The sequence below is a fragment of the Mycobacterium senriense genome (assembly GCF_019668465.1).
Classification (GTDB): domain Bacteria; phylum Actinomycetota; class Actinomycetes; order Mycobacteriales; family Mycobacteriaceae; genus Mycobacterium; species Mycobacterium senriense.
This window is the reverse complement of record NZ_AP024828.1, coordinates 2962204-3019259: the sequence shown is the minus strand read 5'-3', so window position 1 is coordinate 3019259 and position 57056 is coordinate 2962204. Positions and strand designations below refer to the sequence as shown.

Sequence of the window (57056 nt, the reverse complement as noted above, 5' to 3'; positions counted from 1 at the left end):
GTCACCGGCGTCGGTGCCCACGTCACGAACGAACCCGGCATCGATCTTGAGCATGTCCACCGGAAGCGACTTCAGATGGGACAGCACGGCATAACCGGTGCCGAAGTCGTCGATGGCGATCTGCACGCCCACCTTCTTGAGCTCCGTCAAGGTCTTTCGCGTGGTCTCGATGTCATGCACCACCGCGCGCTCGGTGATCTCCAGGCACACCGACTCGGCATCGATGCCGAACTCGCCGATGGTGTCGGCGACACTTTCCACGAAATTGCCGCTGATCAGCTGAATGGGCGACACGTTGATGCGCAGCATGGCGCCCTGCCCGACACCGTTGGCCCGCCACCCGCTGAACTCGGCGCAGGCGCTGCGCATCACCCACCTGCCCAATTCCGCGGCCAGGTTGGTCGATTCGGCGACACCGATGAACGCGTCGGGCAACAGCAGTCCCCACACCGGATGACGCCACCGCACCAGCGCCTCGGCGCCGACGATGGCGCCGGTCCACAGATCGACCTCGGGCAGGTAGTGCAGCAGCAGGCCTTCGCTTTCGATGTCGCCCTGCAGGTGCAGCTCGATGTCGTTGCGGAAGGCCCGTTTCAGCGACATGTCGTCGGTGGACACCGCGGTCTGGTTGCCGCCGGCGCGCTTGGCCGTCAGCACCGCTTCGTCGGCTCGCCGCAACAGGTCGGCGCAGTTGTCGGTCCCGGGCGTGCCCACCGCCAGCCCGATGCTGACGGTCCGGCTGATCACGTGCCCGCCGATGGTGAGGCGGTCGCGCAGCATCGCCGACAGGCGGCCCGCGAACGCCTCGGCGTCGTCCGACGACATCGGCTGGTGCGGGATGACAACGAACTCGTCGCCGCCCAGCCGGGCGATCATGCCCTGGCTCCCCGCGCACTCCTCGAGACGTTGCGCGAACATCCTGATGAACCAGTCACCCGCGGTGTGGCCGAGGTAATCGTTGATCGGCTTGAGTCGGTCGAGGTCGAGGTAGAAGACCGCGACGGGCCCGGGGCTTCCGGCCGTGAGCCGTTCGGTCAGATACGCGACCAGCGCGCGACGGTTGTGGACGCCGGTCAGGTCGTCGTGTTCGGCGAGATAGCGGAGCCGTTCCTCGGCGGCGATGCGGGCCTGCAGCTGGGCGAACAGGGCGGCGACCGCCTCGAGGGTGTTGATCTCCTCTTGTTTCCACTTGCGGGCGCCGAACTTGACGAAGCCGAGCACACCGGTGGTGGCATCGCCGGACACCAGCGGCGCGACGGCCAGCGACGGCGACACCGGTGACCTGCCCTGGTTCAGCGAGCGGCGTATCCAGCCGTTGGGCTGATCCGGCCGGGTTACCACCGGCTTCCGGTCGCGCTCGCACTGGGCCAGCACCGACTCGGCGCCGTCCCGCTCGAGATCTACCGGATCCGAATCGGCGGCGTCGGTGCGCCGTCGCCACTCGGCCACCAGCACCGAGGCCGGGGCGTCCTGAGCGTGGTGGCGCAGGAAGCTGGCGTCCACATCGAACTGCTCGACGAGCTGCGCGAGAACCTTTTCGCTGACCTGGGTCGCGGTGGACGCTGTGGCCTCCATCAACTGGGTGGCGACGGAGGTGACCACCAGGTCCACGCTGCGTGGCACGGGTCCTCCGATACGGGCACACTCGGCGACCCTTCCGAATACCCATCGAAGGGGTCCGATAGTTCGCTCGCTTGTTTGCTGGCCGAACTTCGAACCGCGCGGCGACGCGGCCGAAATACGTCTAAAAACGGTATCACGCACCGGCCGTTCGATCGGGACTTACGACAAGGTGGCGGCCAGCGCCGCACCGCGACGGATCACTGACCGTTTGCTGAGGCCGCGTCGCTCGAAACGTCAAGTGTGGCAATCGGGTACAGCCCGGAGCCGTCGCGGCCGTCCCGCGCCAGCGCCATCGGGGCGTAGTTGACCACGTGCGAGGCGCCCGGGATGTGCTGTTGCCATTCGACCGAGGCGCGCAGTGTGTAGTGACCGGGCGCCAGGCCGGCGACGTCCACCTGCACCGACTCGCTGGCCGACTCCGCAACCGGCTCCTCACGCGACTGGCTGGATTCGTCGTGAACCAACGTCTTGAGGTTGACGGTCGCCGGCAGGCTGCGAACCACCGCACCCGAGAAATCCACCAGCTTGTAGCCGGGCACCCAGCGCTCGGTGGCCGCCGCCGAGCCGTAATTGGTCCAGTCGACCGAAATCGTGGCCACCTTGCCCTGGATCGATTGCGATCCCGGCTTCGCCTCGACCGAGTACCGGTAACCGGCAAAGGTATTGGCCTGGCTCCACAACTGGAACAGCTTGGGATCCATCGCCGAGGACGCATCGCGGTCCGGGAAATCGGCGCTCGACGTCATCGACACGTGATACCGGATGACGTCGTGCAGGCCCTTCTCGTAATACGACCGGGCATCGGCTCCGCTCGGCAAGCGGCACCACTGGCTGATCACCAGCGCGGTCATCAGCCGCTGCTTGATCGCGTTGACCACCGCGTCGTTGGACTGCACGTAGTGCGAGTCGTTGGCCTCGGCCCATTCCGGCAGGGGGGCCTGCACCCCGAGGCAGTCGGCGCGGACGCCGACCGGTGCCGCCAACTTCTTGGTGACGTCGTCGGCGAACAGCTGGCGGACGATCTCCGGGTTCTGCGGAGCCACCACCAGCTGGGTGTGCGGGAAGGCGTCCGTGTTGGCCGCGACCAGCTGCGCGATGGAGGCCTTGGTGATGCTCTGGTCACGGAACTGGCTGTAGTAGCCGAGCTTCACCGCGCTGTCGTCGGGGGCGGGGCCCGGCGCGCTCAGCGAGTCGCGCAGGTAAGCGAGCTGGTTCTGGCCGAAGTCCCCGTACCCGGAGAACTCGAACACGCTGAGCCGCTCGTCGCCGTCGTAGCGGCGGCCGAGTGCGGCCAGCAGCTGGCCGACGCCGTTGAGGTAGTCGGGGTCGTTGAAGTTCGGCACCACCTGGGTCACGCCCGGGGCGGAACCGTTCGGCGGCGCGGGATAGCTGGCGGCCGACGGGCGCAGCCAGTCCGGAATCGCGATGTTGGTGTTGTCGGCGTAGGAGTCGTTGCAGCAGGACTTGTAGACGTACACGCCCAGGGTCAGGCGCATGTTGCGGGAGCCGAGCTTGGCCAGCGCGTCGTCGATGGCGCTGAAATCGAACTTGCGGTCATCGGGTGCGTCCGGTGGCAACGTGCGCGGGTCGACGGGCTGCAACTGCCGCCACGAGACGCGCAGGCTGGCGTCGTACGACGCAGGCCAGGCGGAGTATCGCTGTTGCGCCGAATTGCCTTGCGGGAAAAGCGGATTCAGCATCTCCTCGTACTGGCCCCGCAGCGGGTTGGGAATCTCCTGCGCGGTGGGCGGGATAGCCGGGCTGACCATCGCCGACAGCGGCCCGGGGTCGCTCCTGCCGCCGCAGCCGCTGAGCCCCACCGCCGCGCACACGACAGCGGCCAGCGCGCGTTTCCTCGATGAGCACACCATGTGACGTCAGATCGCGCCCGACGACAGCGGCCCGCGCGACCGCGCCGGCGCGGCGCCCGGCCCGGTCATAGCTGTCATCGTCGTCAAGGTTGCTTCTCCCGATACACACCGATGCGCGGGTAAGTGGCCCCGCATTTTGCGCGTTCCAGTGGTGCGTGCAGGCGGCCCGGGGCAGGCCACGAATTGGCGTAGCGCAGCGTATCATGCGCCTTTCGGCATGGCTTCGTCGCAGCTCAGCGGGGGTGCACGCGGTTAATCGCCCCGCACCGACCCATACCGTGCAGTGAGACGGGTCACAATCGCGGGCGCGCCTGTCACGCTCGGCGGGGCTGCGGTGTCTCAAGGGCACAGGTCCTCACCAGAAGGAGACAGCCATGAAGGCCCCCCAAAGAACCCATGTCGTCGTTGTCGGCGCCGGATACGCCGGAACACTGGCGGCCAACCGTCTGCGCCAGCGCCCGGACATCGACATCACCGTGGTGAACCCGCGACCGGTCTTCGTCGAGCGGATCCGCTTGCACCAGTTGGTTGCCGACACCGGCACGGCGACCGCCGACTACGCGTCGTTGCTCGGCGACGGGATCCAGCTGATCGTCGACTCCGTCGATCACATCGACACCGCCGGGCGCCGGGTCGCGCTGGCCTCGGGCGCCGAGCTGATCTACGACTACCTGATCTACGCCGTCGGAAGCACCGGCGCCACCGCGTCGACGGTGCCCGGCTACGCCGAGTTCGCGCATTCGGTCGCCGATCTGGACAGCGCGCAGCGGCTGCGCTACGCGCTCACCGATCTGCCGCTGCCCGCAGCCATCACCGTGGTCGGTGGCGGGTTGACCGGCATCGAGACGGCCGCCGAGCTCGCCGAGGGCGGGCGCCCGGTGACCCTGGTGTGCGGTCCGGTGCTCGGTCCGTCGCTGAGCAAGCGGGGCCGGCGCTCGGTGGCCAAGCGGCTGCGGCGCCTGGGCGTCAACGTGCTGGAGTCCGTGGCGGTGGCCGAGGTGCGCTGGGATGAGGTGGTGCTCACCGACGGCGTGGTGCTGCCCAGCGCTCTCACCATCTGGACGGCCGGATTCGCCGTGCCGGACCTGGCCGCGCGCAGCGGGTTGCACACCGACCCGATGGGCCGGCTGCTCACCGACGAGACGCTCACCAGCATCGACGACGAGCGCGTCGTCGCCGCGGGTGACGCCGCCGCGCCGTCCGGCCGGCCGTTGCGGATGAGTTGCCAGGCCGCCGGCCCGATGGGGGCCCAGGCCGCCAACACCGTGCTCGCCCGCATCGCCGGCGACACCCCCGCGGTGCTGAGCCAGGCGTTCGTCGGGCAGTGCATCAGCCTGGGCCGCAGGCACGCGACGTTCCAGATGGCGCGCACGGACGACACCCCGGTGAACACGTTCCTCGGTGGCCGGGCGGCGGCTTCGCTCAAGGAAGCGGTCTGCAAGGGCACGGTGTGGTCGATCCGGCGGGAGGCGGCCAAGCCAGGTTCGTATCGCTGGATCAAGGGCGGCAAGCGGCCCGCGCAGTCCCCGGTCGACGAGGAGGTCGCAGCGCGATGACGCAAGCACCGGCCGGCAGCGAGCACGCCGAACGGTTCACCCTGCTGCGGCCACTGCTGTTCACCATCGCCTACGAGATGCTGGGCTCGGCGACCGAGGCCGACGACGTCTTGCAGGACAGCTATCTGCGGTGGGCGGCGGTCGACTTGGCGACGGTGCGCGACACCAAGTCGTATCTGGCCCAGCTGGTCACCCGCCAGGCGCTGAACTCGCTGCGGGCCGGTGCTCGCCGGCGCGAGGACTACGTGGGGCCGTGGCTGCCCGAGCCCCTGCTGCTCGACGAGCAGGATCCCTCGGCCGACGTCGTTCTGGCGGAGTCGATTTCGATGGCGATGCTGGTGTTGCTGGAGACGTTGAGTCCCGACGAGCGGGCGGTGTTCGTGCTGCGCGAGGTGTTCGGGTTCGACTACGGCGAGATCGCCGAGGCGGTGGGCAAGCCGGCGCCCACCGTGCGGCAGGTCGCGCACCGGGCTCGCGAACACGTGCGGGCCCGGCGCAAGCGCTTCGACTCGGTGGACCCCGAACGCAACGCCGAGATCACCGCGCAGTTTCTGGCCACCGCGGCCGGTGGCGATGTGGAAGCGCTGATGACGATGCTCGCCCCGGACGCCACCTGGACGGCCGACAGCGGCGGCGTGGTGAGCGCCGCCCGCCGGCCGGTGGTCGGCGCCGAGAAGGTGGCCCGCGCGATCGCCGGCCTGATGCGCCGGGCCGCGGCCCTCGGCACGATGCGGGTGGACATGGTGACCTGCAACAGCGCCCCGGCGGTGCTGCTCTACCTAGGCGAGCAGCTCGAGGGCGTGATCACGCTGGAGATCGCCGAGGGCAAGATCACCAATTTCTACGTGATGCGCAACCCGCAGAAGCTGGCCGCGCTGGCCACCGCGCGCGACATCAGCCGCGGCTGAGCCCGGCCGGGCACCGCCGGTGCGAAACGCCGCCGCTCTGTCAAGCTAGGGCTGTGCGAATCGACCGGCTCGGCGATCTTGGCGCCGCACCCCAGGTGCTGCGCGCCGTGGGTGACGCCACCCGCCGGCTGGGTCTGCCGCCGCCCGCCGCGCTGACCGGCGAGTGGTTCGGCGCCCTGGCGGTGATCGCGCCGAGCCTGTCGGTGCGCCCGGTGCATGCCGACGACGTGTTCGCGGTCGAGGCGTCGCAGACGCCGGAGCCGCACGCGGTGGGCGGCGGCTGGATCGGCTACCTGTCCTACCCCGACCCCGGCGCCGATGCCCAGCCCAACCGCGTTCCCGAGGCCGCCGGCGGCTGGACCGACTGCGTGCTGCGCCGTGACCGAAACGGGCACTGGTGGTACGAGAGCCTCTCCGGCGCGCCGATGCCGGGGTGGCTCGACACCGCGCTGGCCGCACCACCGGCCGCGCCGCGCGAATGCCACATCGATTGGGGCACCGCCGACCGGGCGGCGCATCGCGACGGGGTGCTGGCCTGCCTGGAGGCCATCCGCGCCGGAGAGGTCTACCAGGCCTGCGTGTGCACGCAGTTCACCGGGACGGTCACCGGCGCCCCGCTCGACTTCTTCATCGAGGGCGTCGCGCGCACCTCCCCCGCCAGGGCGGCGTACGTCGCGGGCACCTGGGGAGCGGTGGCGTCGCTGTCCCCCGAGCTCTTCCTGCAACGGCGCGGCGCCGTCGTCACCTCGAGCCCGATCAAGGGCACCTTGCCGCTGGATGCCTGGCCGGCGGCGTTGCGCGCGTCGGCCAAAGAGGTCGCCGAGAACATCATGATCGTCGACCTGGTCCGCAACGACCTCGGCCGAGTCGCGCTCACCGGCACGGTGACCGTGCCCGAGTTGCTGGTGGTGCGGCGGGCCCCCGGCGTGTGGCACCTGGTGTCGACGGTGTCCGCGCAGGTCCCCGCCGACTTGCCGACGTCGGCGCTGCTGGACGCCACCTTCCCGCCGGCCTCCGTCACCGGGACGCCCAAACACCGTGCCCGACAACTGCTCTCGCAGTGGGAGCCGAACCGCCGTGGAATATATTGCGGAACAATAGGATTGGCCTCACCGGTGGCCGGCTGCGAGCTGAACGTCGCCATCCGCACCGTCGAATTCGATGCCGCGGGCGCCGCCGTGCTCGGCGTCGGCGGCGGGATCACCGCCGACTCCGACCCGGACGCCGAGTGGGCCGAATGCCTGCACAAGGCGTCCCCGATCGTCGGGATGCCGTCCATCGCCGTCGCGAGCCCGGCCGGCTGACCGCGCGGCCTCAGTCGCGTCGGGACTGCAACACCGCGTCGTAGAGCTGGCGCGAACGCACCCCCGGATGGGCGGCGGCCACCTCCCCGCAGGCGTCCTTGATGCGGGTGCCGCCGGCGACCAGCTCCTCGACCTCGACAACCAGCGACGGCAGGTCGGCGCTCGGGGTGGCGCCGGCCAGCACCACGGTGATCTCACCGAGCACACCGTCGGCCGCCCACGCCGCCAGCTCGTCGAGCGACCCGCGCACCACCTCCTCGTGCACCTTGGTCAGCTCCCGACAGACCGCCGCCCGGCGTGCGCCGCCGAGCCGCTCGACGGCGTCCTGCAGGCAGGCGGACAACCGGCGCGGCGATTCGAAGAACACACAGGTGCGCCGCTCGTCGGCCAGTGAGTCCAGCCAGGTCCGCCGCGCCGATTTCTTGCGCGGCGCGAATCCCTCGAAGCAGAACTTCTCGGCCGGTAGGCCGGACAGGGCCAGCGCGGTCGTCACCGCCGATGGCCCCGGCAGGCATCCCACCGGCAGTCCGGCCTCCACGCAGGCCGTCACCAGCCGGTAGCCGGGGTCGCTGATCAGCGGCATCCCGGCGTCGCTGACCACCAGCACCGTCGCACCCGCGCGGATCGCCTCGATCACCGACTCCACCCGGGCGTTCTCGACCTGGTCGAACATGCTGATCACCCGACCGGTGATCCGCACCTCGAGGGCCTTGGCCAGGGTGCGCACCCGGCGGGTGTCCTCGGCGGCCACCACATCGGCTCGGGCCAGGGCGTCCAGCAGGCGGGGGGAGGCGTCCGACGGCTGGCCCAGGGGGGTCGCGCCCAGCAGCAGGCGGCCGGTGGTCATGACCGACAGCCTACGATCGACACCGATGACTGCCCTGACCCGCGAATCCCCCTTGAATCTGGAGGGTGCCGACCAGGAACGCGTGGTGCCCGTCGTCAGCCCCGGGCCGCTGGTGCCGGTGGCCGATTTCGGCCCGACCGATCAGGTCCGCGGCTGGGTGGTGACCGGGGTGATCACCCTGGTGGCGGCGGTGACCCGGTTCCTCAACCTGGGCTCACCCACCGACGGCGGCACCCCCGTCTTCGACGAGAAGCACTACGCGCCGCAGGCCTGGCAGGTGCTGCACAACCACGGTGTGGAGGACAATCCCGGGTTCGGCCTGGTCGTGCACCCACCGGTCGGCAAGCAGCTGATCGCCCTCGGCGAGGCGATCTTCGGCTACAGCGGAATCGGCTGGCGGTTCACCGGCGCGCTGCTCGGTGTGGTGATGGTGGCGCTGGTGATGCGGATCGTCCGGCGGATCAGCCGCTCGACGCTGGTCGGCGCCATCGCCGGGGTGCTGGTGATCTGCGACGGCGTCAGCTTCGTCGCCTCGCGGACGGCCCTGCTCGACGGCATCCTCACGTTCTTCGTGGTCGCGGCGTTCGGCGCGCTGATCGTCGACCGAGACCAGGTACGCCAACGAATGCACATCGCGCTGCAGGAGGGCCGCAACGCCGACACGGTGTGGGGCCCGCGGCTGGGCGTGCGGTGGTGGCGCTTCGGCGCCGGGATCCTGCTCGGATTGGCTTGCGGCACAAAGTGGTCCGGCCTGTACTTCGTGCTGTTCTTCGGGGCCATGTCACTCGCGTTCGATGTGGCCGCGCGGCGCCAGTACCAGGTCACCCGGCCCTGGCTGGGGACGCTGCGACGCGATCTCGCCCCGACCGTCTATGCGCTGGCCGTCATGCCGGTGCTGGTGTACCTGGCCAGCTACGCACCGTGGTTCGCCTCCGAGACCGCCATCGACCGGCACGAGGTGGGCCAGACGATCGGCCCGCATTCGCTGGTGCCGCTGCCCGACGCCATCCGGTCGCTGTGGCATTACACCGCCAAGGCATTCCAATTCCATGCGGGATTGACGAATTCCGCCGGCAACTACCACCCGTGGGAATCGAAGCCGTGGAGTTGGCCGATGTCGCTGCGACCGGTGCTTTATGCCATCGACGAGCAGAACGTCGCCGGGTGCGGCGCGCAATCGTGCGTCAAGGCCGAGATGCTGGTGGGCACCCCCGCGATGTGGTGGCTGGCGGTGCCGGTCCTGGTTTTCGCGTTGTGGCGCATGCTGGTCCGCCGCGACTGGCGTTACGCCGCGGTGCTGGTCGGCTACTGCGCGGGCTGGCTGCCCTGGTTCGCCGACATCGATCGGCAGATGTACTTCTTCTATGCGGCGACCATGGCGCCGTTCCTGGTGATGGCCATCGCGCTGATTTGCGGCGACATTCTCTATACCCCGGGCGCCCCACCCCGGCGGCTGCGGCTGCAGGCGAATTCGGAGCGGCGCACGCTGGGGCTGATCGCCGTGTGCTGTTACGTGGCCTTAGTCGTGACGAACTTCGCATGGCTGTTCCCGGTGCTCACCGGTCTGCCGATTTCGCAGCAGACGTGGAACATGGAGATCTGGCTGCCCAGCTGGCGCTAGCTAGCTACGCCAGCAGGTCACGGGCGACGGGGCAGGACATACACCGGGGCCCGCCGCGGCCGGTGCCCAGTTCGGATCCGGCGATGGTCAGCACCTCGATGCCGGCGTCCTGCTGGCGGATGTTGGTCTGCACGTTGCGCTCGTAGGCGACCACCACGCCGGGGGCGAGCGCCAGCGTGTTGTTGCCGTCGTCCCACTGCTCGCGCTCGGCGACGACGGGATCGAGCCCCGTGTCGATGACCCGCAGCTTGTCGATCTCCATCGCCTTGGCCGCGGCCTCCAGGAAAGGGGCCTCGTCGCTGATCGCAACCCCGTCCGGGGTGCGCGCAATGGTGAACGCCGACAACGAGTCGACGATGTTGGCGTACATCACCACCGTATCGGTGTCGACCATCGTGCACACCGTGTCCAGGTGCATCTGGGCGCGCCGCTGAGCGATCGGCACCGCGAGCACCGTGTTAGTCAGGTCATCGTCGAACAGGCTGCGGGCCAACGCTTCCGCGCCGGCCGGAGTGGTCCGCTCGCCGACCCCCACGGCGACCACGCCGGGCGCCAGCAGCAGCACGTCACCGCCCTCGACGGGGGCGGTCCGCGACTCGTAGGCACGTCGCACGCCGGTGAACCGTGGGTGGTGGGCGTAGATGAGATCGGTCAGCGACGCCTCGCGGATGCGGGCGCGCAGCGCCAGCGTCGGGATCACCACCCGCTGGCCGATCCAAATGGACGAGTCGCGGGTGAAGACCAGGTTGGGCAGCGGTTCGATGACGAAATCGCCGCCGTGGTGCATGCGCAGCACCAGCGACACGTCGGTCCGGGTGTCGGAGGGCAATTCGTTGAACGTCATGCCGGCCATCAGCACCTGGGCCAGCCGGGCCGGCTCGAGCCCCCGCAGGTAACCCGAAAGTTCTTGCGCCAACGGCACTCCGAGTCGTCGTGCGTCGACGGCGGCCGCGACGCCCTGCATCCGGGCGGCTCCGCTGTGCGTCAGAGCCTCGGTGAGCAGGTCCGACAACAGCAGCACCTCGATGCCGCGGGACCGCAGCAGCGCGGAGAACTGGTCATGCTCGTCCTGGGCCCGGGCGACCCACGGCAGGCCGTCGAACAGCAGCTGGTCGACGTTGCGCGGATTGAGGCGGAGCAGCTCGGCGCCGGGGCGGTGCAGGATGACCACGCGCAGCGCGCCGACCTCGGAATTGGTGCCCAGCTCAACAACACCCACAGCTCAACCGTAGCGGCGCCGGCCCGCGGGGTCGCGCCACACGCCCCGTCGCGCGCCGCACGCGATCGAACGGATGTGCGATAAACTCAGTTCCGTGGAGATCGCGGTCCAAGGCTCCCTGTTCCAGCACACCGAGCGCAGGCAACTCGGTGATGGCGCGTTCATCGAGATCCGTGCCGGCTGGCTCACCGACGCCGATGACCTGCTGGACGCCCTGCTGTCGACGGTGCCGTGGCGCGAGGAGCGCCGGCAGATGTACGACCGGGTCGTCGACGTGCCGCGGCTGCTGAGCTTTCACGACCTCACGGTGGGCGAGCCCCCGCATCCGGAGCTGGCCCGACTGCGTCGCCGGCTCAACGACATCTACGCCGGCGAGCTCGGTGAGCCGTTCACCACGGTCGGGTTGTGTTGCTATCGCGACGGCTCGGACAGCGTGGCCTGGCACGGCGACACCATCGGCCGCAGCAGTTCGGAGGACACCATGGTGGCGATCGTCAGCCTGGGCGCCACCCGCTCGTTCGCGATGCGACGCCGCGGCGGCGGCCCGTCGCTGCGACTGCCGCAGGCGCACGGCGACCTGCTGGTGATGGGTGGGTCGTGCCAACGCACCTGGGAACACGCGGTGCCCAAGACGACGGCGTCCGTCGGCCCCCGGGTGAGCATCCAGTTCCGGCCGCGCGGCGTGCGCTGAACGCCGGCTGCGCACGAGCGTCAGGTGCGCACCGCGGACACCGCTTTGACGAGCAGGTCACGCGCCCGCTGGGTGTCAACCGGGGCGACGGGTTGATTGGGAAGTACCAGCGGGTTGGCGATGACGATCACCTGGTAATCGCCGAATGCGGCCGAATAGTCGTACAGCTCACCGGTGCGCGGACCGCCGGGTGTCAGCGCCTGCATGACGCGATGCACGCCCAGCGTGCGGGTGCTCTCGATCTGTGGCACCTCGACCACCTGAACACCGCCCCGCATCTGCGGTCCGGTGAAGGTCACCTTGTTGCAATCCTTCCCGGGATCGTTGAACGGCAACGCTTTTGACGTCTCCAGCGCGATCACCACGAACCGGTTGCCGCGGCCCTCGGCGGTGACCGCGGACATGTTGCCCTGCAGGTCCGCCGGCATGTCCGGCCCGGCCGCCACTTTCGCACAGTTCGCCGGGTCGAACGTCAACCCGTCGGGCAGTTTGCGGCCCGCCAGCAGCTTGGGATCGATTCCCCGTTTGCTGATGTCGCTGACCTTGAAGTCGGGTCCGAAGCTGGACTTCACGTCGATGACCTTGCTGATGTCGACCTTTGCCGAGTGAGTGGTCGAAGAGCAGCCGGCCAGGACGCAGACAGCCGCGACCGCGAGCAACACCTTGGACATCGTGGCCAATCTACCCAAGCGGGTAACTCAGCTGCGCAACGTGGACACCGTTTTGGCGAGCAGATCCGCGGCGAATTGCGGCGGCAGCACCGGAAGCGCCGAACCCGGATCTGTGGTCAGCGTGGTGAAAGCGTAGTAGTTGCCCAGGTACGCGGTGAATGTGTAGGTGCGCGAATCTATTTCGGTGCCCGATTCCACGGAGGACTTCACGTCTGCCACCATGCCTACGGTGTCGACACCATCGATGTGCGGCGCGTCGGTGAGGTGGACGTGCACCACGGTGCGCCCGGCGGACTCCGACCACTGCGGACACGAGGCGAGCAGGTCGTCCGGGAAATCCACCGGCTCCGGCAAAGCCACCACCACCGCGTCGACGATGCCGCCGCTCCCCGATCCCGATACGCCCTGCGCCGACTGATCGCGCCCGTTCCCGGGATCGGCCAGCGTCCCGCATTTGGCCGGCTTGGCCTGCAGGTCGTCCCCCAGGCTCCAGATCACCCTCGGTGAGGCCGCGCTGGGGATCCCGGTGGTCACCTCGTAACCGGGCGGCAGGTCCCGAACGACTCGTTTGATGTTGGCGGGGTTGACGGTAACGGTATTCGGGGGCGGCGATTTTGCCGGAACGGCCGGCGGTTTGGGCGCGGGTGAATGAGCGCAGCCGACGACCGCCAACGTGAGCGCGGTAGCCATCGCCGGGCCAATCCAGAACGGCCGCATGAGCAGTTGATAGCACAGGACACAACCGCACCCGGTCGTCCCACGCGCGCGCCGCCTCAGCCGACCGCCGCGATCACCTGCCGGGCCACGCGCTTGATCTGCTCGGCCTCCGCACGCCGCAGGTGGCGCGGGTGGGGCACGTCGATCACGGTGGTGATGACGCCGATGTCTTCGCGCTGCCAGACGGCGCCGTAGCGGTCCATGATCGCGCGCATCGGTCCGTTGTCGGAAAGCATTCGGGCGGAGAACCTTTCGACGCCGTCGACCTCAGCCGCGATGGACAGTGCGCTGATCAGGAAGGTGCCGATCCCACGGCCCTGATAGGCGTCGGCGACCGTGAAGGCAATCTCGGCGACCGTCGGGTCGTTCGCATCACGCACGAAGCGCGCGTCGGCCACCGGGTCGCTGCCGTCGGTGACCACCCACACGAAGTGATCGACGTAGTCGACCTCCGACAGGTAGTGCATCAGCGCCGGGGTGGGAAGCCGCGGGGTCATGAAGCGCCGATACAAGGTGTCGCTGGAGAAGTAGACGTGTCCGTGCACGGTGCGCTCACTATCGCCGGGCAGCACCGGACGCAGCAACAGCAGGGTGCCGTCACGCACGCGGATCGGGATCGGCGTGATGAACGCGGCGAGACGCTGGCGCACGGTGCGCAGCAGCCGCGGCATGATGCCGGGGATGTGCACCAAGCTGGTGAACGCCTCGGTGTCACCGATCCAACCGGTCAGCGGTTCCGCGGTGGTCACCGTCGCGGTCCGGGGAATGTCACGCAGCAGGGCGATCTCGCCGACGATCATGCCCGGGGACGCGTGCTCGACGATCACCACGCCGTCGTCACCGACGTGGGTGATCTCGGCGGTACCCGACGAGATCAGCAGAAACGAGACGGCCTGCTCCCCCTGCCGCATCAGCACCTGACCGGCCGCGGCGCGCAATGGCTGCAGGCGCGCCGCCAGCGGGGCGAGGTCTTCGGCGGGATGGCCCTTGAAGATGTCCATCGTCGCCAGCTCGTCCACCCGGGCGCCGGTCAGTCCCGCCACCGCTATAGACCGCCGCCCGCAGCATCGCGACACCGCTCTGCGCGTCGCGGTGATGCCATGACCTGCCCGCCTGCTTGCCGTCGTCTGCCGCTCCGGGCCGAACACCCCGGACGCGGTCGGTTGTTGCCAGGTTATGAGCAGGGTCGCGGCCCGGCAAGGATGCGGGGCAAGTCACCGCATTGCGCGCCACCTGTCGAGGTCCGCTGAGCAGCGACAGTTAGGCGGCTCGGGCGCTCAATATCAGTTCGACGGCCGCGGCAAGATCGTCGACCACGAAGTCAGCGTCGTCGGCGGCCCCGCCACCCGGACGGAGCAGGATGGTCGCCGTCCCGGCCGCCCGCCCGGCCAGCATGTCGATGTCGCTGTCGCCGATCATGACCGAGTCGGCCAGGTCGAAATCGTGCTCTCTGGCCGCACGTACCAACATGCCGGCCAGCGGCTTGCGACAGTCGCAGCTGTTCGCCGCGTGCGGACAGTGATAGGCGGCATCGAGTCGCGCGCCGTCGCGCGCCAGCATTTCGTCCAGGCGCCCCTGGGTGGCGGCGAAATCTGCTAAGTTGGCGGTCTTTTCCGATAGCCAGCGCTGGTTGGTCACCAGCACGGTCCGCAGGCCAGCGGCGTTCAGCGCGGCCAGCGCCTCGGCGGCGCCGGGCAACAGCACCAGCTCGGCGGGTGATCGGATGTATTCGCAATCGGCGGCCTTGACGTTGATCGTGCCGTCCCGGTCCAAGAACACGGTGCGCACGGTGCGCAGGTCGGGTGCGGCCATCGTCGACGTCAGGAAGGCCTGGCAAACAGTGCCGCTTCGACCATTTCGCAGATGGAGTGGCCCAGGTGCAGGGATGCTTCCTGGATCCGCCCGGTGTCGTGGCTGGGCACCCGGATGCAGATTTCGGCGACGTCGGCCACCTTGCCGCCGCGTGCGCCGGTGAGCGTCACGGTCGTCATCCCTGCCTGGCCGGCCGCCTCGAGCGCGCGAACGACGTTGGGAGAGTTCCCCGATGTGGTCAGCCCGACCACCACGTCCCCCGGGCGCCCCGCGGCGAGGACCTGACGGGCGAACACCTCGTCGTAGGAATAGTCGTTGCCGATCGCGGTAATCGCCGCGGTGGCGTCGGGGAGGCTGATCGCCGCCAGCCCGGGGCGGTCAAAAGCGAAGCGGCCCATCAGTTCGGCGGCCAGGTGCCCGGCGTCTTGCGCGGATCCCCCGTTGCCGAAAAAGATCACCTTGCCGCCGGCGCGCAACGCTCCGATGATCACGCGGGCCACTTCGACGGTCCGCGCGGCGAAATCGCCCTGCTGCATTTGTTGCTTGACCGCGATGGTCTCGGCAAGCCGCTGCCGCACCAGGTCCACGCTCGGCGGGACGACATCCGACTCGGTCAGGCCTGCCATGTTGTCAATCCCTTGCTCTCGAACGCGAATTCGGTGATCGTGGCGCCGGCGCCCTCGAGGGCTTCGATGAGTCGGTGCTTTTTGGCAAAGTCACAGAACAGCAGGATGTATCCCCCACCACCCGCGCCGGTGAGCTTGCCGCCCAGCGCACCGTTTTTCCGGGCGAGGTCGTAGAGGTCGTCGATGCGCTCGTTGGTGATGTAGGGCGACATGCGTTTCTTTTGACTCCACGCCTCGCCGAGCAGCGCGCCGAAGTCGTTCAGCTTGCCGGTCAGCAGCGCCGCCTTCATCGCGACCGCCAGATCCTTCTGGGCCCGCAGCCCCGCCAGGGTGTCGTCGGAACCCGCTGTGGCGCGCCGGGTTTGGTCCTCGATCACGCGCGCGGAGTCGCGGGTGATGCCGGTGTAGCACAGCAGCAGGCTGAGCTCGAGCTCGAAGGCCGTCTCATCGCGGATCCGCAAAGGATTGACTATCACCCGGTCGGTGAACTCGATGAAGTTGAAGCCGCCGAACGTCGCGGCGTACATGTCCTGAAGGCCGCCCGCGATGCCCAGGTCGTCGCGTTCGATGGCGCACGCAAGCTGGGCGGTCTCGTACTCGCCCATCGGCACCCGGTAGTGCTCGGCGAGCAGGCCGGTGAGGGCGACCATCATCGTCGACGACGAGCCCAGTCCCGAGCCGGGCGGAGCGCTGGAACGCAGCACCAGGTCGTAGCCGTCCGTGCCGTCGCGGCCGAACCTGCGCACCGCGGCCTTGATCAGGTCGAGGCTGCCGTCGCAGAGGATCTCGCTGTCCAGCGTCATCTCATGCGTGGTCTTGAAGTCCACCGACTCGATGCTGACCCGGCGATCGGTACGCGGCGCGAGCGATCCCTGCGCGTAGCGATCGATGGTGGCCGACAGGACGCAGCCGCCTTCGGTCGTCGGGAACGGCGGGACGTCGGTGCCGCCTCCGGCGAACGAGATCCGCAGCGGCGCTCGTGCGCGAATTCGTGGGCGCGTCATGGGGATTCGCGTTGTTGCGGCAGCGTTTTGTCAGAGACCACACCCGCCACGTGCTAATCCCATCGTTTGGCGTCCTGAAGCGCCGCCAGCCTAACAGGGTGATCAGCGCGGTCGCCGGGTTTTCAGACGATCTTTGGACTCGGCTCCACGACGAAATCGACGACGATCGCGGCCATGTCGTCGAGCGCGCGGCGAGCGATGACCTCATAGCCATGGGTGCTCAGCGTGGGCAGGCACAGCAGGCCGGCGCGCGCGGTCAGTCCGTTGGCCTTGGAGTGTGACGCGTCGGATTCAAAGGCGCCGAGCGCGGCCGCCTGTGGCGACAGCTCGCGGTCGGTGGCGATTTTCAGCAACCGGTCGGCGACCTCTTTGTCGTAAACACATAGGGCGTCGCTGTAACCGATGATCGGGCCGCCGGTAACGCTGGTGTTGTATTCGCGTTCGGTGGGGCCGACCTCCAGGGCCAGGGTGAGGTCGCCGGGCAGGGTGGCGCTGGCGTAGGTGCCTCCGACCCCGCCGATCTCTTCGTTGGTGGTGAATACCAGGTAGACGTCGTCGGCGGGCCGTTGTTGGCGCTCGCGCAGCAGGCGTGCGGCGTTCAGCAGGGCGGTCACCGCGGCGCGGTCGTCGAGGAAGTAGGCGCCGACGTAGTCGCCGATCTCGACCATCGATCTCTTGCTGCCGTCGACACACACCCGGGTTCCGGCGTGCACTCCCGCGGCGGTCAGCTCGTCGACGCTGCGCCCGGTGAAAACATAGACGTGATCCCAGTCCAACGCGCGGTCGCCCTGGTCGGGTTTGGTCTCCCAGATTCGCGAGCTCTCCTGGGTGGTGTGCTCGGAGCCGAGAGTCAGTACAGCGGTGAGGGTTTCGTTGTCGCCCAGCACCGCGACCGGACCCAGTCCGAAGTTTCCCGGGTACATGGTGCCAAGCTGCGTCAGATGCAGTGTGCCATCGGGTTCTACGCGCTTGACGATCATGGACAGTTCGTCCATGTGCGCCATCACCCGTGTCGCGGTACCGGGGATGAACTCGGTCCGGTGGCGGTGGTTGGGCGCCCCGGCATCACCGGCCGAGGGGTCGGCCGCGACATAGCCGATCAGGTTGCCGGCGTCATCGGTCCACATGTCGTCGACAAGGGGTTGCAATTCGCGGGCAATGACCGCGCGTACCGCGCCCTCCTGCCCGCACGGCCCGAAGGCCAACAGAAGTTCTTGCAGCAGCTCGTCGGTGGAGTCGCGGTCGCGGTGCGCCATCGGATCCTCTCCGTCTTGGGTTCAGAGGATCAGTACCCGCGCTGGCTTGCGGCTACCCAACCCGGGGCAACAACGCTGTTCAGCCCAGTGCGACGCCCAGTTCCTCGGCGAACACCTTGATCATGTGCTGGACGGCGATTTCGTTGCGCCCGATGATCATGTGGTCGTGCTGGCCGTGCCGGACGCCCTCGCCGCACTGGGGCAGCATGGCGAAGTCTTCGTCGCGCACGGCCGCATGCACCCCTTCGAAGACCGTGTCGTAGGCCGCTCTCATCTCGTCGTCGGCGGCCGGGATGCGGCCCATCCAGCTGTGCCGGACCGTGCAGCGGGTCGGTTCACCCGCGGGCAGCATGTCGATGATCTCCACGCCCACCGGGCTGTTGGCCAGGATCAGGTTGGGATACACCCAATAGATCACGCCCATGTTCGTCGAGGGGTCCAGCGACGCTGTGGGGTCGGTGTCCGCGTTGGTGATCCAGGTGAACGGAAATCCGATGCGGTGATGCTTGCCGAATTCGTCGTACACCATCGTGTTGGCCAGGGTGTTCTGCCCGATGAGGCTCTGGCCGTGCACGTACGGGAAGTGGTAGCCCTCGGCGAACGCTTCCAGGGCGCCCTTCCAGGACACCTCGGACGTGAATTCGCGCTGCGTGTGATAGCCGTACGACTGGTAGTTCCACAGCGCCAGTTCGTTCCCGAAGTCTCCCAGGTGCGAGTCCAGGTCGATGGTGGCGCCGGCGGTCAGCACCGCCCAGATGAACCCGTGCCGCTCCTCGGAGGGCAACTCGACCAGGCCATAGTCCTTGGTGTCCATCGAATCAAAGCCGGCCTTGCCCGGGACGGTGAACAGTTCGCCGGTGTTGCGGTAGGTCCAGGCGTGATACGGGCAGACGAACCGCGAGGCGTTGCCCGAGCCGCAGGCAGGCATCGCGCCGCGGTGCCGGCAGTAGTTGAGCAAGACGTGGCTGGCGCCGCTGCGGTCGCGGGTGACCAGCAGCGAGTCACCCAGCACCGAGCGCACCACGTAGTCGTTCTTGTTCGGCACCTGCGCCGACGGGACGACGGCCAACGGCACCCGGCGCAGGATCTGCGATTCCTCGATCTCGGTGATCTTGGGATCGCGATAGTAGTGCAGCGGCACCCGCAGCTCACGTTCGGCCAGATCGGTCGTCTTGTCCCGGGCGTGACGCAGGCCCCGCCGGGTCAGCGTCTCATCGGTGCCACTCACCGGCTTGTCGATCGTCGTCACCCTGCTCTCCTTCGGCCCCGTCTTCCCGGACCATACAATCATTATCGTTTGTATTGTCAAGATCGGCGGCCGGGGTGTGCGACGATCACGCCATGCGCCGACACGGCTGGTCGGGTGACATCCCGGCCGACGACGATGAGGCGGTCGCACGCATCCTGGGCGCGACCCGCAGCGCCATCGACGCGCGCGGAACGGTAAGCGTCTCCGAGGTCGCGTCGACGCTCGGAGTGACGCGGCAGACGATTTACCGGTACTTCCCCACCCACGAGGCACTGCTGGGCGCGACGGCGCTGTCCGCCGTCGACAGGTTCCTGGACCGCCTTGCGGCGCATCTGGGTTCGATCACCGACCCCACCGAGGCGGTGGTCGAGGGCATCGCCTACACCTTCGAGCAACTCGCGCACGACAAGTACCTGAGCCTTGTGTTCCAGCCCGGCAAGGCCAGCGCCTTCACCACAGGAGTCACCTCCGACATGGCCATTTCGTTCGGCCGGTCGATCCTGCGGCGATTCGACGTCGATTGGGCCGCAGCGGGATTCGCCGAACGTCGGCTCGACGAACTGGTCGAGATCATGCTGCGCACCCTGCAGTCACTGATTGTCGACCCGGGCCGTCCACCACGCACCGGACGCGAGCTGCGACAGTTCCTCGAAGACTGGATCGCGCCGTCGGTGCGCGCCCACGCCGCCGTCGAGCGGTGAGCCGCCCCAGGGCTACCTTCCCGTGAAACGCGGTTCACGTTTGGCGGCGAAGGCGGCAAGCCCTTCCTTGGCGTCCTCGGAGCGGACCACCTCGACGACGAACCGCTGCTCGATGCGTCGCGCGTCTTCCTCGTCGATCCAGCCGCTGTTGATCACCGACGCCTTCGCGTTGCGAACGGCCAAGGGGCCATTGGCCACAACGCGAGCCGCGATCTCGCGGGCCTTGATCAACGCCTGGCCCGTCGGCACCACATGACCCACCAGGCCGAAGTGGTAGGCCTCGGCGGCCGTCAGCGGGTCGCCCGTCAGGATCATCTCCATGGCCTTGGTGTAGGGGATCTGACGCTTGAGCCGGACGGTCGAGCCGGCACCGGCGATCAGCCCCCATTTGGCTTCCGGCAGGCCGAACACCGCCTGTTCCTCGGCGATCCGAATGTCGGTCTGCTGCAACATTTCACAGCCACCGCCAAGACACGGCCCGTTGACCGCGGCGATCAACGGCTTGGTCAAGGAGCGGCTCAACAACAGGCCTTCGGTGATCACGCTGCCACGCGACTTGCCCTGGGCCGCTGTGTTATCCGCCTTCGGTCCGCGAGTCATCCACCCATCGGCGAGGTCGCCGCCCACGCAGTAGGACGATCCCGCGCCGGTGAGAATGGCAGCACGGATGCCGTCGTCGGCGTCGATCTCGTCCCACGCCTCGGCCAGCAATGTGATCATCGCCGGCGTCAGCGCGTTGCGCCGCCGTGGATTGTTCATGGTCAGCACGACGACGCTGCCGTCGCGCTCCATCTTCAACTGCGGTTCTTCGCCCTGCGATTCGTCGGCCACATCAGCTCCTGTCTATGCAACGCAGGCTATCCATGTTCGCCCGGTTTTCGACAGTGTTGACGAGGACCGCGTCCGATGCCGCGGCCAGCGTTAGGCGCTCGATCCCGCATACCACCGGGTGAGACAACGTTGTTTCTGAGGCGTTTTGGCGCCGGTTCGACTGCACGACAAGGTGTTTGCGGTGCGTTTGAGGCGAAAGCGAGTACAGTAACTCCGATGGCTGTCGTCTCGTCGAATGAGCGGATGGTTGCCGGCGTCGCCGCCGCGGTCGTCTCGCTCGGCGTGGCCCAGCTGGTGGGTGTCCCGTTCGGAGCGCGTGCCGATGCGCGTGCTGCGATCGGCTCAGTGGTCGTCGACCTGACGCCGGGACCCATCAAGGAATGGGCGATTCAGGCCCTGGGCTCCCTGGACAAGCCCTTCCTAGCCGTCGTCGTGATCGTCGTGATCGCTACCATCGCGGCAATCGCCGGGAGCCTAGAGACTCAGCGCCGCCCATTCGGCAGCGTCGTGATCGCCACAGCGGGCGTCCTCGGATGCATCGCGGTGCTATCGCGACAGGGCGCGACGGTACTCGACACGATCCCCACCGTCGCGGGGGCCATCTGCGGCGTAGTGGTCCTTCGCTCGCTCACGCGTCGGTTTTGGCCCGGCCCGCGAGAGCCGGAAACCACACTTGACCACGACGACCCGGATGCCGGCAGGCGCAGATTGGTCGTGCTCGGGCTACTCGGACTCGGGATAGCCAGTGGTGTGGTCGGTGCGGTCATCACACGGTTTGTCCATTCGGTGGCCGCCGACCGCAACACCTTCACACTTCCCCGACCTCGATCACCGGCGCCACCGATACCTGCTGACGTGCAACCGAACGGCGTTGCGCTACCGAGATTTATCACCCCCAGCGCCGACTTTTACCGGGTGGACACCGCACTCAGTCTTCCCCAACTCAGCCACGGCGACTGGCGGCTGCGCATCCACGGCATGGTGGACCACGAAGCCACCTACAGCTTCGACGAGCTCCTCGGCTTTGACGCCGTCGAAATGGTGACGACGTTGACCTGCGTGTCGAATCCCGTTGGGGGAAACCTGATTTCGACGGGCGTCTGGACAGGCTATCGGGTGGCTGATCTGCTGGCGCCCACCCGTGTACACGCGGACGCCGATATGGTGCTGTCGACATCGATCGACGGGTTCACTGCGGGCACACCAGTGGAGGCGCTCACCGATGGCAGCGACGCGCTCCTCGCGGTCGGCCTCAACGGCCAGCCGCTACCGATCGAGCATGGCTATCCCGCCCGGCTGGTAGTGCCGGGGCTCTACGGGTACGTGTCGGCCACCAAATGGGTCGTCGAGCTCGAGCTGACCCGTTTCGACAGAGCCAAGGCGTACTGGACGCGTCAGGGCTGGGCACCGCGCGCGCCCATCAAGACCGAGTCGCGCATCGACGTGCCGAAAGCTGGTCAGATAACGCCGATGGGACCGGTGGTCTTTGGCGGGGTCGCGTGGGCCCAGAATCGTGGGGTGCGGGGCGTGGAGGTCCGCATCGGCGACGGCTCGTGGCAGCCCGCCGAATTGGGCGCGAGTTATTCCAATCAGACGTGGCGATTGTGGAGCTTCCCCTGGCAAGCGAAAACACGAGGGAGACATAGTATTACGGTGCGCGCTACGGACAACACCGGAGCTACCCAGACCGCAGATCGGGTTGGTACCGTGCCCGACGGAGCCACCGGCTGGCACACGGTGGACTTCACCGTGGCGGAGACGTGAAGCCTATTTCGAGGTAAGTTTCCGCCAACTGAACACCGCAATCACGATGCCGATGACCACGGTGACCGGACCAATGATGGACCAGGTTGTGGTGTTGCTCATCGGACTGCCGCCAAGCACTCCGAATCCCTGCAGCGCCCAGATCAGACCGAATGCCGCGACAAGCAACCCGACGGCGAATGCGACGACGAAAGTCTTGCTCATATAGGAATGCTAGGTGCCCGGGGCGGGGAGGTCGCGCCCGACCCGGCAGACCTCGCGCGGGCGTGCCGGGCGGAACGCCCGCTGAGATCCCGTACGGCCTGAACTGATCCGTCAGACTGCCTCGTCCTCGACGTCTGCCACTGAATGGGTAATGCGCGGATGCAGATGTCGCAGTAGCTCCTCACCGGAGAACGGCAGGCGATCGGCCTCCCCCAGGGAATCAGGCTGCGCGGCCGAGGATTCGTAGACCAATCGTGTGTTTCTCGGTGCCCTCGGCTCCCGCACCGCCTTACGCTTCTTCAGACGCATCAGTTCGGGATGCATCTTCTTCCGCTGTGAGGGAGGAACCAGCGCACCACGGTTGAGGGCCCTCATTCCGAGCTTGTCCGCGACCTCCCGGACCTGCCAAGTCTTTAACCGGTAGCGCCAAGCGATTTGCGAAATCGTGTACCACCCCCGTGGCATCCGCCAGACCCAGGCCGCGACTGTAATCACCGTCAAGACAATCGCCAGGGTCGCTTCAGGGCGGAACAGCTTTCCGGAGAAGTTGACTGCCGCGATCCCGACTACCAGCATGACGACGAGGGCTGACACGAAGAAAATCTGAGTCGGGCTCACGCCGCCTCCTTGCGTTCCATCGCGAGTATGTCCAACGGTCTCAGAACCGACCTGCGGTGAAACCGCGACACGCCGTAGCGTCACCTGCTCGAGACCGCCTCTGGCTCGTCCGGGAGGTCAACGGTCGACACTTATGCTGAGGCTGGAGAACTTCAGTGGTAGGAGCCAAGGTGTCGGCTGGCCGTGTGTACGGCGGAGCAACGGGTGAACAGCGGATCGCCGAGCGGCGGCGGAAGTTGATCGAGGCCGGCATGAACCTATTCGGTTCTGCGGGTTCCGGATCGGTTCGGGTCAAAGATGTGGTCGTTGAAGCCGGGCTGACCGAGCGGTATTTCTACGAGAGCTTCAGCGATCTGGACGCGTTGTTCGACGCGGTACTCGAGCTCGCCGACGACACGGTTGAGAGTGCCGTGAACGCCGCAGTCGTCGAGGCGCCTGATGACGACATTTCGCGGATGACGACCGTACTGCGAACAACCGCCGACACACTGGCCGGCGACCCCCGCATGATCCGAATCATCTTCGTCGAGGCACTCGGTAAAGGAGGACGGGCCGGGGCTCGCCGAAATGAGATCCCATTACGCGCCGCCCAGAACTTCTACCGGTGGTCAGGAACCCACGCGGGCGATTTCGAGAGCAGCTCCCTAGAGACCCGGACGAAGACTTTCGCCTTCACCGGGGCCGCCTCGGAACTCTTGATCTCATGGGCCGAAGGGCTTCTGGACATGACCGCGGGTCAGCTCGCGGACTTCCTGGTCGGGCTGTACTGGCGAATCAATCTGCCCTGATGATCGCGGCGAAAGACGGGTCTCGGCGGTCCCGTCAGTGACGCCGACCGCGCCGCGTGGGGCCTGCGAATGACGATGCGAACGAGTCGCGCTACCCCCTCTACCGTTCGATGCGGACGGGGGCGTGCCTGTGCAGGAAGGCGAGCTGGTCGGCAACGACGGTCGAGAATAGTGGTTCCACGTAGGGGTCGAAGTGGCCGCAGTCGTAAGTGTGCACGGTCGGCTCTGCCATCTTGTGCGCAGCTTTCAGGGCGACGTGTGTGGGGTCACCGCGTCGTGCTCGGCTATTTGGACGAGTGCAGGGCAGGCGATGCCGCCGGCATGCCGCCCTGGTGAGTATGTGCCGACACGCAGCACGATGCGAGCGGCCACCGTGGTCGGGTAGGCGTCGGGGGCGAGTCCCGAGTCGGCGATCAGCCGCTCCATGCCGGCCAAGGCGTCCGGTGAGGTCATGACGGCGGTTTCCCCTGTTGCGCCGGCGGAGTTGACGTAAACCGGCGTTCGGTGCGACCACGCTCGGAGTTGGTCTCTCAGGCCGTGTGGGGCGAGTCGCAGGCTTGCCCGGACGCCGGTGGCGCGGACGGCGGCGGGGCCGCTGATGTGTGGCACCTGGGCGATGATCGCCGCTAACGGCTCGCCGGTGCCGGCAAGTGTGATGACGTGACCACCGGCGAAGGAAGTTCCCCAGGCGATCACGCGGTCCGGATCGGTTCCTGGCAGTTCGCGTGCGAATTTCAAGGCCGCTCGCCAGTCGGCATGCTGTGCCTTGATGTCCAGAAGTTGACGGGGCTGGCCCTCACTGTCACCGAAGCCGCGATAGTCAAAGGCGACGACGACATAACCGGCAGCGGCGAATCGTTCGGCGTAGGCGTAAAGCCGCAAGGCGCGGACGGCCCCGAATCCGTGCGCCATCACGATCACCGGTCGCGGCGTCGCATCTGAGCCGGTAGGGCGGTATACGCGTGCGGCGCACCGGACCCCGCCGGAAGTGAAGGACTCCTCGGTGGTGGCGAAGGATTGATTGGGCGTCACGGTCACAACAACTCCATCGGTGCTATTCGTCGGCGGGCTGGCGGTCGGCGGGTGCGTCGGCCTCATACCTCGAGCTACCGCTGTTCTTGTATGTCGTACAAGAAACCTAACAAGCTTCTTGTATGCCAGTCAAGATAAGCTGACGCGGTGCCCCGAAATCGGCGACCGCAGGATCCGCAGGAGAAGCGGGCCGAGATCCTCGCGGTCGCTGAGCGGTTGTTCACCGATGCCGGGTACGACCACGCCTCGATGGGACAACTGGCGTCGGCCGCCGGGGTAACACCGACCACGATCTACTGGTATTTCGAGGACAAAGATGCCCTTCTGGTCGGGGTGCTTGAACAAATCGTGGCCAACGCGGTCACGGAATTCGCCACACTGGCCGAGACGGCACTCACCGAGCGCGTGCTGTGGGTCGTCCAACGCTTGGAGCGCTACCACAAATTGGTGACGGTCGTGCACTCGCGAACCGCCGTATCCCCCCGAATCGACGCATGGCACAACGGGTTCCATCTTCTCGTCGAAGGAATGCTGGCTCATGGCCTGCGCGAAGCCGGCTTCGCGGAGGCAGGAATTGCCGCCAGGACCACGCTCGGGGTGTTCGCTGTGGAGGGACTGCTGACGCATCAGCTCGACGAAGCGGATAAACGTGCTCTCATCGAGCTCGTGACGGACAACCAGCCGAAACCGAGCCTGAACTCGTGACTGCGGGCCGGCTCCGTTCGGCCCGAGGACCGATCCAGACCCACGCGTTGACCAGCGCTAAACGTTGTGGAGCTAAGGGGAATCGAACCCCTGACCTACTCGATGCGAAACCATTGGGAACCAGATCGGCCAAGACCGGCGTCTGAACAGTTGATCGACTCGTCGAGCCTGGACTTGTGACGTATCCCACGTTTACGCCCGAGCGAGAATCCAGTTATTTGCTGGTGAGAATCGAGTTCTTCATCTACGGTGGCGGGCGTGCCTCAAGAAGAGCGGGCACAGATCGACGCGGTCGAACGTCGTCTTGTCCAGAAGTACGCGGAACTTCCGCACGATCACGTGGCGGCGGTAGTCCAGCATGTGTATGCGGGGTTCAACAAAAGCAAACTGCGCGACTACGTTCCATTGCTGGTTGAACGCCGCGCCAGGGAAGAACTGGCCAGGTCAACGGCGGTTGCCGAGGTCCCGACACCCGCCGTGACCGGCAGCGAGACCGTTGCTGTGCGTGATCAGCGCACGGACTGGCGCCCGGCCACTTGGACGTGGCTAGGTGCGCGTTTCGCAGCTCAGTACCTTTTTCGAGGAGCCAACGAGGGGTAGCGTTTTCGCCGTTCGAGGAAACGAACAGGGAGAACTGCCATGGCAGCCAAGTTCGAGATCAGCAAGGACAAATCCGGCAAGTATCGGTTCCACCTCAAAGCAGCCAACGGCGAGATCATCGCCGCCAGCCAGGGCTATGAGACCAACGAAAGTGCCCATAAAGGCATCGAGTCGGTCAAGACAAGTGCTCCCGCCGCGAAGGTCGTAGACCTGACCGGACGGGAGCCCGCGCACAACTAGCGTCCATCGCCGTTCATCGTCGTACGCCACGCATACGCTGCGCGTGGCGCAGGTAGCAGTGTGGCACTCCCCCAAGGACTTTCGGTCCTCGCTCACGAACGGCCGCGTCCACTCGGGCGCAGACGTCCCTCTGTTGAACCGGGGAAACCGACGTGCCTGGGCAATTACTAACCGGAACGATTTTGCAGACATAAACGGTTCAGGAAGCAGCTCCTCCGAGCAGGCGTAATCGGGCCGCTGCTACCACTGCCTCGGCTTCTGCGATTACTGCTTCTGCCACCAATGCCCTGGCTTCTATCTCGGCTTCTGCCGCCTCGGCCTCTGCGGCCTCGACCCCTGCTGCCTCGGCGCGGCAAGCCGCGGCTCCGCGTGTCACGGCCAGTGCGTAAACCAACACCCCGGCGCAGGCTACGACGGAAACCACCGGCCCCGCTGCGGCGGTCACGATGAACGCAAAGGAAAAGCTCAAGACACTGAGCCAAATCAGCCTTCTCATCATCATGGACGTTAAGTCGGCTGGTACCGCAATTACGTTACCCAGGACCCGCTGGCGGGCCGCCCCTGCTCTCGTCGGGGCGGCCCGATTCTGTCGGACGGCCGACGTTGAATGACCGTCCGTGACCAGACCGGAACTGCTCGAGCACCTGGACGGACTCCGCCGCGTCAAAGACTTCTCCATCGACGAGGATTCCGCGGTGCGGGTGGTCGTCCGCTTCTCCGATCCCAACCGAAGCTGCGCCGAAAAGCTGCGGTAACGTTCCCCGGAGTGGCGTAACGCCAACTGCCGACGTACGCGTGATCCCGCCCGCCACACAACAGTTTCGATGAATCCGTCGGCCCACTGCATCGGAAGACCATATTCGAAGTGCCTACTGCCACCAGCGAGCCGTCACTAGCCTGGTTGCTTCAACCTCTCGCCGTAGAGACCTTTGTTGACCAGATCTGGGGGATAACGCACTACCACGTTAAGCGCTCGTGCGCGGGCTACTTCGATAGCCTGCTGCAGGCGTCGTCGGCGGTTGAGGAACTCTTGGAGCTTTTTCGGCGGGACCCATCGACGGTTCACCTGCTGAGAGGAAAACACAGGAAGAGTGGCTCCGACAGCTACCAGCTTGCTGATGGCAGTCTGGACCTTGCCGGCATCCGCAACGACTTTGCCGATGGCTACACCATCGTGATGGGAGGCGTCGAGCGCTACGTGCGCACGATTGCGTCGTTGGCCCACTCCATCGAGGTCGAGCTGAACTTCCCGATACAGATCAACGCCTACATCACCCCGCCCGCAACACAAGGGCTCGTTCCCCACTACGACGACCACGACGTGATGATCCTGCAGATCCAGGGCTCCAAGATCTGGCATTTGTACGACGCCCCCGAGGTCCCGCCGCGCGAACTGCAACCCGAGAAGGACAAGACGGTTGTCATCGACAACCTCCCGTTGCTAACCGACTTGCGCCTCGAAGTCGGTGACGCGCTGTACCTGCCACGCGGCAAAGTTCATGCAGCCGAGACAAATTCAGAGGCATCCGCCCATCTGACCGTCGGATTCCACCCACCCACCATGCTTCAGCTCGCCATCGCGGCGCTTAAATCGCAGCGATTCCACGACGACCGTCTGAATGCCTATCCGCCTCCGCGGTATCTCGATGACCCTAGTGTGCAGGCAAGCCTGGGCGTGCTCCTACGTGACGCTGTCAAAGCGGTTGAGGACCCGAGCGCCATCGCGAGAGGTCTCGACACATTGGCGGGTGCCCTGGTCCGCCGCGGCCGATGCCCACCAATCCCACCCAGCGCGTCGAAAGCAGCCCGAATCGACGGACAAACACTAGTAAGGAAGTATCAACCGCTCTATTCGCGGGTGAAAGCAGCTGCCGACGGTGTTTCGCTGCACTTTGCCAGTTTGTCGGTGCGCGCCGGTGCCGACCACAAAGCCGCGATGCAGTTCATCTCGAAAAGCGCCGAGCCGTTCCGGATTTGCGATCTTCCCGGACTGAGTGCGCACCAGCAGGTCGAGCTAGCCCGGTCGCTGATCGTAATCGGATTCCTCGTCCGACTGTCCGACAACTGATAGCCCGGTGCAAACTAGGTGCATCACTAGCTAGAAGCACTCTCACCAACTGGAAGGGTTGTTGCCGGAGTGAACCACGGGACCGGAACCTGATCCCACTACTTGTCGGAGTCCTCGGACTTGTCCGACTTGTCGGAGTTGCTCAGGACGGCTTCACGGTATAGGTCCACGATCCGGACGCAGGGTCACCGTCGTCGGACGTCACATACCAGTTGACCGTGTAAAGCCCGGGCGGTGCGTCGGGCCGCATCGCCCCGCTGTACTGGGCACCGCTCCCTTGGGTCGAGCCTCGGTGCCGTTCCCGGCCGCGCTCGCCGAGGAGCGTGTCGGCGGGCGCCTACGTGAAGGCGGTCCAGCGAATGCTCGCGCACGCGAAAGCGTCTATGCCGCTTGACGTTTACGCCGACCTATTTGACGAGGATTTGGACCACGTCGCGACCAACCTCGACGCGGCGATCCGATCTGCTGCGGACCGACTGCTAACTGGACCATCCAAAACAACGGCGCCAGCTAATGCAAATACAAGCGCTTAGCTGGGTTTCTCGCGTGGAGCTAAGGGGAATCGAACCCCTGACCTACTCGATGCGAACGAGTCGCGCTACCAACTGCGCCATAGCCCCTGACCGCTAGCAGGCTACCAGCCGCGGCACCAACTACCGAACTGCCAGCACTATTCGCCGACGGCGCGTGGCAAGTCCCGCGGCCAACCGAAGGTCCGCATCGCCATCGCGTAGTCCAGGTGCTCGAAGACGGGATCCTCGTCGTCGATTTCCAGGACCACCGCGCCGGGGCGTCGCAGCCGCGACGGGACCACGTCGTAGTCGCGGTCGTAGGCGTTCTCCACGCCGAGCCGCGCCCGCGCCACCCGCTTCATCCGGCGGTTGCGCACCTTCTCCTCGATGCGGGTCTGGCGCCGCAGGTAGCCCAGGTACAGCAGGGTGATCGCGGTGGCGGTGCCGCACACCCACCAGGCGGTCGGCGAGATCTTGAAGGCCGCGGTGGCCGAGCCGATCAAAACGACCGCCATCACCATCAGGACCTTTTTGCGGAAGGCGTACTTGCGGGCGCTGACCGCGGCGGCGGTCTTGTTGTCGAACCGGCGCCGCCGCGAGGCGTTGCGCGGCATCGGCGCCGGCGCCTCCTCGTCGGCGTCGTCAGCCTCGGCGGCGGGCTCCAGACCGGACGAGTCCTCGACGTACTCGTAGCTGTCCTCGTCCTTGTCCTCCTCGTCGCGTTTGGCGACGGCCTCGGTGTCCGCCTCATCGTCTTCGATCGGCTCGATGTCGGCCGTCTCCGGCTCGGCGGCAGAATCGCTGGCCCCCACCGGAAGTACGTGGGAATCCTCGACCACATCGACGTCGACGTAGTCGGGCTCAGCGGGCTCGGCGGGCTCGGCGACGGCCATCCTCATCACGACCGGGCGCCGGCGGCTCGGCTCGTCGGTATCGGCGTCGTCGTCCGCCTCGTGGTCGCGGTCTTCATCCTCGGAGAAGTCGCGCTCCTCGTCGAGATCGGTCTCGGCCGACTCTTCCGGCGGCGTCCAGTTTGGGTCGCTGCGATGCCCGGCGGCCGGACCGCTGCGCTTGATCAGCCGGGAGTTGCCCCCGCCGTTGAGCACCCGGGTCGCCAAGGCCACGTCGCTGGTGCGCCGCACTGCGTCGCGCTTGCTGACGAGCATCGGCACCAAGACGAACAGCCACAGCACCACGAGCGATATCCACAACAATGACTGCGGGATGCTTGGCATGATGACCTGCTCTCTTCGGTGTCCATCCCCCGCGCAGCCCATTGGTGGCCAACGCGACCGGGTGGTACTGAACAGGACAATTACACACCTGTAATTTGCCTCTCACAAGCACCACGAGTCACTCGTGTCGCGCCAGTCCCAGAACGGCAACAATTCGGACTCCCCCGCGAGCCGTCGGAGAACCTGGTAAGGGACGGCGAAATCCGCGCCTCGCCGGCGAGGCCGTCACACCCAGCTGGCGTTACCGGCGCGGACCAGCGCCGATGTCACCGATCCGCTCACCTCTTCCACGGTGATGGCCATCAGCAGGTGGTCGCGCCACGCCCTGTCGACTTCCAGGTAGCGCTGCAGCAGCCCCTCCTGGCGGAAGCCGACTTTGGCCAGCACGGCCCGGCTCGCGGCGTTTTCCGGGCGCACGGTCGCCTCGACCCGGTGCAACATCACCGGGCCGAAACAGTGATCCAACCCCAGCGCCAGCGCCGCGGTGGCCACGCCGCCGCCGGTTGCCGATCGCGGTACCCAGTAGCCGATCCACGCCGACCGCAGCGCGCCGTGGGTGACATTGCCGATGGTCAGCTGGCCGCAAAAGTGACCGTCGAGCTCGATGACGTAGGGCAGCATCCGCCCCTGCCGCGCCTCGGCGCGCAGACCGGAACACAGCGCCGGCCAGGCCGCCACCGCGTGACGGGTCGTCCAATCACCCTCGGAGCTGGGCTCCCACGGTTCGAGATGCGCACGATCGGTCAACCGAATCCGGCTCCACTGCGCGCCATCGCGCAGCCGCACCGCCCGCAACCGCACGACGCCGGCCGGAACCCGCAGTGGCCCAACGCTCATGGGCCACCCTGGATGACGGGAATTGGCGCGCAACAGGTTCACCGTGTGTGCGGTTCTTTCGCTCAGCCGCGCTGAGCCAGGAAGGCAACGTCGACGATCTCGCCGGTGCGGATCTGCTCGGCGCCGCTCGGCACCACCACCAGACAGTTCGCCTCGGCGAGGGTGGCCAGCAGGTGCGACGACGCGCCCGGGCCGCCGCCGAGCGCCTGCACCAGATACTCCCCGCTCTCCTGGTCGCGCATCAGCTGGCCGCGCAGGAAGCCCTTACGTCCGGCCACCGACGTGATGGGTGACAGCGTGCGCGCCTGCACGATGCGACGCATCGGCTGGCGCTTGCCCAGCGACAGCCGGATCAACGGACGGACCATCACCTCGAAGACCACCAGCGCGCTCACCGGGTTGGCCGGCAGCAGGAAGGTCGGCACGCCCTCGCGGCCCAGCTGCCCGAAACCCTGGATGGATCCCGGATGCATGCCGACGCGCACCACCTCTATGTCGCCGAGCTCGGCGAGCACCTGGCGCACCGCCTCGGCCGCGGCGCCCCCGACCGCACCGGCGATCACGATCACCTCGGCGCGATTGATCTGGCCCTCGACGATCTCGCGGAGCTCGCGGGGACCGCCGCTGACGATCCCGACACGGTTGACCTCCGCGCCGGCATCGCGCGCCGCCGCCGCCAGCGCATAGGAGTTGACGTCGTAGACCTGCCCGTTGCCCGGGGTGCGCGAGATGTCGACCAGTTCGCCGCCCAGCGCCATGATCGTCACCCGGGGCCGCGGGTGCACCAGCACCCGCTCGCGGCCGACCGCGGCCAGCAGCCCGACCTGCGCCGCACCGATGACGGTCCCGGATCGCACCGCGACGTCACCGGGCTGGACGTCGTCGCCGGCGCGGCGCACGTAGGCGCCCGACGGGGCGCCCCGCAGAATCCGCACCCGTTGCGTCCCGCCGTCGGTCCACCGCAACGGCAGGACCGCGTCGGCCAGGGTCGGCAGCGGCGCCCCGGTCTGCACGCGCACGGCCTGGCGCGGCTGCAACCGGCTCGGGGTGCGCGAGCCCGCCTCGACCATGCCCATCACCGGCAGCACCAGGCCCTCGCGCCCGTCGCCCTCGCCCGCCTCGTCAAACGGCCCCGGAAGACCTTCGCTGCCCACCTCGCCGACACCCAGGACGTCGACGCTGCGCACCGCATAGCCATCGATCGCGGCCTGGTCGAAGCCGGGCATCGGGCGCTCGGTCACCACTTCTTCGGCGCAGAGCAATCCCTGCGCCTCGGCGATCGCCACACGTATCGGCCGCGGGGCCACCGCGGCGGCCGTGATCCGGGCCTGCTGCTCTTCCACCGAACGCACAGCGCGCCTCTCTGCCGTCGGGCCGCGCGTAGACGACCCGCTCACTGCGCAGGCGGGGCATCCCCACCCGGGACCGCTACGCGTTCCGCCGGCCCGCTGTCGTCCGCCAGCCGGGTTAGCGCCCGGCTACTTTTCGGCCAGACCTAATCGCGCCACCAACCACTGCCGCAAATCCGGGCCGTAGTCGTCACGATCCAATGCAAAGTCAACCGCAGCCTTGAGGTAGCCGCCAGGATTTCCCAAGTCGTGTCGAGATCCGCGATGCACGACCACGTGCACCGGGTGACCCTCCGCGATCAGCAACGCGATCCCGTCGGTGAGCTGTACTTCGCCGCCGGCCCCACACTCGATGCGGCGCAACGCATCGAATATCGCGCGGTCGAGCACATAACGGCCGGCCGCGGCGAACAGCGACGGCGCGTCCTCGGCCGGAGGCTTCTCGACCATGCCGTTGACCTTGAGCACGTCGGGGTTGTCGTCGTCGGGAATCGGTTCGACGTCGAAAACGCCGTAGGCGCTGACCTCTTCGGGGGTCACCTCGATGGCACACAACACCGTGCCCCCGTAGTGCGCGCGCACCTTCGACATCGTGCCCAGCACGCCGGTCGGCAGCACCAGGTCGTCGGGCAGCAATACCGCGACGGCGTCCTCGTCGTCGGCCAGCCGCGACTCCACGCAGCCGATCGCATGCCCCAGGCCCAGCGGCTCGCTCTGCACCACGGACTCGACCTTGATCAGCTGCGGCGCGCGGCGGACCTTGTCGAGCATCGCCGTCTTGCCGCGTTCCTCCAACGTGCTTTCCAGCACCAGGTCTTCGACGAAGTGCGCGACGACGCCGTCCTTGCCCTCCGAGGTGATGATCACCAGGCGCTCGGCACCGGCCTCGGCCGCCTCGGCGGCCACCAGCTCTATGCCCGGCGTATCGACAACGGGCAACAGCTCCTTGGGGACCGTTTTGGTCGCCGGCAAGAAGCGGGTACCGAGACCCGCGGCGGGCACGACTGCTGTGCGTGGCACCACCACGTTTGGGCTTGACATTGTTCACACGATAACCCGCATCCGCTTCGCCGAGTCGATGTGGCGCGGGCAAAGACCCGGCTGTCATGGTTGACGCATGGCGACCACCAGCAAAGCCGCGCTGCGCGACCAGCTGCTCGCCGCCCGGCGCCACGTTGCCGACGACGTTCGCGCCGCCGAGGCGCGCCAGGTGTGCGAGCGGCTGGAGCGCCTGGAAAGCATCATGACCAGCGACAGCACGATCTGCGCCTACGTGCCGGTGGGCACCGAGCCGGGATCCATCGAGATGCTCGACATGTTGCTGCGGCGCACCGGGCGAGTGCTGCTGCCGGTTGCGCGCACCGCGGCCGACAACACGCCGCTGCCGTTGTCCTGGGGCGAATACCGGCCCGGCACGCTGACCACCGGGCGGTGGGGGTTGCTCGAGCCACCGCAGCCGTGGCTGCCGTCATCCGCCCTGGCGCAAGCCGGCGTGGTGCTGGTGCCGGCCCTGGCCGTGGACCGCCGCGGCGTGCGGCTGGGCCGGGGCCGGGGTTTCTACGACCGCTCGCTGGGCGGCCGCGACCCGCACGCGCGGCTGATCGCGGTCGTCCGCGACGCCGAAGTGCTCGACGAAGTGCCGGCCGATCCGCACGACATTCCGATGACCCACGCGCTCACGCCGCGACAAGGATTGATCGACCTCGATGGACGCTGACATATCGGGAATGAGACATGTCACGTGGCGGTTCTAGCACTTGAGACGCTAGAGTGCTAACCAGGTTTGCAATCATCCGGAGGTTTTTGTGCCGACTTACAGCTATCAGTGCACCGAGTGCGACGATCGCTTCGACATCGTGCAGGCCTTCACCGACGACGCGCTGACCACGTGCAAACGCTGCGCCGGGCGGCTGCGCAAGCGCTTCAACTCCGTCGGCGTGGTGTTCAAGGGCAGCGGCTTCTACCGCACCGACAGCCGCGAGTCCAGCAAGAAGTCGTCGAGTTCAAGCAACGGCTCCTCCTCGACGGGCGACTCGGGATCCAACGGCTCGGGCTCGAGCGACAAGTCCGGCTCGAGTTCGAGCGAGAAGTCCAGCTCCAGCTCGAGCGACAAGTCGAGCAGCAGCTCCACGACATCCACCGCCGCCGCGACCAACTGACGGTTATCCACACCGGCCTCGCCGGGCGTGAGCCCACGCGCCGGGTAACGCCTACCGTTGCCGCGTGGGCGAATCATCGCTGAACCCAAGCCTATTGAGCCGAGTCTCGCTGTGGTTGCGCCCGGACTGGACTCGCACCGTGCTGGCGCGCCGCGTCGCCGCGGGCGGGCTGGTCGCGCTGGCCGGCATCGCGACGCTGCGGTCCGACCCCGCCGGTGACTATGCGCAAGTCGTGGTGGCCGACCATGACCTGCGTCCCGGTGCCGCGTTGACTTCCGCCGATGTCCGGCTCGAAAAGCGTTTGGCCGCAACCGTTCCCGACGGAGCTCGGGCGGACTTGGGCGCGGTGCTGGGTTCGACGCTGGCCGGCCCGACCCGACGCGGTGAGGTGCTCACCGACGTCCGGCTACTGGGCAGCCGGCTGGCGGAATCGACGGCCGGACCGGGTGCCCGCGTCGTGCCGCTGCATTTGGCCGACGCCGCACTGATCGACCTCGTCCGGATCGGTGACGTGGTCGACGTGCTGGCCGCGCCGGCCACCAGTGCGCCGGATAACGCCCACGCCGCCCCCAAGGTGCTGGCCACCGACGCCGTGGTGGTGCTGGTATCGGCCAAAGAAAAGATTCAGGCCGCCGACAGCGACCGCGTAGTGTTAGTTGCGCTGCCGGCTCGTGTGGCGAACACGGTGGCAGGGTCGGCGCTGGGCCAGACCGTGACGCTCACCCTGCACTGAGTGCCTGGCCGTTGTTGGTCTGCGAGTCGACAGCAAACTCTGTCCAGTCCCAGAAAGGCCATCCCCAATGCTCAAAGGGTTCAAGGAGTTTCTCTCGCGGGGCAACATCATCGACCTGTCCACCGCGGTGGTCATCGGTACCGCGTTCACGGCGCTGGTCACGACATTCACCAACTCCATCATCAAGCCGTTGATCAACCGGATCGGCGTCAACCAGAAGTCTGATATCGGCATCCTGCGGATCAGCATCGGTGGCGGTCAGACCATCGACCTGAACGACGTCCTGTCGGCTGCCATCAACTTCGTGATCATCGCCGCGGTGGTCTATTTCCTGGTCGTGCTGCCGTACACCACTCTGCGCAAACGCAACGAGGTGGAGCCGGCCGACGACGCGCAGGTCGTCCTGCTCAAGGAGATCCGCGACCTGCTCGCGCAGACCAACGGCGAATCGCCGGGCAAGCACGGGAGTGTGACCACCAAGCCCCCACCCGACTACGGACCGCGCGCGGAAGCCGAAACGAAATAAGCCGCGACCGAGGTTGTCGGCTTGGGCTTTAGCCGGCCTCGGCGCTAAATTTCCAGGCTCGACAGCTGCCCGATGATCTGGGCCGCCAACGGATTCAGCGTTGCCATCCCGTCGCGCACGGCGTAGCGGGAGCCGGCCAGGTTGACCACCAGCGTGCTGCCGGACACCCCGGCCAGGCCGCGTGACAATCCGGCATCGATGATCCCCGCCGACAGGCCCGACCCGCGGATGGCCTCTGCGATGCCGAGGATTTCGCGATCCAGGATCTCGCGGGTGGCCTCCGGGGTGACGTCGCGCGGGGTGACGCCCGTCCCACCGACGGAGACGACGAGGTCCACCCCGCCGATCACCGCGGTGTTCAGCGCGTTGCGGATCTCGATCTCGTCAGCGGCGACCGCGACCACACCGTCGACGACGAATCCCGCCTCGGTCAGCAGCTCGGTCACCAGCGGCCCGCTGTGGTCCTCGTCCCCGTGAGCGGTGCGATCGTCGACCACCACAACCAAAGCCCGGCCAACTACCAATTCCGCACCCGTTCCCATGGGAGCAACCGTATATCCGAGCTCAGACAATCCCGTCGCCGAGGGTTCGTCCACCTTCACTACTGGTCCGCCTTTCCGAGGGTGACCGGCAACGTCCGGCTGCCGCCACCAGCGGGATCCTGGAACGTCAGCGAGATCTTGTCGCCGGGCGCCTTGGACCGCACCGCCGCGACCAGCGCGTCGGCGCTGTTGATCGGCCGGTCGTCGACCTTGGTGACGACCACGTTCTTGGGGACGCCGGCGGATGCCGCCGCACCGCCCGAGACGACGTCGACAACCTTGGCCCCGGGGGTGCCCTTGTCGTTGGTCACCTGCACGCCGAGCGAGGCGTGGGACGCCTTGCCGGTGGCGATCAGCTCATCGGCGATGCGCTTGGCCTGATCGACCGGAATCGCGAAGCCCAGGCCGATCGAACCGCTCTGGGCATCCGGCGAGTCGGCGCCCAGCGTCGCGATGGCCGAGTTGACGCCCACCAGCTGGCCGTTCATGTTGACCAGCGCGCCACCGGAGTTACCGGGGTTGATCGCGGCGTCGGTCTGAATCGCGTCCAGCACGGTGTTCTGGTTGCCCGACTCACCGGTTGTGGACACCGGCCGGTTCAGCGCGCTGACGATGCCAGTGGTCACCGTGCCCGACAGGCCCAGCGGCGAGCCGATCGCCACGACCGGCTGGCCGACGCGAAGGTCCGACGAGGAGCCCAGCGAGATGGGCGTGAGCCCGGACATGCCCTGCACCCGAATCACGGCGATATCGCTGGTGGGGTCCGCGCCGACCACCGTGAACGGTGCGGTGCGACCGTCAGAGAAGGTCACCGTCGTCTTCGCCGTCGGCGCGCCGGCACCGGCGCCGCCCGAGCCGCCGGGGCCGCCGGGGCCGCCGGGGCCACCGGGGAGGCCCGGAGGCGCGGGAGCCGCGGGCGGAGCTCCCGGGGGGCCGCCGGGCCCCTTGGGCGGTCCCGCCGCGGCGGCGATCACGTGGTTGTTCGTCAGGATGAGCCCGTCGGTGGACAAGACGATGCCGGACCCCTCTTCGGACTGGCGCCCGATGTCGGTCTCGAGCATCACGACGCTGGGCACCACCTTGGAGGCGACCCCCTCGACGCTGCCGGGCGGCATGTTCGCGGCCGGGACGCTGGGCGCCGCCCCGATGACCCGCCCGCCACCGTTCCCGGTCGCGTGCGTGCCGAGCTCGACGGCCGTCGCCGCGGCACCGCCGATACCGGCCGACACCACCGCGATGGCCAGCGCACCGACGACCAATAGGCCTGTGCGAGAACGCTTTTGGGGCTCCGGCGGGACAGGCATTCCAGGCAGCATGCCGGGCATGTGACCCGCGCCGGCACCGCCCGGGATCGGGCCCGCGCCGGTTCCCCCGGGGATCCGACCCTGCCCGGCGTTGCTGAAGGGCTCGTAGGGCGAACGGAACTGCGTCGTCGGCGACTGGGACGGCTGCGACCGATAGCGCCAGTCATATTGCTGGTTGTACGGCTGCTGTTGTCCCGGGGCGTAGCCGGAGGACGCCGCATGGCTCGGGACGTGCGCAGGCTGATTCGGCGCGGGGGGATATCCCGGCTGCTGCGGCGGCGGCGAATACCTCGGGTCATTCGTCATGTCGCTAAGTCGCTCTTCCTCTATCTCAGTGTTTCGGCAAGTCGACGGCTGGGTTCAACAGTAGCCGCAGACCTACCTTGCCCGCGCGGACTGAGAGTCCACTGAGATAACGTTCGCCGATTCCCGAGAGTTCGCCTCGTCGTCGGTCACCGCTCGAGTGGGGCCGGTGGCGGCGTCCACCTGGTCGGTTTCCGCATCGTCGGCGGCTGTGGCGTACGTCGAGGCGGGCAGCGGCCGGCCGGGCAGCAGCACATAGAAGGACGTGCCCGGGGGCTGGCCGCCCGGAACGGTGTCCTCGACGCGCAGCAGTCCCCCGTGGTTGAGCACGACCTTTTTGACAATGGCGAGCCCGAGTCCGGAGCCAGGCATGGCGCGTGCCGTCGTCGAACGGTAAAACCGCTCGAACACCAGGCGGCGCTCCTCGAGCGGGATGCCGGGACCTTGGTCGGCGATCACCAGCTCCGCGTGCGACGGGTCGAGCTGGCGCATTGTGACACCGACGTGCCCACCGGGCGGGCTCCACTTGGCGGCGTTGTCGAGCAGGTTGAGGACCGCGCGCGACAACCCGGCGGCGTCGCCGTACATCTGCCACGGCGTCACGTCCACGTCGAAGTGAATGTCGTTGCGCCGCCGCCTGACTCGCTCCAGGCTGCGATCGACGACCTCGGACATGTCGACGGGTTCGTGCACCACCTGGCCGGCGTCATCCCGGGTGAGGTCCACCAAATCGCCGACCAGCGTTGACAATTCCTCGATCTGCGCGATGACATCGGTGCGCAGGTCAACCATCTCCTGCTCGGGCAGGCGCGGCGCCCCCGGCTCCATCGCGGCCATCAGCAGCTCGACGTTTGTCCGCAGCGACGTCAGCGGGGTGCGCAGTTCATGCCCGGCGTCGGTGACCAGCCGTGCCTGCCGCTCCCGGGACTCGGCGAGCGCGCGCAGCATCAGGTTGAACGACTCGGTGAGCCTTGCCAGTTCGTCGCTACCGAACACGGGAATGGGTCTCAGGTCATCGGTGCGCGCGACCCGCTCGGCCGCTTCGGTCAGCCGTGCCACCGGGCGCAACCCGGCCCGGGTGACCATGCCACCCGCCACCGCGGCGACCGCCACACCCACACCGCCGACCATCAGCAGTACCCAGCGCAGCCGGTTCATCACCGCTTCAGTGGGCTTGAGGCTCTTGGAGATCAGCAGCGAGGTGCCGTTCTGCAGGTGCACGGCGAGGATTCGCTGGTCGCCGGCGGTGCGCCGCGACATGAACAAGTCACCGTGGATGACCGCTTTTTCCGGCGAGCCGACCGGCAGGGTCTGACCCGGCTGCTGGGCGGTGTAGATCGCGTGGCCCGGGTTCACCAGCATCGCGTTGACGTCGGAATAGGCGGTGCCCTCGATGGCTTTGCCGGGGTCGGCGGCCAGTGAACCGCTGGCGATCAGCAGCTGTGCCCGGCTTTGCAGCTGGTTGTCGATGTCGCTGTACAGCGCGGCCGAGATCACGGCGTAGACGGCGAAGGCCATCAGCACCACGACCATGGCCACCATCGACATGGCCAGCAGCATCACCCGCCACCGCAACGACAGGGAGGGCGTTGCGCGCAACGGTGGGCGCATCGGTGGACGTTGAGGCCGGGGGAACCGGATCATCGAGGGACCCGCATCGTCACGGGGGCGTCTCCCGAAGGACGTAACCCACGCCGCGCACGGTGTGGATCAGCCGCGACTCCCCGTCGGCTTCGGTTTTGCGCCGCAGGTAGCCCACGTAGACCTCCAGCGCGTTGCCCGAGGTGGGGAAGTCGAACCCCCAGACCTCCTCGAGGATGCGGCTGCGGGTGAGCACCCGGCGCGGATTGGCGATCAGCATTTCCAGCAGCGCGAATTCGGTGCGGGTCAGGCTGATCCGGCGCTGTCCGCGGGTGACCTCGCGGGTGGCCGGGTCCAGCGTCAGGTCGGAGAACGTCATCGCCACCGAATCGGCGTCCTCGTCCTCGGGCTTGGTGCGGCGCAACAGCGCGCGCATCCGGGCCAACAGCTCTTCCAGGGCGAACGGCTTCGGCAGATAGTCGTCGGCGCCGGCGTCCAGGCCGGCGACCCGCTCCGATACCGAATCACGCGCGGTGAGCACCAGGATGGGCAGGTCGTCGCCGGTGCTGCGGAGCTGACGGCACACCTCGAGGCCGTCCAGGCGCGGCATCATCACATCCAGGACGAGGGCATCGGGCCGCTCGTTCGCGATCAGTTCGAGGGCTTCGACCCCGTCATGGGCCAACTCAACGGAGTAGCCGTTGAAGGACAACGACCTACGTAGCGACTCGCGCACGGCGCGATCATCGTCGACGACCAGTATTCGCACGGCCCCTAGTTTCGTCCCACCGCCTGAGACTGACCTGAGAGGCGCGCCGGGAGGGGCTAGCGGGGGTCGCAAGCGCGGCGAAGCCGGGTGCAGCGGGCCGCCGCCATCGGGCTAGCGGCGGTCGAGGTCGATCAGACCGAGGCGGGCCGCCTTGAGCAGCCGCCGGGGCACTTTGTGCCGCTGACCTGCGACCGTCACACCGACAAGCTCGGTTTTCTCGGCCTTCCACTGCGCGCGCCGGCTACGGGTGTTCGCGCGCGACATTCTGCGCTTGGGTACGGCCATGGTCGGGCCTAACTCCTCGATGTGGGACTTGCTGGTTCGGCATGTCGCGCGGCGTGGCCGGTGGGCCGAACGGGCGACGATCGCACATCAGGATAGTCGCTGGTCCGCCTGTGGCCAAAATGGACGCCCACGCGCCGATCCCCCGCGCCTGCGGGCGCGCCGAGGGCACCCCGTCCCGAAGTGGGATCCTTGACGTGACACCGGCGGTACCCGATAACCTACCGGTTGGTTGGTTGGTCCGAACCGGTGAATCCCCGAATGGAGGACAGGCATGGCCTCTGCTTCCGGCGCTTCCGGCGCTTTGGGCAGTTCCGGCGCCGTCCGGATCGCGAACTGTTCGGGGTTCTACGGCGACCGGCTGTCGGCCATGCGCGAGATGCTCACCGGCGGCGAGGTCGACTACCTCACCGGCGACTACCTGGCCGAACTCACCATGCTGATCCTGGGCCGCGACCGGATGAAACACCCCGAGCGCGGCTACGCGAAGACCTTTTTGACCCAACTCGAGGACTGCCTAGGCGAGGCCCGCGACCGCGGGGTCCGAATCGTCGCCAACGCAGGTGGCCTCAACCCGGCCGGCCTGGCCGACGCGATACGCGCGCTGGCCGAGCGGCTGGGCATCGACGCCCGGATCGCTCACGTGGAGGGCGATGACCTGCTGTCGCGTGCCGCCGATCTTGGCCTGGGCAGCCCGCTGACCGCGAACGCGTACCTGGGCGCCTGGGGAATCGTCGACTGCCTCGACGACGGCGCCGACGTCGTCGTGACCGGCCGCGTCACAGACGCCTCGGTGATCGTCGGGGCGGCCGCCGCGCACTTCGGGTGGGACCGCACCGACTACGACCGGCTCGCCGGCGCCGTGGTCGCCGGCCACGTCATCGAATGCGGCGTCCAGGCCACCGGCGGCAACTACTCGTTCTTCACGGAAATCCCGGAGTCCTCCGGGCTCCTGCACGCCGGTTTCCCCCTGGCCGAGGTCAGCGCCGACGGATCCTCGGTGATCACCAAACACCCGGGCACCGGCGGCCTGGTCAGCGTCGACACCGTCACCGCCCAACTGCTCTACGAGATCACCGGGGCCCGCTACGCCAATCCCGACGTCACCGCCCGGATGGACAGCGTCGAGTTGTCGTCCGACGGGCCCGACCGGGTGCGCATCAGCGGGGTGCGCGGCGAAGCCCCGCCACCCACCTACAAGGTGTCGATGAACAGCATCGGCGGGTTCCGCAACTCGATGACCTTCGTGTTGACCGGCCTGGACATCGAGGCCAAGGCCGACTTGGTGCGCCGGCAACTCGACGCCGCGCTCACCGTCAAGCCCGCCGAACTGCAGTGGTCGCTGGCCCGCACCGACCACCCCGACGCCGACACCGAAGAGGCCGCCAGCGCCCTGCTGCACTGTGTGGTGCGCGACCCCGACCCCGCCAATGTCGGGCGCCAATTCTCTTCCGCCGCTGTTGAATTGGCGTTGGCCAGCTATCCGGGATTTCACGTGACGGCTCCGCCGGCCGACGGCCAGGTCTACGGCGTGTTCACGCCCGGTTATGTCGCCGCCGATCAGGTACCGCACGTCGCGGTACACGCCGACGGATCCCGCGTTGAGATTCCCTGCGCCACAGAGACTTTGGAGTTGACCCCGGCCGCCACGCCCCCGCTGCCGGAACCGCTGGCCGACGGGCCGACCCGGCGGGCGCCGTTGGGCCGCATCGCCGGGGCGCGCAGCGGCGACAAGGGCGGCTCGGCCAACGTCGGGGTCTGGGTGCCCACCGACGAGCAATGGCGATGGCTGGCCAACACTTTGACCGTCGAGCTGCTCAAGGAGCTGCTGCCCGAGGCGGCGGATTTCGACGTCACCCGACACCTGCTGCCGAATCTGCGGGCGGTCAACTTCGTCATCGACGGCATCCTCGGCCAGGGCGTCGCCTACCAGGCTCGATTCGATCCCCAGGCCAAGGGGCTGGGCGAATGGCTCCGTGGCCGATACCTCGACATCCCGGAGAATTTGCTGTGACCATCTGGACCACGCCCGAGCGCGAACAGCTGCGAAAGACGGTGCGCTCGTTCGCAGAACGCGAGATCTTGCCCCACGTCGACGAGTGGGAGCGCACCGGCGACCTGCCGCGCGAATTGCACCGCAGCGCCGGGGCCGCCGGGCTGCTGGGTGCTGGCTTCCCCGAGTCGGTCGGCGGTGGTGGCGGTGACGGCGCCGACGCGGTGATCATCTGCGAGGAGATGCATCAGGCCGGAGCGCCGGGCGGTGTCTTCGCGTCGCTGTTCACCTGCGGCATCGCGGTTCCGCACATGATCGCCTCCGGCGACCAGCGGCTGATCGATGAGTTCGTCCGCCCGACGCTGGCCGGCGAGATGATCGGTTCGCTGGCCATCACCGAGCCCGGCGGCGGTTCCGACGTCGGGCATCTGCGGACCGCAGCTGTGCGCGACGCTGACCACTACGTCGTCAACGGTGCCAAGACCTACATCACCTCCGGGGTCCGCGCCGACTACGTGGTCACCGCGGTGCGCACCGGAGGCGCCGGCGCGGGCGGCGTTTCACTGCTCGCGGTCGAGAAGGGCACGCCGGGCTTCGAGGTGACCCGCAAGCTGGACAAGATGGGCTGGCGATCCTCGGACACCGCCGAGCTGTCCTACACCGACGTCCGGGTGCCGGTGGCCAATTTGGTCGGCGCCGAGAACAGCGGCTTCGCCCAGATCGCGCAGGCCTTCGTCTCGGAGCGCATTGGCCTTGCCGCACAGGCATATTCGAGCGCGCAGCGGTGCCTGGACCTTACGGTGCAATGGTGTCGCGACCGCGAAACGTTCGGTCGCCCGTTGATATCGCGGCAGTCGGTGCAGAACACATTGGCCGAGATGGCCCGTCGCATCGACGTCGCCCGGGTCTATTCGCGCAGCGTGGTGGAGCGGCAGCTCGCCGGCGAGACCAACCTGATTCCGCAGGTCTGTTTCGCCAAGAACACCGCCGTCGAGGCCGGCGAATGGGTGGCCAATCAAGCCGTCCAGCTGTTCGGCGGCATGGGTTACATGGCCGAATCCGAGGTGGAACGCCAATACCGGGACATGAGAATCCTCGGCATCGGCGGCGGGACCACCGAAATCCTGACCGCACTGTCCGCCAAACTGCTGGGATTCCAATCATGACCGTGCTGCAGTCCACCCTCGACGCCGAGGCCCCCGTCTTCACCGACGCGGCGGCGGCGGCGATCACCAAGCTCGAGGAGATCGATGTCGAGCTGGCCAATGCGCTGGCCGGTGGCGGGGCCAAATATGTTGAGCGCCATCATGATCGCGGGAAGCTGACTGCGCGCGAACGCATCGAGTTGCTCGTCGACCAGGACTCACCGTTCCTGGAGCTCAGTCCGCTGGCGGCGTGGGGCAGCGCCTTCAAGGTCGGCGCCAGCACGGTCACCGGCATCGGCGTGGTCGAAGGCGTCGAATGCATGATCGTCGCCAACGACCCGACGGTCAAAGGCGGCACCAGCAACCCGTGGACCCTGAAGAAGATCCTGCGTGCCAACCAGATCGCCTTCGAGAACCGGCTACCGGTCATCTCCCTGGTGGAATCCGGCGGCGCGGACCTGCCCACGCAGAAGGAGATCTTCATTCCGGGCGGGCGGATGTTCCGCGACCTGACCCGGCTATCGGCGGCCGGCATCCCCACCATCGCATTGGTATTCGGCAATTCCACCGCGGGCGGCGCCTACGTCCCGGGCATGTCCGACCACGTGGTGATGATCAAGGAACGTTCCAAGGTCTTCCTCGCGGGTCCCCCGCTGGTGAAGATGGCCACCGGTGAGGAATCCGACGACGAATCGCTCGGCGGCGCCGAAATGCACGCCCGGGTATCGGGTTTGGCCGATTACTTCGCCGTCGACGAACTCGACGCGATCCGGATCGGGCGCCGCGTCGTCGCCCGGCTCAACTGGGTCAAGCAGGGGCCGAAGCCCAAACCGGTCACCGCACCGCTGTTCGACACCGAAGAACTCATCGGCATCGTGCCCGCGGATCTGCGCATCCCGTTCGATCCGCGGGAAGTGATCGCCCGGATCGTCGACGGCTCCGAATTCGACGAATTCAAGCCGCTGTACGGGTCGTCGTTGGTGACGGGCTGGGCCCGGTTACACGGCTATCCGATCGGCATCCTGGCCAACGCGCGCGGCGTGCTGTTCAGCGAGGAGTCCCAGAAGGCCACCCAGTTCATCCAGCTGGCCAACCGCTCCGACACGCCACTGTTGTTCTTGCACAACACCACCGGCTACATGGTGGGTAAGGACTACGAAGAGGGCGGGATGATCAAGCACGGCTCGATGATGATCAACGCCGTGTCCAATTCGACCGTCCCGCACATCTCGCTGCTGATCGGCGCGTCCTACGGCGCGGGCCACTACGGCATGTGCGGTCGCGCCTACGATCCGCGGTTCCTGTTCGCGTGGCCGACCTCCAAGTCCGCGGTGATGGGTGGTGCCCAGCTGTCGGGGGTGTTGTCGATCGTCGCCCGCGCGGCCGCCGAGGCGCGCGGCCAGCAGGTCGACGAGGAGGCCGACGCGGCGATGCGGGCCGCGGTCGAGGGCCAGATCGAAGCCGAGTCGCTGCCGCTCGTGCTGTCCGGGATGCTCTACGACGACGGGGTGATCGACCCGCGCGACACCCGCACCGTACTGGGAATGTGTCTGTCCGCCATCGCCAATGGCCCGATCAAGGGAACGTCGAACTTCGGCGTCTTCCGGATGTGAGCCCCATGATCACTCGAGTTCTGGTCGCCAACCGGGGCGAGATCGCCCGGCGGGTGTTCGCCACCTGCCGCCGGCTCGGCCTGGGCACCGTCGCGGTCTACACCGATCCCGACTCCGGCGCGCCGCACGTCGCCGAGGCCGACGCCCGGGTGCGGCTGGACAAGACCAACGACTACCTCAACGCCGCGGCGGTCATCGCGGCCGCCCGCGCCGCGGGCGCCGACGCGATACACCCCGGCTACGGGTTCCTCTCGGAGAACGCTGAATTCGCGGCCGCCGTCCAGGACGCGGGCCTGGCGTGGGTAGGCCCGTCGGTGGATGCGGCGCGCGCGATGGGCTCCAAGATCGAGTCCAAGAAGCTGATGGCCGCGGCCGGGGTGCCGGTGCTCGACGAGCTCGACCCCGACACCGTGACCGAGGGCCAGCTGCCGGTGCTGGTCAAGGCCTCCGCCGGCGGCGGTGGCCGCGGCATGCGGGTGGTCCGCGAATTATCCGCTCTGGCGGGCGAAGTCGCGGCGGCGAGCCGCGAGGCGCAGTCCGCATTCGGTGACCCGACCGTGTTCTGCGAGCGCTATCTGCCCACCGGGCATCACATCGAGGTCCAGGTCATGGCCGACACCCACGGCACGGTGTGGGCGGTCGGCGAACGCGAATGCTCGATTCAGCGCCGCCACCAGAAGATCATCGAGGAGGCGCCCTCGCCGCTGGTGGAGCGCACACCCGGCATGCGCGCCAAGCTGTTCGACGCGGCCCGGCTGGCCGCCGAAGCCATCGGATACACCGGAGCCGGGACGGTGGAGTTCCTGGCCGACGACGACGGCGAGTTCTACTTCCTGGAGATGAACACCCGGCTGCAGGTCGAACACCCGGTCACCGAGGAGACCACCGGGCTCGACCTCGTCGAACTGCAGCTCGCCGTCGCCGACGGCGAGCGTCTCGACGCGCAACCGCCCATTGCCCAAGGACATTCGATCGAGGCACGTCTGTACGCCGAGGACCCCGCCAAGAACTGGCAGCCGCAGGCCGGCCTGGTGCACGCGTTCGACGTGCCGTCGGTCCGGACCGAATTCAGCTCGCTGGGGCACCGGACCGGGATTCGGCTGGATTCCGGCATCGTCGACGGATTCACCGTCTCGATCCACTACGACCCGATGCTGGCCAAGGTCATTTCCTACGCCCCGACGCGCCGCCAGGCGGCGCTGGTCCTCGCCGACGCGCTGGCCCGCGCCCACGTGCACGGGGTGCGCACCAACCGCGATCTGCTGGTGAACGTGCTGCGGCATCCGGCGTTCCTCGACGGTGCCACCGACACCGCGTTTTTCGATACCCACGACCTGGCGCGGCTGGCGGCGCCGCTGGGCGACGCCGCGGTGGTCCGCCTGTCCGCCATCGCGGCCGCGCTCGCCGACGCCGCGCACAACCGCGCCGTTGCCCCGGTGATGGGCGCCGTTCCCAGTGGCTGGCGCAACCTGGCGTCGGGCCATCAGGTCAAGGACTATCGCGACGACCAGGGTGACGAGCACCGGGTTCAATACCGGTTCGGCAGAACCGGATTGGCGCTCCCCGACGACACATCGGTGCAGCTGGTGTCGGCCACGGCCGAGGACGTCGTGTTGCGGGCCGACGGCGTCGATCACAGCTTCTCGGTGCGGTGCTACCACGCGGCCGATTCCGACGTTTACGTCGATTCCGCACGCGGACCCGTGCACCTGATCGCGCTGCCGCGCTTCCCCGAACCGGGTTCGACCGTCGAAAAGGGCTCGCTGGTGGCACCCATGCCCGGCAGCGTCATCCGCCTCGGCGCGGCGATCGGCGACACCGTCACCGCCGGCCAGCCACTGATCTGGCTGGAAGCCATGAAGATGGAACACACCATCGCCGCCCCGGTCGACGGGGTACTCGCCGAACTCAACGTCAAGACCGGTCAGCAAGTCGAAGTCGGCGCCGTGCTGGCAAGAGTGGAAGCGCCGCAATCAGAAGGGGATCAAGCATGACCGACACCAGCTTCATCGAGAGCGAGGAGCGTCAGGCCCTACGCAAATCGGTGGCGGCGTGGGCAGCCAACTACGGCAGCGAGTACTACCTGCGCAAGGCCCGCGCCCACGAGCACACCGACGAATTGTGGTCCGAGGCCGGCAAACTCGGCTTCCTCGGGGTGAACCTGCCCGAGGAGTACGGCGGTGGCGGCGCCGGAATGTACGAGCTGTCGCTGGTCATGGAGGAAATGGCGGCCGCGGGTAGCGCGCTGTTGCTGATGGTGGTCTCGCCCGCCATCAACGGCACCATCATCAGCAAGTTCGGCACCGAGGAACAGAAGAAGCGCTGGATCCCGGGCATCGCCGACGGCACGCTGACGATGGCGTTCGCCATCACCGAACCCGACGCCGGCTCCAACTCGCACAAGATCACCACCACCGCCCGCCGCGACGGCAGCGACTGGATCCTCAAGGGCCAGAAGGTCTACATCTCCGGAATCGACCAGGCGCAGGCGGTGCTGGTGGTGGCCCGCACCGAGGAGGCCAAGACCGGCAAGCTGCGCCCCGCGCTGTTCGTGGTGCCCACCGACGCGCCCGGATTCACCTACACGCCAATCGAAATGGAACTGATCAGCCCCGAACGCCAGTTCCAGGTCTTCCTCGACGACGTTCGGCTGCCCAGCGACGCGCTGGTCGGCGCCGAAGATGCCGCCATCGCACAGCTTTTCGCCGGGCTCAACCCCGAACGCATCATGGGCGCGGCGAGCTCGGTCGGGATGGGACGGTTCGCCCTCAACAAGGCCGCGGACTACGTCAAGACCCGTCAGGTGTGGGGCACGCCGATCGGCGCGCACCAGGGCCTGTCACATCCGTTGGCGCAGTGCCACATCGAGGTTGAGTTGGCCAAGCTGATGCTGCAGAAGGCCGCCACGCTCTACGACTCGGGCAACGACATGGGTGCGGCCGAGGCCGCGAACATGGCGAAATACGCTGCGGCCGAGGCGGCCACGCGGTCGGTGGACCAGGCGGTGCAGTCGATGGGCGGCAACGGGCTGACCAAGGAGTACGGCGTGGCCGCGATGCTCGCCTCGGCACGGCTGGGCCGCATCGCTCCGGTCAGCCGGGAGATGGTGCTGAACTTCGTCGCGCAGACATCGCTGGGCCTGCCCCGAAGCTACTGATGGACGCGCTCGTCGAATACGCCGGACCCGCCGACACGGGCGGCCCGTACGCGCGGCTGACGCTTAACTCACCGCACAACCGCAACGCGCTGTCCTCCGTGCTGGTGAACCAGCTGCATCAGGGCCTGCGCGACGCGTCGGCGGACCCGGCCGTGCGGGTGGTGGTGCTGGGCCACACCGGCGGCACCTTTTGTGCCGGTGCGGATCTGAGCGAGGCCGGCGGGGGCGACCCCAGTGGCGATCGCGAGGGCGGCGTACCCGGGCGAAGCGGGTCGCCACCGTCGGCATACGACATGGCCGTCGACCGGGCCCGGGAGATGGCCGCCTTGATGCGGGCCATCGTCTCCTCGCCGCTGCCGGTGATCGCCGCGATCAACGGGCACGTCCGTGCCGGCGGATTCGGTCTGGTGGGTGCCTGCGATATCGCGGTCGCCGGCCCGCGCAGCACCTTCGCGCTGACCGAGGCCCGGATCGGCGTCGCCCCGGCGATCATCTCGTTGACGCTGCTGCCGAAACTGTCGGCGCGGGCCGCGGCGCGCTACTACCTGTCCGGCGAGAGGTTCGACGCCGGCCGGGCGGCAGAGATCGGACTGATCACCGAGGCCGCCGAGGATGTCGACGCCGCGGTCGCCAAACTGGTCTCGGACATCGGCCGTGGTTCGCCGCAGGGCCTCGCGGCCTCCAAGGCACTGACCACTGCCGCGGTGCTGGACGGGTTCGACCGCGACGCCGAGCGGCTCGCCCAGGAATCGGCCCGGCTGTTCGTGTCCGACGAAGCTCGTGAAGGCATGCTGGCGTTCCTGGAGAAGCGGCCGCCCAACTGGACGAGTTAGCCAGCTGAGAAGTTAGCCAGATGTCAAACAAAGGGTCCGGCCGGATGGCGGGCGGCGCGACCCGGGCCGGCGCAAGGTTGCAGTTTAGCCAATCCTCTTGCAGCAAAACCTGGACGTCGTAGGCTCGTGGTGATGAGCAACTCAACGCAACGGGATGCGGAGGACACGCGCGGCGAGCCGTCGCGCGCGGCTGACACCGATCGCATCCAGATTGCGCAGTTGCTCGCGTATGCGGCCGAGCAGGGCCGCCTGCAGCTCAACGATTACGAGGATCGCCTGACCAGGGCGTATGCGGCGACGACGTACGAGGAACTGGATCAGCTACGGGCCGACTTGCAGGGGACGCCGATCAGCCCCCGCCGCGGCGGCAAGCAAAACCCGGCGCCGTCGACGCTACTGCTCGCATTGATGAGCGGCTTCGAGCGCCGCGGCCGATGGAACGTCCCGAAGAAGCTCACCACGTTCACCCTGTGGGGCAGCGGGGTGGTCGATCTGCGCTACGCCGACTTCACCTCGACTGAGGTCGACATTCATGCGATGTCGATTATGGGTGTGCAGAACATTTTGCTGCCGCCCGAGGTCAACGTCGAGGTGCACGGCCGCGGCGTGATGGGCAACTTCGACCGCGCCGTCGTCGGCAAGGGCACGCCCGGGGCGCCGACCGTCCACATTCGTGGCTTCTCGCTGTGGGGCGGGGTCGGCATCATCCGCAAGGCCCGCCGGCCGCGCGGGTAGCAGCAGCCGTCAGTCGGGCACGTAATCGAACGTGTCAGGGTTGGGGCCGTTGCGTCCCGACTCACCCTTGTTCAGCGCGGAGATCGCGTCCATGTCGGAGTCGTCCAGCTCGAAGTCGAACAGCTCGAAGTTGGCCTTGACCCGTTCCGGCGTCACCGATTTCGGGAAGATGATGTCGCCCCGCTGAATGTGCCAGCGCAACACCACCTGCGCGGCGGTTTTGCCGCGGGCCTCGGCGACGCGGTTGATCACCGGATCGTCGAGCACCCTGCCCTGCGCGATCGGCGCCCACGCCTCGGTGGCGATGCCATGCTCACGCCCGTAGGCCCGGACTTCGTCGTTGCCAAAATAGGGATGGACTTCGATCTGGTTGACCGAAGGGACGGTGTCGGTCTCGTTGGCGAGCCGATCCAGATGTGCGACTTGGAAATTCGACACACCGATGCTGCGAGCGCGTCCGTCGCGCGCGAACTCCTCGAACACCTTCCACGTCGAGACGAAGTCGCCGTCATAGAGGGTGGGCAGCGGCCAGTGGATGAGGAACAAATCGACGTAGTCGGAATCCAGGTTCTTCAGCGTCTCGTCGAAGGCGCGGCGCGCATCGTCGGGCTTGTGAAATCCGTTGTTGAGCTTGCTGGTGACGAAGACATCGCCGCGGTCGAGACCCGCATCGCGAATGCCTTGCGCGACTTCCTTTTCGTTGCCGTACATTTCGGCCGTATCGATGTGGCGGTATCCGATGTCGAGCGCCGTCCTCACCGCCGCCGCGGTCTCGTCGGGCTTGATCTGGAACACCCCGAAACCCAGTTGCGGAATGCCGACACCGTCATTGAGTTCGATCGTTGGAACCTGGCTCATACGTCTCCTCCTTCTCCAACTGCCTGTACCCAGTCCAAAGCACAGCTACCCCGAGATCGGGGTTGCCAACCCGGCGGTTAGCGGCGGCGGGACCGCAGGTAGTCGCCGACCACGGCCGCTCCCAAGCCGTCGAGATCGGGTACCACGACCCGTCCCTCGACCCGCCGGGCGACCTGGTCGATGAATCTCGCCAGGCCCGGGTCGCTGCCTAGCCGGAAGATGGTGATCTGGGCGCCCAGCCGCGCCATCTCGTCGAAGCCGCGCACGGTGTGGGCGATGGTCCGCGGATGCGGCGGATAGTCGAAGAACACGGTCGTGCCGTCGCCGTCGAAATCCTCCAGGTGCGCGGTCGGCTCACCGTCGGTCACCACCAGCACCACGGGCTGCGCGTTGGGATGGCGGCGCAGATGGCGACCGGCCAGCGCCAGCGCGTGATGCAGGTTGGTGCCCTGCTCGTAAACGCCCTCGAGCCCGGTGAGCTCGGCGGCGGTCACCGTCCGGGCGTATCGCCCAAAAGCGATGATCTGCAAGGCATCCGAGCGAAAGCGCGTGCACACCAGATGGTTCAGCGCCAGCGCCGTCTGCTTCATGGGCAGCCAGCGATTCTCCATCACCATGGAGAACGAGGTATCGACCAGCAGCGCGACCGCGGCCTGCGTACGCGTCTCGGTCTCGGAGACCTCGACGTCGTCGACGGTGATCTTCAACCGTCCGTCCGGGCCGTCCGGGGTGGCGGTTCCCGATTGCCGCAGAACGGCATTGGTCAACGTGCGGGAGATGTTCCACGGCTCGGTGTCGCCGAACTGCCAGGGCCGGGTGGCGCCGGTGAGTTCGCCGGCCGCTCCCGCACGCCGATGGTCGCGCTCCCCACGGCGCCCGGAAAGCTGTTGTGCCACATCGCGTAGCGCCGTCTCACCGAGTCGGCGCATGGCCTTCGGCGACAGCCGCCACTGGCCGTCGGAGCCGCGATCTAAGAACCCCTGATTGACCAGTGCGCGTTCCAATTCGGCCAGGGTGCGGGCGTCGACGGCCGCCTCGTCACCGAGCTGGCGCGCCAGCGCGTCCAGGTCGACGTCGTCCATCGTGGCGCCCGGATAGCTCTGCGAGAGCTGCTCGGCCAGCTGCTCCAGCTCGGCGATATCGGACAGCGCCTGGGTGCCCTCCCCCATCCCGAACGGGTTGTCACCGGAGAACTGCTCGGACCCGCTCCAGTCCTCCCCCGGCCGTGCCGCCTGCAGGTGCGCATCGAGCCGGTTCAGCGCCTGCATCAGCGAGGGCGAGCCAAAAGCTTGCTGCGCCAACGCATCCAGCTCCGCGCGCTGCTCGGCGCTCAGGCTGTTGCGGAAACGCTGGGCCGCGGCGGCGCGCTTGGCCAGGGAATCCAGCAACTCATCGACGTTGCGCGGGTTCTCCGGGAAGAACTCGCCGTGCTTGTCCATGAAGTCTTCGAAGTCTTGCTGGGTGTCCTCGCCGCGGGCGTGCTTGTCCAGCAGGTCATTGAGGTCGTTGACCATGTCGTTGACCCGCTGGCGATCCTCGTCGGTGGCGCCTTCCAGGGCCTGCTTCATGCCCGCGAAGCGTTGGTCGAGCATTTCGCGGCCGAGCAGATCCTTGATCTGGTCGTACTTTTGGCGCGCCTCGCCGCTGCGCCAGTTGTAGTCGGAGAGCTCCTGGACGGCCTTGGCCGGCGACGACGGCAGCGCGTCCAGTTGCAGTTCGCCGAACCGGGCGTCGTCGTCGAGCGCGCGGGCCAGCTCCTTGCGTTCGGCCAGCACGGCCTCATCGAGGAGTTTCTTGATCTCTTGCAGGGTTCCGTCTAAGTTGTTGCGCCGCAACAAATCCCGTCGCCGCCGGTTGGCCTCGGCGGCCAGCCGGTCGGCACCGGGCATGTTCTTGGTGCCGCGGCGCAGCAGCTCCGACAGCGCACGGCGCGGCGACGTGCCGGCCATGACATCCTGGCCGATCTGTTCGAGCGCCTCGCGCAGATCCACCGGCGGGGCCAGCGGGTCGGGGCCGCCGGTGTACGCCGAGTAGCGTGAGGAATGCCCTTTAGCCATAGACGGTTTGACCCTCCCCGGATACCTTGTCGATGCGCTTGGCCAGATACAGGGCCTCGAGAGCCAGTTCCAGCGCCGCGGCGCGTTCGCCTTCGGACTGCGCGCCGAGCTTGACCGCGATCTTGTCCACCACGGGCAGGTTCGGGACGGCGGCCAGCACGTCCTTGGCCGATACCCGCTCGCCCGTCGTCACCGCCGAACCGCCCTCGACCGCGCTCACCAGCGAACCGACGTCGATGCCGCCCAGCAGCCGCGACGCGGTGTCCGCGGTCGCGCGCCGCAGCAGGTGTTCGAGCACGGCCTGCTCGCGGCCCTCCTCGCCGGACTCGAATTCCAGCTTGCCGCGCAGGACGTCGATCACCGTGCCCAGGTCGACCACCCGGGCCACCGGATCGGTCTCCCCCAGCACCGCACCGCGATGCCGCGCGGCGGCGGCCACGGTCTCGGCGGCGGCGATCGCGAACCGTGCCGACACCCCGGAGCGTTGATCGACGGAATTGGACTCCCGCAGGTAGCGGGCGAAGCGCGCGATGACCTGCATCAGGTAGTCGGGAACCTGGGCCGACAGGTGCGCTTCCTGCGCGATCACGCCGACTTCCGCGTCGAGCTCGAGCGGGTAGTGGGTCCGGATCTCCGCGCCGAAACGGTCTTTGAGCGGGGTGATGATGCGGCCCCGGTTGGTGTAGTCCTCGGGGTTGGCGCTGGCGACCACCAACACGTCCAGCGGGAGGCGCAGCGTGTAACCGCGGACCTGGATGTCGCGTTCCTCCATCACGTTGAGCATCGACACCTGGATGCGCTCGGCGAGGTCGGGCAGTTCGTTGACCGCGACGATGCCGCGGTGCGCGCGCGGGATCAGGCCGTAGGCGATGGTCTCCGGGTCTCCCAGGCTGCGGCCCTCGGCGACCTTGATCGGGTCGATGTCGCCGACCAGGTCGGCGACGCTGGTGTCGGGGGTGGCGAGCTTTTCGGTGTAGCGCTCGCTGCGATGCTTCCATTCGATCGGCAGGTCGTCGCCCAGGGTGACGGCCTTGCGGATGGACTCCGGCGTGATCGGCGAGAAGGGGTGCTCACCCAGTTCGGCCCCGGCGATCACCGGCGTCCACTCGTCGAGCAATCCGGTCAGCGCACGCAGCAGCCGGGTCTTGCCCTGGCCGCGTTCACCGAGCAGAACGAAGTCGTGGCCCGCGATCAGCGCCCGCTCCAGCTGGGGCAAGACGGTGTCGTCGAATCCCAGAATGCCCGGCCAGATGTCATCACCCTCGGCCAATGCGGTGAGCAGATTTTCGCGTATTTCCTGCTTGACACCCCGTTCGCGATGACCGGAGGCACGCAGTTCGCCGACTGTGCGGGGCAGGTTGCTCGGTGACGTCACCACTCCACGCTACGACGCGCGCTCAGACGAGTCATACCAAGGGCGTTCACTACACGCGTATTGACACCCGCGCCGCCCGCGCGCACACCGTGGCTAGTGCGCGAAGTGGCGCGCCCCGGTGAGGTAGAGCGAAATGCCGGCGTCGGCGGCCGCCGCGGTCACCTCGTCGTCGCGCACCGATCCGCCGGGGTGCACGATCGCCTTCACGCCGGCGCCGGTCAGCGTCTCGAGTCCGTCGGGGAACGGGAAGAACGCGTCCGAGGCCGCGACCGCGCCGCGCACCCGGTCACCGCCGCGTTCGACGGCCAGCCGGGCGGCGTCGACCCGGTTCACCTGACCCATGCCGACACCGATGGTGGCGCCCCCGCCGGCGATCACGATCGCGTTCGATTTCACCGCGCGACAGACGCGCCAGGCGAACACCAGGTCGGCCAGCGTCGCCGGATCGGCGGGTGAACCGGTGGCCAGGGTCCAGTTCACCGGGTTGTCCCCGTGCGCGTCGAGCTCGTCGCGCTGCTGCACCAGCAGGCCGCCGCTGATCGGCCGCAGCTCGGTGCCACCGCTCAGCGGCTCCGAGCCCACCAGCACCCGGATGTTCTTCTTGCGGGTCAGCACCTCCAGCGCGGCCGGCTCGTAGGCGGGCGCGACGATGACCTCGGTGAAGATGGTGCTGACGTACTCGGCCATCTCCAGGCTGACTTCGGTGTTGGCCGCGATGACCCCGCCGAAGGCGCTCAGCGGATCGCACTCGTGCGCCTTGCGGTGTGCGTCCGCGACCGATGCCGACGAGATGGCGATCCCACATGGGTTGGCGTGCTTGATGATTGCCACGCAGGTCTGCTCGTGGTCAAAGGCGGCCCGCCAGGCCGCGTCCGCATCGGTGAAGTTGTTGTAGGACATCTCTTTTCCGTGCAACTGCTCGGCCTGCGCCAGCCCCGGCCACGCACCCGGGTCGCTGTACAGCGCCGCCTGCTGGTGCGGGTTCTCGCCGTAGCGCAGCATCGCCGAACGGCGCCAGCTGCGGCCCAACCACTTCGGGAAGGTCGTCGGCGGGTGCTCGGGAGCCAGCGTCGACTCCATCCAGCTCGCGACCGCGATGTCGTACTCGGCGGTGTGCTGAAACGCCAGCGAGGCCAGCTTTTTACGCTCGCCGAGGGTAAAGCCGCCGTCGCGCACCGCGGCGAGCACTCCGTCGTAACCTCGCGGGTCGGTGATCACCGCCACGCTGGGGTGGTTTTTCGCCGCGGCCCGCACCATCGACGGGCCACCGATGTCGATCTGTTCAACGCATTCGTCGATGCTTGCCCCCGAGTCGACGGTCTCGGTGAAGGGATACAGGTTGACGACGACGAGCTCGAAGCCCGCAATCCCGAGTTCCTCGAGCGCGGCGGCGTGCTCGGGCTTGCGAAGGTCCGCCAGCAGTCCCGCGTGCACGCGCGGGTGCAGGGTTTTGACGCGGCCGTCGAGGACTTCGGGAAAACCGGTCAGCTCCTCGACCCGGGTCACCGGAATGCCTTTGTCGGCAATGACCTTCGCGGTGGACCCGGTCGAGACGATCTCGACGCCCGCGCCCGCCAGGCCCTGGGCGAGGTCGACCAGTCCGGTCTTGTCGTACACGCTGATCAAGGCGCGCCGGATCGGCCGTTTGGCGTCTTCGCGCCAGTCGTCGGTGCTCATCGGTTCGTCGCCTTTCGTCCGATCGTCGCTGTTCTCCCGACCAGGGTCAGGCCGCCGGTTGCGATCGCGGCCACCACGTCCACCAGGAGCTTGCGTTCGGTGACTTTGATGCGTTCATGCAGAGTCTCTTCGGTGTCGCCGTCGAGCACCGGAACGGATTCCTGCGCCAGGATCGGCCCGGTGTCCGTCCCTGCGTCTACCAGGTGCACCGTACAGCCTGTGACCTTCACACCGTAGGCCAACGCGTCGGACACTCCGTGCGCGCCCGGAAACGCCGGCAACAGCGCCGGATGGGTGTTGATGACGCGGCCGTAGAACCGCGAAAGAAACTGCGGCCCAAGTATTTTCATGAATCCGGCGGAGACCACCAAGTCGGGTGAATGCGCGGCGGTGGCCTCGGTGATGGCGGTGTCCCAGGTGTCGCGGTCCGGGTGATCGCCGAGCCGGACGGTGAAGGCGGGCACGGACGCGGCCGCGGCGATCTCGGTGGCCAGGCAGTCGCGGTCGGCACCGACGGCGACCACCCGGGCCGGGTAGTCCGCGACGGCCGACGTCAGCAGCGAATTCAGCAGCGACCCGGTGCCCGACGCCAGCACCACTACCCGCGCCGGTGCATTCGGGGGCACATGGAGCGGTTCGACCACATCGGCGAGCCTACTGGCGACGTCATCGCGCCGACGATCAGGCTGGCCGCAGGGGAATTGCCCTAATCCCCGGAATCTCGCTCGGGCGCGCCTCGCTCCGGTTCGGCGGGGGCCGGCACGTCACCATCGGCCGGCGCGTCGGCGTCGGCTGGGTCGGCAGAGGCGACCACGTCCTCCGCAGGCACGTCGCCCCCATCGCCCGCAGGCATGTCGCCCGAGTCGGCCGAATCCGCCGGGATCGCGTCGTCCCCCTCCGCGCCGTCGGGCAGCCGATCGTCGAAAACGCCCGCGAGGTCCGCGGGTTCCTCGAC

At 67.7% G+C, this 57056-nt stretch carries 54 protein-coding genes, 1 tRNA gene and 2 pseudogenes (2 of these 57 only partly in view); 24 read left to right on the top strand and 33 right to left on the bottom strand.

Going from position 1 to position 57056, the window contains the following annotated elements; all coding sequences use genetic code 11:
- Both MTY59_RS14610 and MTY59_RS14605 read right to left on the bottom strand, forming a co-directional pair.
- Nucleotides 1-1623, bottom strand: the 5' portion of a protein-coding gene (locus MTY59_RS14610; protein WP_221041781.1) for a putative bifunctional diguanylate cyclase/phosphodiesterase. Its footprint begins 240 nt before the window's first position; only the first 1623 of its 1863 coding nucleotides appear in the window; the start codon lies at nt 1621-1623; its stop codon lies off the left edge, out of view.
- A gap of 197 nt (nt 1624-1820) precedes the next feature.
- Nucleotides 1821-3494, bottom strand: coding sequence for a hypothetical protein (locus tag MTY59_RS14605; protein ID WP_221041780.1), 1674 nt, complete (start codon nt 3492-3494; stop codon nt 1821-1823).
- A 374-nt stretch (nt 3495-3868) separates the two neighbouring features.
- Here MTY59_RS14605 and MTY59_RS14600 point away from each other — a divergent pair, with 374 nt between their 5' ends.
- The 3 genes from MTY59_RS14600 to MTY59_RS14590 are packed head-to-tail and all read left to right on the top strand — an operon-like array spanning nt 3869 to nt 7262.
- Nucleotides 3869-5050 (top strand): NAD(P)/FAD-dependent oxidoreductase, encoded by a 1182-nt coding sequence (locus tag MTY59_RS14600; protein ID WP_221041779.1) that lies wholly within the window; start codon nt 3869-3871, stop codon nt 5048-5050.
- Nucleotides 5047-5958, top strand: coding sequence for an RNA polymerase sigma-70 factor (locus tag MTY59_RS14595; RefSeq protein ID WP_221041778.1), 912 nt, complete (start codon nt 5047-5049; stop codon nt 5956-5958). Before MTY59_RS14600 ends, MTY59_RS14595 begins: the two co-directional genes overlap by 4 nt.
- A gap of 53 nt (nt 5959-6011) precedes the next feature.
- Nucleotides 6012-7262 carry an aminodeoxychorismate synthase component I gene (locus tag MTY59_RS14590; protein WP_221041777.1) on the top strand — a complete coding sequence of 417 codons (1251 nt, stop codon included), beginning with the start codon at nt 6012-6014 and terminating at the stop codon, nt 7260-7262.
- 10 nt (nt 7263-7272) lie between these two features.
- Here the strand turns inward: MTY59_RS14590 and rsmI are convergent, their stop codons facing one another.
- A complete protein-coding gene (gene rsmI, locus MTY59_RS14585; protein ID WP_221041776.1) occupies nt 7273-8109 on the bottom strand; it encodes a 16S rRNA (cytidine(1402)-2'-O)-methyltransferase in 837 nt (278 codons plus the stop codon).
- 82 nt (nt 8110-8191) lie between these two features.
- On the opposite strand from rsmI, the gene MTY59_RS14580 reads away from it, so the two are divergent.
- Nucleotides 8192-9730, top strand: a complete 1539-nt coding sequence (locus tag MTY59_RS14580) for a dolichyl-phosphate-mannose--protein mannosyltransferase (RefSeq protein ID WP_221046450.1) — start codon at nt 8192-8194, stop codon at nt 9728-9730.
- A gap of 4 nt (nt 9731-9734) precedes the next feature.
- Here the strand turns inward: MTY59_RS14580 and arcA are convergent, their stop codons facing one another.
- Complete coding sequence (gene arcA, locus MTY59_RS14575) at nt 9735-10949, bottom strand: arginine deiminase (RefSeq protein WP_221041775.1); 1215 nt, start codon at nt 10947-10949, stop codon at nt 9735-9737.
- Nucleotides 10950-11043: 94 nt separating this feature from the next.
- Here arcA and MTY59_RS14570 point away from each other — a divergent pair, with 94 nt between their 5' ends.
- On the top strand, nt 11044-11640 hold the full coding sequence (locus MTY59_RS14570) for an alpha-ketoglutarate-dependent dioxygenase AlkB (RefSeq protein WP_221041774.1): 597 nt from the start codon (nt 11044-11046) through the stop codon (nt 11638-11640).
- Nucleotides 11641-11660: 20 nt separating this feature from the next.
- On the opposite strand, the gene MTY59_RS14565 is transcribed toward MTY59_RS14570, so the two are convergent.
- From MTY59_RS14565 to MTY59_RS14530, 8 genes are all read right to left on the bottom strand, one after another.
- Nucleotides 11661-12311 carry a DUF5642 family protein gene (locus MTY59_RS14565; protein WP_221041773.1) on the bottom strand — a complete coding sequence of 217 codons (651 nt, stop codon included), beginning with the start codon at nt 12309-12311 and terminating at the stop codon, nt 11661-11663.
- 27 nt (nt 12312-12338) lie between these two features.
- On the bottom strand, nt 12339-13028 hold the full coding sequence (locus MTY59_RS14560) for a DUF5642 family protein (RefSeq protein ID WP_221041772.1): 690 nt from the start codon (nt 13026-13028) through the stop codon (nt 12339-12341).
- A 56-nt stretch (nt 13029-13084) separates the two neighbouring features.
- Nucleotides 13085-14029, bottom strand: coding sequence for an acetyltransferase Pat (gene pat, locus MTY59_RS14555; protein ID WP_221046449.1), 945 nt, complete (start codon nt 14027-14029; stop codon nt 13085-13087).
- 259 nt (nt 14030-14288) lie between these two features.
- On the bottom strand, nt 14289-14840 hold the full coding sequence (locus MTY59_RS14550) for a D-glycero-alpha-D-manno-heptose-1,7-bisphosphate 7-phosphatase (RefSeq protein WP_221041771.1): 552 nt from the start codon (nt 14838-14840) through the stop codon (nt 14289-14291).
- Between the two features lie 8 nt (nt 14841-14848).
- Entirely contained in the window at nt 14849-15466 is a 618-nt protein-coding gene (locus MTY59_RS14545) for a D-sedoheptulose-7-phosphate isomerase (protein WP_221041770.1), read from the bottom strand.
- Entirely contained in the window at nt 15454-16470 is a 1017-nt protein-coding gene (locus MTY59_RS14540; protein ID WP_221041769.1) for a GHMP family kinase ATP-binding protein, read from the bottom strand. The genes MTY59_RS14545 and MTY59_RS14540 overlap by 13 nt, the downstream gene beginning before the upstream one ends.
- A gap of 122 nt (nt 16471-16592) precedes the next feature.
- Nucleotides 16593-17726: a M42 family metallopeptidase gene (locus MTY59_RS14535; protein ID WP_221041768.1), complete on the bottom strand. Its 1134-nt coding sequence runs from the start codon at nt 17724-17726 to the stop codon at nt 16593-16595.
- A 79-nt stretch (nt 17727-17805) separates the two neighbouring features.
- Entirely contained in the window at nt 17806-19017 is a 1212-nt protein-coding gene (locus MTY59_RS14530) for an aromatic ring-hydroxylating oxygenase subunit alpha (RefSeq protein ID WP_415822710.1), read from the bottom strand.
- Between the two features lie 50 nt (nt 19018-19067).
- Here MTY59_RS14530 and MTY59_RS14525 point away from each other — a divergent pair, with 50 nt between their 5' ends.
- Nucleotides 19068-19676 carry a TetR/AcrR family transcriptional regulator gene (locus MTY59_RS14525; protein WP_221046448.1) on the top strand — a complete coding sequence of 203 codons (609 nt, stop codon included), beginning with the start codon at nt 19068-19070 and terminating at the stop codon, nt 19674-19676.
- Between the two features lie 12 nt (nt 19677-19688).
- Here the strand turns inward: MTY59_RS14525 and MTY59_RS14520 are convergent, their stop codons facing one another.
- Complete coding sequence (locus MTY59_RS14520; RefSeq protein ID WP_221046447.1) at nt 19689-20468, bottom strand: enoyl-CoA hydratase-related protein; 780 nt, start codon at nt 20466-20468, stop codon at nt 19689-19691.
- A gap of 255 nt (nt 20469-20723) precedes the next feature.
- Here MTY59_RS14520 and MTY59_RS14515 point away from each other — a divergent pair, with 255 nt between their 5' ends.
- Nucleotides 20724-22271 (top strand): molybdopterin-dependent oxidoreductase, encoded by a 1548-nt coding sequence (locus MTY59_RS14515; protein ID WP_250160570.1) that lies wholly within the window; start codon nt 20724-20726, stop codon nt 22269-22271.
- A gap of 3 nt (nt 22272-22274) precedes the next feature.
- On the opposite strand, the gene MTY59_RS14510 is transcribed toward MTY59_RS14515, so the two are convergent.
- Nucleotides 22275-22475 carry a hypothetical protein gene (locus MTY59_RS14510; protein WP_221041766.1) on the bottom strand — a complete coding sequence of 67 codons (201 nt, stop codon included), beginning with the start codon at nt 22473-22475 and terminating at the stop codon, nt 22275-22277.
- A gap of 111 nt (nt 22476-22586) precedes the next feature.
- Entirely contained in the window at nt 22587-23093 is a 507-nt protein-coding gene (locus MTY59_RS14505) for a formate dehydrogenase (protein WP_250160569.1), read from the bottom strand.
- A gap of 170 nt (nt 23094-23263) precedes the next feature.
- On the opposite strand from MTY59_RS14505, the gene MTY59_RS14500 reads away from it, so the two are divergent.
- Nucleotides 23264-23881, top strand: a complete 618-nt coding sequence (locus tag MTY59_RS14500; protein WP_250160568.1) for a TetR/AcrR family transcriptional regulator — start codon at nt 23264-23266, stop codon at nt 23879-23881.
- Between the two features lie 100 nt (nt 23882-23981).
- Here the strand turns inward: MTY59_RS14500 and MTY59_RS14495 are convergent.
- Nucleotides 23982-24919: pseudogene (locus MTY59_RS14495) on the bottom strand (alpha/beta hydrolase).
- 141 nt (nt 24920-25060) lie between these two features.
- Between MTY59_RS14495 and MTY59_RS14490 the strand changes: the two are divergent.
- From MTY59_RS14490 to MTY59_RS14470, 5 genes are all read left to right on the top strand, one after another.
- A complete protein-coding gene (locus MTY59_RS14490; protein WP_221041765.1) occupies nt 25061-25618 on the top strand; it encodes a TetR/AcrR family transcriptional regulator in 558 nt (185 codons plus the stop codon).
- Nucleotides 25619-25876: 258 nt separating this feature from the next.
- Nucleotides 25877-26218 (top strand): three-helix bundle dimerization domain-containing protein, encoded by a 342-nt coding sequence (locus tag MTY59_RS14485; RefSeq protein WP_221041764.1) that lies wholly within the window; start codon nt 25877-25879, stop codon nt 26216-26218.
- 39 nt (nt 26219-26257) lie between these two features.
- Nucleotides 26258-26458, top strand: a complete 201-nt coding sequence (locus tag MTY59_RS14480) for a YegP family protein (protein WP_221041763.1) — start codon at nt 26258-26260, stop codon at nt 26456-26458.
- Between the two features lie 617 nt (nt 26459-27075).
- Entirely contained in the window at nt 27076-27213 is a 138-nt protein-coding gene (locus MTY59_RS14475; protein ID WP_221041762.1) for a hypothetical protein, read from the top strand.
- Nucleotides 27214-27323: 110 nt separating this feature from the next.
- Complete coding sequence (locus tag MTY59_RS14470) at nt 27324-28526, top strand: cupin domain-containing protein (protein WP_221041761.1); 1203 nt, start codon at nt 27324-27326, stop codon at nt 28524-28526.
- A gap of 142 nt (nt 28527-28668) precedes the next feature.
- Here MTY59_RS14470 and MTY59_RS27950 read toward each other — a convergent pair.
- From MTY59_RS27950 to MTY59_RS14440, 6 genes and pseudogenes are all read right to left on the bottom strand, one after another.
- Nucleotides 28669-28788: pseudogene (locus MTY59_RS27950) on the bottom strand (copper resistance protein CopC); the annotation flags it as partial.
- Nucleotides 28789-29073: 285 nt separating this feature from the next.
- A tRNA-Ala gene (locus tag MTY59_RS14460) sits at nt 29074-29146 on the bottom strand.
- Between the two features lie 50 nt (nt 29147-29196).
- Nucleotides 29197-30273, bottom strand: a complete 1077-nt coding sequence (sepX, locus tag MTY59_RS14455) for a divisome protein SepX/GlpR (RefSeq protein ID WP_221041759.1) — start codon at nt 30271-30273, stop codon at nt 29197-29199.
- Nucleotides 30274-30498: 225 nt separating this feature from the next.
- Entirely contained in the window at nt 30499-31152 is a 654-nt protein-coding gene (locus tag MTY59_RS14450; RefSeq protein ID WP_221041758.1) for a GNAT family N-acetyltransferase, read from the bottom strand.
- A 20-nt stretch (nt 31153-31172) separates the two neighbouring features.
- Nucleotides 31173-32462 carry a molybdotransferase-like divisome protein Glp gene (gene glp, locus MTY59_RS14445; RefSeq protein ID WP_221041757.1) on the bottom strand — a complete coding sequence of 430 codons (1290 nt, stop codon included), beginning with the start codon at nt 32460-32462 and terminating at the stop codon, nt 31173-31175.
- A gap of 126 nt (nt 32463-32588) precedes the next feature.
- Complete coding sequence (locus MTY59_RS14440; protein ID WP_221041756.1) at nt 32589-33500, bottom strand: UTP--glucose-1-phosphate uridylyltransferase; 912 nt, start codon at nt 33498-33500, stop codon at nt 32589-32591.
- A gap of 76 nt (nt 33501-33576) precedes the next feature.
- Between MTY59_RS14440 and MTY59_RS14435 the strand changes: the two genes are divergently transcribed.
- The 4 genes from MTY59_RS14435 (at nt 33577) to mscL (ending at nt 35877) form a co-directional block, all read left to right on the top strand.
- Nucleotides 33577-34176, top strand: a complete 600-nt coding sequence (locus MTY59_RS14435) for a 5-formyltetrahydrofolate cyclo-ligase (protein WP_221041755.1) — start codon at nt 33577-33579, stop codon at nt 34174-34176.
- 88 nt (nt 34177-34264) lie between these two features.
- Nucleotides 34265-34618, top strand: a complete 354-nt coding sequence (locus MTY59_RS14430; protein ID WP_221041754.1) for an FmdB family zinc ribbon protein — start codon at nt 34265-34267, stop codon at nt 34616-34618.
- A 64-nt stretch (nt 34619-34682) separates the two neighbouring features.
- The gene (locus tag MTY59_RS14425) at nt 34683-35351 is read left to right on the top strand and encodes an SAF domain-containing protein (protein ID WP_221041753.1); all 669 of its coding nucleotides are present in this window, start codon (nt 34683-34685) and stop codon (nt 35349-35351) included.
- Nucleotides 35352-35418: 67 nt separating this feature from the next.
- Nucleotides 35419-35877 (top strand): large-conductance mechanosensitive channel protein MscL, encoded by a 459-nt coding sequence (gene mscL / locus MTY59_RS14420; protein WP_221041752.1) that lies wholly within the window; start codon nt 35419-35421, stop codon nt 35875-35877.
- Between the two features lie 44 nt (nt 35878-35921).
- On the opposite strand, the gene MTY59_RS14415 is transcribed toward mscL, so the two are convergent.
- The 5 genes from MTY59_RS14415 to rpmF form a co-directional block, all read right to left on the bottom strand.
- Nucleotides 35922-36419 carry a MogA/MoaB family molybdenum cofactor biosynthesis protein gene (locus MTY59_RS14415; RefSeq protein ID WP_221041751.1) on the bottom strand — a complete coding sequence of 166 codons (498 nt, stop codon included), beginning with the start codon at nt 36417-36419 and terminating at the stop codon, nt 35922-35924.
- A 59-nt stretch (nt 36420-36478) separates the two neighbouring features.
- A complete protein-coding gene (locus MTY59_RS14410; protein WP_221041750.1) occupies nt 36479-38029 on the bottom strand; it encodes a S1C family serine protease in 1551 nt (516 codons plus the stop codon).
- Between the two features lie 72 nt (nt 38030-38101).
- Nucleotides 38102-39670 carry a HAMP domain-containing sensor histidine kinase gene (locus tag MTY59_RS14405; protein ID WP_221041749.1) on the bottom strand — a complete coding sequence of 523 codons (1569 nt, stop codon included), beginning with the start codon at nt 39668-39670 and terminating at the stop codon, nt 38102-38104.
- 16 nt (nt 39671-39686) lie between these two features.
- The gene (locus tag MTY59_RS14400; RefSeq protein WP_221041748.1) at nt 39687-40376 is read right to left on the bottom strand and encodes a response regulator transcription factor; all 690 of its coding nucleotides are present in this window, start codon (nt 40374-40376) and stop codon (nt 39687-39689) included.
- 111 nt (nt 40377-40487) lie between these two features.
- On the bottom strand, nt 40488-40661 hold the full coding sequence (gene rpmF, locus MTY59_RS14395; RefSeq protein WP_003872812.1) for a 50S ribosomal protein L32: 174 nt from the start codon (nt 40659-40661) through the stop codon (nt 40488-40490).
- Between the two features lie 271 nt (nt 40662-40932).
- On the opposite strand from rpmF, the gene MTY59_RS14390 reads away from it, so the two are divergent.
- The 7 genes from MTY59_RS14390 to MTY59_RS14360 all read left to right on the top strand — a co-directional run bounded on the left by MTY59_RS14390 (nt 40933) and on the right by MTY59_RS14360 (nt 50134).
- Complete coding sequence (locus MTY59_RS14390) at nt 40933-42672, top strand: acyclic terpene utilization AtuA family protein (protein ID WP_221041747.1); 1740 nt, start codon at nt 40933-40935, stop codon at nt 42670-42672.
- Entirely contained in the window at nt 42669-43817 is a 1149-nt protein-coding gene (locus MTY59_RS14385; RefSeq protein ID WP_221041746.1) for an acyl-CoA dehydrogenase family protein, read from the top strand. The genes MTY59_RS14390 and MTY59_RS14385 overlap by 4 nt, the downstream gene beginning before the upstream one ends.
- A gap of 2 nt (nt 43818-43819) precedes the next feature.
- Nucleotides 43820-45409, top strand: a complete 1590-nt coding sequence (locus tag MTY59_RS14380) for an acyl-CoA carboxylase subunit beta (RefSeq protein WP_221046443.1) — start codon at nt 43820-43822, stop codon at nt 45407-45409.
- A gap of 5 nt (nt 45410-45414) precedes the next feature.
- Nucleotides 45415-47403 (top strand): ATP-binding protein, encoded by a 1989-nt coding sequence (locus MTY59_RS14375; protein ID WP_221041745.1) that lies wholly within the window; start codon nt 45415-45417, stop codon nt 47401-47403.
- Nucleotides 47400-48566, top strand: a complete 1167-nt coding sequence (locus MTY59_RS14370; protein WP_221041744.1) for an acyl-CoA dehydrogenase family protein — start codon at nt 47400-47402, stop codon at nt 48564-48566. The genes MTY59_RS14375 and MTY59_RS14370 overlap by 4 nt, the downstream gene beginning before the upstream one ends.
- Nucleotides 48566-49399 (top strand): enoyl-CoA hydratase family protein, encoded by an 834-nt coding sequence (locus MTY59_RS14365; protein WP_221041743.1) that lies wholly within the window; start codon nt 48566-48568, stop codon nt 49397-49399. The genes MTY59_RS14370 and MTY59_RS14365 overlap by 1 nt, the downstream gene beginning before the upstream one ends.
- 132 nt (nt 49400-49531) lie before the next feature.
- The gene (locus MTY59_RS14360) at nt 49532-50134 is read left to right on the top strand and encodes a DUF1707 SHOCT-like domain-containing protein (protein ID WP_221041742.1); all 603 of its coding nucleotides are present in this window, start codon (nt 49532-49534) and stop codon (nt 50132-50134) included.
- A 9-nt stretch (nt 50135-50143) separates the two neighbouring features.
- Here the strand turns inward: MTY59_RS14360 and MTY59_RS14355 are convergent, their stop codons facing one another.
- The 6 genes from MTY59_RS14355 to MTY59_RS14330 all read right to left on the bottom strand — a co-directional run.
- The gene (locus tag MTY59_RS14355; protein ID WP_221041741.1) at nt 50144-50992 is read right to left on the bottom strand and encodes an aldo/keto reductase; all 849 of its coding nucleotides are present in this window, start codon (nt 50990-50992) and stop codon (nt 50144-50146) included.
- Between the two features lie 77 nt (nt 50993-51069).
- Nucleotides 51070-53049, bottom strand: a complete 1980-nt coding sequence (locus MTY59_RS14350) for a vWA domain-containing protein (RefSeq protein WP_221041740.1) — start codon at nt 53047-53049, stop codon at nt 51070-51072.
- Complete coding sequence (locus tag MTY59_RS14345) at nt 53042-54427, bottom strand: sigma 54-interacting transcriptional regulator (protein ID WP_221041739.1); 1386 nt, start codon at nt 54425-54427, stop codon at nt 53042-53044. The genes MTY59_RS14350 and MTY59_RS14345 overlap by 8 nt, the downstream gene beginning before the upstream one ends.
- Before the next feature lie 90 nt (nt 54428-54517).
- A complete protein-coding gene (gene purH / locus MTY59_RS14340; RefSeq protein ID WP_221041738.1) occupies nt 54518-56101 on the bottom strand; it encodes a bifunctional phosphoribosylaminoimidazolecarboxamide formyltransferase/IMP cyclohydrolase in 1584 nt (527 codons plus the stop codon).
- The gene (gene purN / locus MTY59_RS14335) at nt 56098-56745 is read right to left on the bottom strand and encodes a phosphoribosylglycinamide formyltransferase (protein WP_221041737.1); all 648 of its coding nucleotides are present in this window, start codon (nt 56743-56745) and stop codon (nt 56098-56100) included. Before purN ends, purH begins: the two co-directional genes overlap by 4 nt.
- 62 nt (nt 56746-56807) lie before the next feature.
- On the bottom strand, nt 56808-57056 hold the final stretch of the coding sequence (locus MTY59_RS14330) for a cell division protein PerM (protein WP_221041736.1). 1170 nt of this gene lie beyond the right edge of the window; 249 of the gene's 1419 nt are visible here — the last part of the coding sequence; the start codon falls outside the window, past its right edge; the stop codon is at nt 56808-56810.

What these genes read in the sequence shown, in the direction of transcription:
- MTY59_RS14410 (WP_221041750.1), bottom strand. Translation starts at nt 38,029, where the DNA reads ATGACGAATGACCCGAGGTATTCGCCGCCGCCGCAGCAGCCGGGATAT.
- MTY59_RS14480 (WP_221041763.1), top strand. Translation starts at nt 26,258, where the DNA reads ATGGCAGCCAAGTTCGAGATCAGCAAGGACAAATCCGGCAAGTATCGG.
- MTY59_RS14360 (WP_221041742.1), top strand. Translation starts at nt 49,532, where the DNA reads ATGAGCAACTCAACGCAACGGGATGCGGAGGACACGCGCGGCGAGCCG.
- MTY59_RS14415 (WP_221041751.1), bottom strand. Translation starts at nt 36,419, where the DNA reads ATGGGAACGGGTGCGGAATTGGTAGTTGGCCGGGCTTTGGTTGTGGTG.
- MTY59_RS14565 (WP_221041773.1), bottom strand. Translation starts at nt 12,311, where the DNA reads ATGTCCAAGGTGTTGCTCGCGGTCGCGGCTGTCTGCGTCCTGGCCGGC.
- purH (WP_221041738.1), bottom strand. Translation starts at nt 56,101, where the DNA reads ATGAGCACCGACGACTGGCGCGAAGACGCCAAACGGCCGATCCGGCGC.
- MTY59_RS14595 (WP_221041778.1), top strand. Translation starts at nt 5,047, where the DNA reads ATGACGCAAGCACCGGCCGGCAGCGAGCACGCCGAACGGTTCACCCTG.
- MTY59_RS14350 (WP_221041740.1), bottom strand. Translation starts at nt 53,049, where the DNA reads ATGGCTAAAGGGCATTCCTCACGCTACTCGGCGTACACCGGCGGCCCC.
- MTY59_RS14355 (WP_221041741.1), bottom strand. Translation starts at nt 50,992, where the DNA reads ATGAGCCAGGTTCCAACGATCGAACTCAATGACGGTGTCGGCATTCCG.
- MTY59_RS14435 (WP_221041755.1), top strand. Translation starts at nt 33,577, where the DNA reads ATGGCGACCACCAGCAAAGCCGCGCTGCGCGACCAGCTGCTCGCCGCC.
- MTY59_RS14525 (WP_221046448.1), top strand. Translation starts at nt 19,068, where the DNA reads ATGCGCCGACACGGCTGGTCGGGTGACATCCCGGCCGACGACGATGAG.
- MTY59_RS14510 (WP_221041766.1), bottom strand. Translation starts at nt 22,475, where the DNA reads ATGAGCAAGACTTTCGTCGTCGCATTCGCCGTCGGGTTGCTTGTCGCG.
- MTY59_RS14560 (WP_221041772.1), bottom strand. Translation starts at nt 13,028, where the DNA reads ATGCGGCCGTTCTGGATTGGCCCGGCGATGGCTACCGCGCTCACGTTG.
- MTY59_RS14375 (WP_221041745.1), top strand. Translation starts at nt 45,415, where the DNA reads ATGATCACTCGAGTTCTGGTCGCCAACCGGGGCGAGATCGCCCGGCGG.
- MTY59_RS14370 (WP_221041744.1), top strand. Translation starts at nt 47,400, where the DNA reads ATGACCGACACCAGCTTCATCGAGAGCGAGGAGCGTCAGGCCCTACGC.
- MTY59_RS14605 (WP_221041780.1), bottom strand. Translation starts at nt 3,494, where the DNA reads ATGGTGTGCTCATCGAGGAAACGCGCGCTGGCCGCTGTCGTGTGCGCG.
- rpmF (WP_003872812.1), bottom strand. Translation starts at nt 40,661, where the DNA reads ATGGCCGTACCCAAGCGCAGAATGTCGCGCGCGAACACCCGTAGCCGG.
- MTY59_RS14540 (WP_221041769.1), bottom strand. Translation starts at nt 16,470, where the DNA reads ATGACGCGCCCACGAATTCGCGCACGAGCGCCGCTGCGGATCTCGTTC.
- MTY59_RS14545 (WP_221041770.1), bottom strand. Translation starts at nt 15,466, where the DNA reads ATGGCAGGCCTGACCGAGTCGGATGTCGTCCCGCCGAGCGTGGACCTG.
- MTY59_RS14365 (WP_221041743.1), top strand. Translation starts at nt 48,566, where the DNA reads ATGGACGCGCTCGTCGAATACGCCGGACCCGCCGACACGGGCGGCCCG.
- MTY59_RS14530 (WP_415822710.1), bottom strand. Translation starts at nt 19,017, where the DNA reads ATGATTGTATGGTCCGGGAAGACGGGGCCGAAGGAGAGCAGGGTGACG.
- MTY59_RS14440 (WP_221041756.1), bottom strand. Translation starts at nt 33,500, where the DNA reads ATGTCAAGCCCAAACGTGGTGGTGCCACGCACAGCAGTCGTGCCCGCC.
- MTY59_RS14405 (WP_221041749.1), bottom strand. Translation starts at nt 39,670, where the DNA reads ATGATCCGGTTCCCCCGGCCTCAACGTCCACCGATGCGCCCACCGTTG.
- MTY59_RS14550 (WP_221041771.1), bottom strand. Translation starts at nt 14,840, where the DNA reads ATGGCCGCACCCGACCTGCGCACCGTGCGCACCGTGTTCTTGGACCGG.
- MTY59_RS14515 (WP_250160570.1), top strand. Translation starts at nt 20,724, where the DNA reads ATGGCTGTCGTCTCGTCGAATGAGCGGATGGTTGCCGGCGTCGCCGCC.
- MTY59_RS14520 (WP_221046447.1), bottom strand. Translation starts at nt 20,468, where the DNA reads ATGGAGCGCGACGGCAGCGTCGTCGTGCTGACCATGAACAATCCACGG.
- sepX (WP_221041759.1), bottom strand. Translation starts at nt 30,273, where the DNA reads ATGCCAAGCATCCCGCAGTCATTGTTGTGGATATCGCTCGTGGTGCTG.
- MTY59_RS14600 (WP_221041779.1), top strand. Translation starts at nt 3,869, where the DNA reads ATGAAGGCCCCCCAAAGAACCCATGTCGTCGTTGTCGGCGCCGGATAC.
- mscL (WP_221041752.1), top strand. Translation starts at nt 35,419, where the DNA reads ATGCTCAAAGGGTTCAAGGAGTTTCTCTCGCGGGGCAACATCATCGAC.
- rsmI (WP_221041776.1), bottom strand. Translation starts at nt 8,109, where the DNA reads ATGACCACCGGCCGCCTGCTGCTGGGCGCGACCCCCCTGGGCCAGCCG.
- MTY59_RS14535 (WP_221041768.1), bottom strand. Translation starts at nt 17,726, where the DNA reads ATGGCGCACCGCGACCGCGACTCCACCGACGAGCTGCTGCAAGAACTT.
- MTY59_RS14390 (WP_221041747.1), top strand. Translation starts at nt 40,933, where the DNA reads ATGGCCTCTGCTTCCGGCGCTTCCGGCGCTTTGGGCAGTTCCGGCGCC.
- pat (WP_221046449.1), bottom strand. Translation starts at nt 14,029, where the DNA reads ATGGACATCTTCAAGGGCCATCCCGCCGAAGACCTCGCCCCGCTGGCG.